Here is a 57,671-nt window from a genome sequence, read left to right on the forward strand (position 1 = left end):
CACGCTGGCCGGGCTGGCCTCAGTGCCGTCCGGCGTTGTGAGCGTGGCGCAGGGGATGGGGATGAACGGCTGGCAGCGGCTGCTGAAGGTTGAATTACCGCTGGCGGCACCGGTGATGATCGCCGGGATCCGTACATCGGCTATTGTGAACATTGGTACGGCGACTATCGCTTCCACCGTGGGTGCCAACACGCTCGGCACGCCGATCATCATCGGCCTGAGCGGATTTAATACGGCGTATGTGATTCAGGGGGCCGTGCTGGTGGCGCTGGCGGCGATTCTGGTCGATCGCGCATTCGAGCGCCTGGCGGGCTTTCTCAGCCGACACCACCGCGGACGATAAAGGAGTAGCCCGCGAGCATCACGCCGCTAATGCCGCCGATGGCCATCAGGACGAAAAGGGTGATCACAGCCAGTTTGGCAGGTTTCATTATGTGCTCCTTGTGTTAATCGGGTGATTATACGGTGAAGCACGCTTGTTAATGAACCCCTAATTTCCCAGATGCAGCACGTTTAGCCCCTGATCGCGCCACTGCCTGAGCTGCTCCTGTTGTCCGACGGTCGAGGTGTCTCCGCACCACACCAGAAGGGTTTGGCCGTCAAACAGCTCAGGACGAAGCTGCTGTAGCGAGTGGGCCAGCACGTCGACGCGCCATCCCTGTTCGCAGGCCACCCAGCCTTCAAGCCACAGCCTCGTGGTATCCGTAATGTTCCAGCCGACAACCAGCGCATCGCGGCCCTGACGCTTTCGCGCCGAAGCCATGCACACGGAAATGTAGTTGATGAGCACGCCGTCGAGAACGCTGAGCAGCGCCTGCAGGGTGGGTTGAGAACTTTGTAAGCGTAAGCGAAGTGGGATAAACAGATGGGTTACCAGCGTTTGAGCAGGATAATCGCGGCCGCGTTCTTTGATCCACAATCGTAATCGGTTCAGGTTGCCGCCCTGGAGAAAATGCAGCAGCGTTTCCTGATGCTCCCGCCAACCGCTTTGCTGTTCGGCAGTGGCCTCACTGAGCAGGGTTTTGACTTTGCTGACCTGAACGCCGGTGTCTATCCAGCGTTTAATTTCGCGGATCCTGTCGATGTCATCGTCATTGAACAGACGGTGTCCGCCGTCGGTGCGCTGGGGCTTTAACAGGTCGTAACGCCGCTGCCAGGCACGCAGCGTTACCGGATTAATATCACACAGCAGAGCCACTTCACCTATTGTGTAAAGCGCCATGTATCACCTCAGCTCGCGCATCCCCATCATAACTGTAGACGCTGTTCGCCGAACCAGGAAAATGTGATCGTTTTTTGTTCAGAAAAGCGGCTGCAGATCGGGAAAAAGTGTGATCGCAGGCAGAGATTTTGCGTTTTGCCCGGGTCGTCAAGGAAACGCCGGGCGGTAACCTGTATGTTACGCGCTGTTATCGGCTATGTGGTCTGCGGTTATGTACGAGTTTAATCTGGTGTTGCTGCTGCTTCAGCAGATGTGCGTGTTTCTGGTTATTGCCTGGTTGATGAGCAAAACGCGTCTCTTCATTCCCTTAATGCAGGTCACAGTCCGTCTGCCGCATAAGCTGCTGTGCTACGTCACCTTCTCCATCTTCTGCATTATGGGAACCTATTTCGGCCTGCATATCGAAGACTCTATCGCCAACACCCGCGCAATTGGCGCGGTGATGGGCGGCCTGCTCGGCGGTCCTGTTGTCGGCGGGCTTGTCGGGCTAACCGGCGGTTTACATCGTTATTCAATGGGCGGCATGACCGCGCTAAGTTGCATGGTGTCAACCATTGTGGAAGGGCTGCTCGGCGGCCTGGTCCACAGTGTATTAATTCGCCGCGGGCGCAGTGACAAAGTCTTCAACCCGTTCACCGCCGGGGCTATCACCTTTGTTGCCGAAATGGTGCAGATGGTCATTATATTGCTGATTGCTCGCCCGTTTAACGACGCGCTGCATCTGGTGCAAAGCATTGCCGCGCCAATGATGGTGACCAACACCGTTGGCGCGGCGCTGTTTATGCGTATCCTCCTCGACAAGCGGGCGATGTTTGAGAAATACACCTCGGCGTTTTCGGCCACGGCGCTGAAGGTCGCGGCCTCAACGGAGGGGATCCTGCGCCAGGGCTTTAACGAAGAAAACAGCATGCGGGTAGCGCAGGTGCTGATTCAGGAGCTGGATATCGGCGCGGTTGCCATCACCGATCGCGACAGGCTGTTGGCCTTCACCGGGATCGGTGACGATCACCATCTCCCCGGCAAGCCAATTTCTTCGCGCTATACGCAAAAAGCCATTGACAGCGGGGAAGTGGTCTACGCCGACGGCAACGAGGTGCCGTATCGTTGTTCTATTCACCCGAATTGCAAACTGGGCTCGACGCTGGTTATTCCTTTACGTGGCGAAAATCAGCGCGTGATTGGCACCATTAAACTCTATGAAGCCAAAAACCGCCTGTTCAGTTCCATTAACCGCACCCTGGGCGAAGGCATCGCTCAGCTGCTGTCGGCGCAAATCCTCGCCGGACAGTATGAACGGCAAAAAGCGCTGCTGACGCAGTCGGAAATCAAGCTGCTGCATGCGCAGGTCAATCCCCATTTCCTGTTTAACGCGCTGAATACGCTGAAAGCCGTGATTCGCCGCGACAGCGAGCAGGCGGGGCAACTGGTGCAGTACCTTTCGACCTTCTTTCGCAAGAACCTGAAGCGGCCTTCAGAAGTCGTGACTCTGGCCGATGAAATTGAGCACGTGAACGCCTATCTGCAAATTGAGAAGGCGCGCTTTCAGGAAAAATTGCAGGTGCATCTCAACGTGCCGTCTGCATTAACCCAGCATCAGCTTCCGGCGTTCACGCTCCAGCCGATTGTTGAAAACGCCATCAAGCATGGTACCTCGCAGCATCTTGGCGTCGGTGTAATAACCCTTCGGGCAAGTCTGAATCAGCGCTGGTTGCAGCTTGAGATTGAAGACAATGCCGGATTGTATCAGCCTGACCCGCAGGCCAGCGGGCTGGGTATGAACCTGGTGGATAAACGGCTGCGGGCGCGCTTTGGCGATGAATGCGGTATGACGATCACCTGCGAGCCGGAGTGCTTTACCCGTATCACTCTGCGATTGCCCATGGAGGAAAAAGCGTGCTGAAAGTGCTGATTGTTGATGATGAGCCGCTGGCGCGGGAAAATTTGCGCATTCTGCTGGAGAAGCAAACGGATATCGACATCGTGGGCGAATGTGACAACGCCGTAGAGGGCATTGGCGCGGTACATCGCCTGCGTCCTGACGTGGTGTTCCTTGATATTCAGATGCCGCGTATCAGCGGCCTTGAGATGGTCGGCATGCTGGATCCGGAACATCGCCCGTGGGTGGTCTTTCTCACGGCCTTTGATGAGTATGCGGTGAAGGCCTTTGAGGAACACGCGTTCGACTATCTACTCAAGCCCATAGAGGAATATCGGCTGGAGAAAACCCTGAGCCGTCTGCGACAGGAGATGCATCGCCAGCAGCAGGATTTATCGGTGTTTGGCGAAAGCCAGCAGGCGCTGAAGTTTATTCCCTGCACCGGGCACAGCCGCATATGGCTGCTGCAGATGGAGGACGTGGCCTTCGTCAGCAGCAGGATGAGCGGGGTGTACGTCACTGATAGTGAAGGTAAAGAAGGCTTCACCGAGCTGACGCTACGCACGCTTGAAAACCGTACGCCGCTGCTGCGTTGCCACCGCCAGCATCTGGTGAATATGTCGCATCTGAAGGAAATTCGTCTGGAAGACAACGGCCAGGCGAAGCTGCTGCTGCGTGCCGGGCAGACCGTGCCGGTGAGTCGTCGCTATCTGAAAAGCCTGAAAGAGGCGTTAGGCCTGTAAAACTGGTACACTTCGCGCTAATCGCATCATCGACAGTTGAAGGCTCTATGGTAAGTAATGATATTCTGCGCAGCCTGCGCTACACACTGAAATGCAATAACAACGACCTGGTACGCATCCTGGCGCTGGCTGATATGGAGTCCACCTCGGCAGGTTTCGACACCTGGATGACCAAAGAGGATGAAGAGGGCTTCGTACGCTGCCCGGATATCATCCTGTCCGGTTTTCTGAACGGTCTAATCTATGACAAGCGCGGCAAAGATGAGTCGGCGCCGGAGCTGGCGCTTGAGCGTCGCGTGAATAACAACACGGTGCTGAAGAAGCTGCGCATCGCGTTTTCCCTGAAGACAGACGACATTCTGGCGATCATGACGGAGCAAAAATTCCGCGTGTCGATGCCGGAAATCACCGCCATGATGCGCGCCCCGGACCATAAAAACTATCGCGAGTGCGGTGACCAGTTCCTGCGTTATTTCCTGCGCGGGCTGACCAGCCGGGTGCACGCGGCGAAGTCCTGATTTTTTGTCGGGTGACGGCTGCGCCTGACCCGACTTACAAAATCCGTAGGCACGCGCAAGCGTAGCGCCGCCGGACATAAGAGCATAAAAAAGCCGGAGATTTCTCCGGCTTTTGCATTTATTTCACCTGCTGACCTGGCTGTGCACCGCTGTCCGGGCTGAGCAGGAAGATATCTTTCCCGCCGGGGCCCGCGGCCATTACCATGCCTTCAGAAACGCCAAAACGCATTTTACGCGGCGCGAGGTTGGCGACCATCACCGTCAGGCGGCCAATCAGCGCCTGCGGGTCTGGATAGGCAGAGCGGATGCCGGAGAAGACGTTACGTTTCTCACCGCCGATATCCAGCGTCAGCTGCAGCAGCTTGTCGGAGCCCTCAACGAACTGCGCATTTTCAATCAGCGCAATACGCATATCGACCTTAGCGAAATCATCGAAGGTGATGGTTTCCTGAATGGGATCATCCGCCAGCGGGCCAGTGACCGGAGCAGTGTTCAGTGCCTTCACTTCTTCCTTAGAGGCTTCCACCAGGGCTTCAACCTGCTTCATGTCGATGCGGTTGTAGAGCGCTTTGAAGGTGTTGACCTTGTGGCCGAGCAGCGGCTGCTGAATGCTATCCCAGCTCAGTTCAGTGTTCAGGAAGGCTTCGGTGCGCTCAGAGAGCGACGGCAGAACTGGCTTCAGGTAGGTCATCAGCACGCGGAACAGGTTGATCCCCATGGAGCAGATGGACTGCAGATCGGCATCACGGCCTTCCTGTTTCGCCACAACCCACGGAGCCTGCTCATCGACATAGCGGTTAGCAAGGTCCGCCAGCGCCATGATTTCACGGATGGCTTTGCCAAATTCGCGGCTTTCCCACGCTTCGCCAATGGTTTGTGCAGCATCGGTGAAGGTTTTGTACAGCGCCGGATCCGCAAGTTCAGCGGCCAGCACGCCGTCAAAGCGCTTGGCGATAAAGCCCGCGTTGCGGGAAGCCAGGTTCACCACTTTGTTGACGATATCGGCGTTAACGCGCTGCACGAAGTCTTCGAGGTTCAAATCGATGTCGTCGATACGAGAAGAGAGCTTCGCGGTGTAGTAGTAACGCAGGCTGTCCGCATCGAAGTGGTTCAGCCAGGTGCTGGCTTTAATGAAGGTGCCGCGGGACTTGGACATCTTCGCGCCGTTCACCGTCACATAACCGTGCACGAACAGGTTGGTTGGCTTACGGAAGTTGCTGCCTTCCAGCATGGCCGGCCAGAACAGGCTGTGGAAGTAGACGATATCTTTACCGATAAAGTGATACAGCTCGGCATCGGAGTCTTTCTTCCAGTATTCGTCGAAGCTGGTGGTGTCGCCGCGCTTATCGCACAGGTTCTTGAAGGAACCCATGTAGCCAATCGGCGCATCCAGCCAGACGTAGAAGTATTTGCCCGGCGCACCCGGGATTTCGAAACCGAAGTAAGGTGCGTCGCGGGAGATATCCCACTGCTGCAGGCCATGTTCGAACCACTCCTGCATTTTATTGGCGACCTGCTCCTGCAATGCACCGCTGCGGGTCCACGCCTGCAGCATTTCGCTGAAGGACGGCAGATCAAAGAAGAAATGCTCGGAATCACGCATGACCGGCGTCGCGCCCGATATCACGGACTTCGGCTCGATAAGCTCCGTTGGGCTGTAGGTTGCGCCGCAGACTTCGCAGTTATCGCCGTACTGATCCGGGGATTTGCATTTCGGGCAGGTGCCTTTCACGAAACGGTCCGGCAGGAACATGCCTTTTTCTGGATCGAACAGCTGAGAGATAGTGCGATTCTTGATAAAACCGTTCTCTTTCAGGCGACCGTAGATAAGCTCGGACAGCTCGCGGTTCTCGTCGCTGTGCGTCGAGTGGTAGTTGTCGTAGCTGATGTCGAAGCCAGCAAAGTCGGTCTGATGTTCCTGACTCATTTCGGCAATCATCTGCTCCGGAGAAATCCCGAGCTGCTGAGCTTTCAGCATGATCGGCGTGCCATGGGCATCGTCGGCGCAGATGAAATTGACCTGGTGGCCGCGCATTCGCTGGTAACGGACCCAGACATCAGCCTGGATATGCTCCAGCATATGACCGAGGTGGATGGAGCCGTTGGCGTACGGCAGTGCGCACGTTACCAGAATTTTTTTCGCGACTTGAGTCATAGTGAACATTACTTCCTGCTTTTAAAAGGGGTATCGATAGTATCAAAACGCCCATTGATACGCTATGTGCGAAGGCTATCCGAAGAATTATTACCGTCCCGCGGCACTCGCAGTTACAATTAGCAGTTCCAGAACAATGAAAAAGGAGTCGGGATGAGTTCGCAATCCCAGGCCAAATCCCCGGAACGTCTGCGCGCGATGGTCGCGGGCACGCTGGCCAATTTTCAGCACCCAACCCTGAAACACAATCTCACCGCCCTGAAAGCGCTGCATCACGTGGCGTGGCTCGATGATACCCTGCACGTTGAAATCCAGATGCCCTTCGTCTGGCACAGCGCATTCGAGGAGCTCAAAGAGCAGTGCAGCGCCGATCTGCTGCGCATTACTGGTGCGAAAGCGATCGACTGGAAGCTGTCGCACGCTATTGCCACCCTGAAGCGGGTGAAAAACCAACCCGGCATTAACGGCGTGAAAAACATCATTGCCGTCAGCTCAGGCAAAGGCGGAGTGGGCAAGTCTTCTACTGCCGTAAACCTGGCGCTGGCACTGGCGGCTGAAGGGGCAAAGGTCGGTATTCTTGATGCGGATATCTACGGTCCTTCGGTACCGATGATGCTCGGCGCAGAAGGGGAACGTCCGACTTCCCCGGATGGCACGCATATGGCGCCGATTGTTAAATTCGGCCTTGCCACCAACTCCATTGGCTATCTGGTGACCGATGATAATGCGATGGTCTGGCGCGGCCCGATGGCCAGCAAAGCGCTGATGCAGATGTTGCAGGAGACGCTGTGGCCGGATCTCGACTATCTGGTGCTGGATATGCCGCCGGGCACTGGCGACATCCAGCTGACGCTGGCGCAGAATATTCCCGTCACCGGCGCGCTGGTGGTGACCACACCGCAAGATATCGCCCTGATTGACGCCAAAAAAGGCATTGTGATGTTCGAGAAGGTCGAAGTGCCTGTTCTCGGCATTGTCGAAAACATGAGCATGCACATTTGCAGTCAGTGCGGCCATCACGAGCCGATTTTCGGTACCGGCGGCGCAGAGCGCCTGGCGCAGCAGTATCACACCCAGCTTCTGGGTCAGATGCCTCTGCACATCAACCTGCGCGAAGACCTGGATCGCGGCACGCCGACCGTGGTGGCGCGTCCGGACAGCGAGTTCACCACGCTCTACCGTCAGCTGGCCGGTCGCGTTGCCGCACAGCTTTACTGGCAGGGTGAAGTCATTCCGGGCGAGATTGCATTTCGCGCCGTGTAATGTGCTCCTGTGCCAATGAAAGCCACCTCGGTGGCTTTTTTTTCGCGCATCAGACCAGGTTTTTCAGCCCCTGCGGGGTGTTAATCCAGCGTGGGGCGAGAATGGTGTCTGACAAAAAGCAGGTCAGCTCATACAGCAGTCCCTGGAGGGTTTCTTCAATGCTGATGCTGAGCGGCTTACCTGACAGCAGCTGGCTCAGCGCCAGGCAGTACTCACACAGTAATTCACTTTCGGTTTCCATGGCCGGGGGATGATCCGGCAAGACGTTCACGGTGAATTCGGCAATGCGATCGTCCGGAATAGGGTCGAGAAGGGTAGGTTGCAGTTGTGCAAGGCAGGCATGCAAGCGCTCGTAGAGCTCATGCTGTGTCTCCAGGTGCTCGGATTCCAGGGCGCTTGCCGCAAGTTCTTCGCACTGGGTTGCTACGTCAACAAAATCGAGATCGAGTTCGGGTTCGGGTTCGGTAAAAAGCAGGGGATGAGTCCAGACAATGGGTGCTTCCATGAGGTGTCTCTCCAGAGTGCACGATAACTGTGTTTATATACAGTGTATTGTAAGCGCTGAAGCGATGCTGACAAGAAGAATTCCCGGAACGAGGATCCCAGAATCGAATGAAAATCATGTATGGACGCGTCGCGCTTTTTCAGGAGGGTCGATAATGCATCAACCAGTAATCACCCTCCGGTGAACTCCCCCGGGCCTCAGTGTGCCAGCCATGCCGTTGATAAAAATGCAGAGCGGATTCATTCTGCACCAGGCATTTCAGCGCCCCGGTGCTGGTAAAGGTGGTATGCACATGGCGCAAGAGCGCGCTGCCAACGCCGTGACCCTGCCATTGAGGAGCGACAAACAGGTTATGCAAAAAGTTATCGATTTCCCAGACGGAGGCAAACCCTGCGCGATGGCCGTCGATGTCTGCGACCCAAATTTGTTCATCCTTCGTAGCGGCATCAAAATCTTCGGGTGCCCACCCGCGTTTATCGGCCCAGGGCCAGCTGGCCGTGCGCGCGTCGAGAAAAAGTCTGCGAAGAAAGGGGAGATCGGAAGGGTGTCCAGGGCGAATCAGCATGTCACGCTCCAGGCAGAATCAGAAGGGACCGTGAGCGTCAGTAACGCTCACAGCATGCCGCGTACTTAGCGGTGATAGAAAATGTCGCCGTCGTAGACTTTGAGAATTTTACCGTCGGCATCGCTAATCAGCACATAGTTGCCGCCCATATACGTCCAGTGGGTGCCCGCATCCGGCGCTGGCAGATTACGCAGATTCCACTTTGTAATGTTGTACTCATCCGTGCGGTACATTTCCGGCACGCTGTCGCCAATCTTGAAATGGGTGAAATCGGCAATGAAGTCGTTCAGCTCATACTGCTGGATCCCTGAGGTCGATACTGCTGTCGGTGCCGCTGAAACTGCACCCGCTGTCGCCAGCAGTGCCGCCAGGAGCATCATTTTTGTTTTACGCATACCTTCTCCACATTCAATACATAACCTGGACTTAAAAATGCCGCCCCGTATCATTCCTGATGGACCCGCCTGCTGGCAAGTCTCTTGCAGGCAAAAAGTGTAAGCAAACCTCGGGGGAGGGCCATCAAAAGGCGCTTTTTGAGACGATTCCGGATTTGGCTTACAATGCAGGAAGTGATAGCCGGGAATAAGAAATGCTCAGACTGGAAGATTTGACTCTGTTTGTTCGCGCTGCGGCGTTGGGCAGTTTTAGTGAGGCTGCTCGCGAAGTCGGCACCCCACCCGCTCAGGTGAGCTCAGCCATTAAGCGGCTGGAAACTCAGCTGAACATCCGGCTTTTTGCACGTTCTACTCGCAGCCTGCGCCTGACGCCTGAGGGAGAAACCTGGCTGCCGTACGCCACGCAGATGCTCGACACGCTTCAGGCAGGAATGCAGCAGTTGCAGGCTTCAGAAGATGAACTCCGCGGAACCTTGCAGATAGCCGTGCCTTCCGATCTCGGGCGTAATTTGCTGCTTTCCGTTTTTCAGGATTTTCGTCAGCGTCATCCGGCGCTACGGCTGCGCATTTTATTCTCCGATCACCTGACCGACGTTTTCAAAGATCCCGTCGACGTGGCGTTTCGCTACGGCAATAATGACGACGCCTCATTTATTTCTTTACCCGTAGCGTCTGAAAACCGCCGCGTGCTGGTGGCATCGCCGGCATGGATTGCACGCCACGGTGAGCCAAAAACGCTCGAAGAGCTCCGTTCACATAACGCACTGACCTACAGCCTGCGCGGCAGGCTATACGATCGCTGGACACTGTTTCGTGAAGGGCACGTGTACGAAGTGCAGATGACCAGCACAATGATGAGCGATGACGCCGAAGTGATTCGCCGTCTGGCGATTGCCGGAGAGGGGATCGCCAATAAATCCTGGCTGGACGTCTGCGATGACATTGCCGTAGGGCGGTTAAAGATTATTCTGCCGCTGTTTCAGGGCGACGCGGTGCCGCTGAATATGATTTGTCCGCATCGGAAACAGGTTTCGGCGGCGGTGCGTTTATTATATGAAGCGGTAAAAGCAAAGTGTGCAACAAAAATAGAACAACTCCCACTGTAGTTTATGGCGAGATTCGGGTATGACTTTTTAATTGCTCTGATTAATTAGAAGGGAGCGCCGGTAATTATCGTTAGCAGAAGGATGGCTGATACTCTCTTAATGTAAAAATTTATTTTAGGATGACTTTCAATTTGTTGTTAAGGGTGTTCTGGCGTACCCTTTTTACGCTAAACCTGTCTACACCGGGCAGATACCCAGAGTAACCTACAGATTCATGCATAAATTAACGATTCATCCTTCAGGTTTATTGAAGGAAGAAAATACGCTATGGAACATTGCCACTCTGATGGTGACAGTGGCGACTCTGCATTTTGCTAGCTCGATTTTATTTCAGGCAAGACATCTCGCACTTTTCTGGCCTACAAATGCGATCGTCGTCGGGATATTTTTACGCTTTCCCTTTTTAAATCGCCCCCATAATTATTGCGCCTGTATGTTGGTGGCATTATTAAGCAGCTTTATTTCTGGTGGTAATAACCCGGCCACGCTCCTGATTTCGCTGTCGAATATAATTTTTGTCATTACGCTGACTAATTTAATTCTGCGTGAGCGTAAAAATACCTGCGAGCCGCTAAAAATCAATGTTCTGCGCCTGTACAGCTATTGCCTGCTGACGGCCGGGCTCTGTTCGCTTTTAGGCAGTTATGGTTTTTGTCTCGTCGAACATCGTGCGTTTACAGAAGTCTATCCGGTCTGGTTCAGCGAACAATTTTCTACCAGCGTCCTGATTCTTCCCTTCCTGCTGACCTGGAAGGGCAGTCTGTTACCTAAGAGGCTGGATTTTTTCCGCATCTTGCCGCTGTTAATGCTGCTGGTATCTATCTTTGGGTCGTCGCACAGCGGTGGAATCGGCAGTCTGGCGATGACGCTGCCAGCGCTTATCTGGTGCGCTATCAGCTATTCACTGCAGGTGACCTGTCTGCTCACGCTGCTCACGGGGATAACCGAAGTTATCATGGTATATACCCACTGGGTCTACCACAGCTTCGAGGGGCATATTGCCCAGATTGTATCGGCTCGGATGGGGATTGCCTCTGTGGCTATCTGCCCGGTGATGGTGGCGGTGAGCGTCAGAGCGATTAACACCCTCGTCACGCAGCTTTCGGCGCGAGCCAATTACGACTATCTGACCCGCGTTCATTCCCGTTTTGGTTTGTATGAAAAGCTGCGGATCCAGGATGAAAAAACGGTTAACACCGCGCTGAATGTTTTGCTGTTGGATATCGACCATTTTAAGAGCATCAACGATACCCATGGTCACGACTGTGGTGACAGCGTGCTGGCGGAATTTGCCCATCGGGTGAAAGAGGTCGTCGGCGAGCATGGGATTGTGGCACGCATGGGCGGGGAAGAATTTGCCGTGGTCATGCCGGATGCCTGCGGTGACAACGGTTACCGCCTGGCCGAAGAGATCCGTGCCGAAATTGAGCAAATGGAAGTGCAGTGGGGCTCAGACACACTTTCGCTCACGGTGAGCATCGGGCTGAGCCACGGCCAGGCGGCACGCCGACAGCTGGTGGACGTCTTCGATAAACTGCTGTCAGAGGCCGATCGCTATCTCTATCAGTCCAAAAAAGCAGGGCGAAATCGCACCTGCGCTGCGCCGTCCGTTATGAATAAATCACTGGTGCCTTCCTCTCTCTGAGGCCAGGTATCCTCTCTTTTTTTTGCCAGAGTCCGCTCAATCCCTGTTTATGGAAAAGTCTTCTCAAAAAGCCTACCCCTTCACTTTGCTGAAAAGTGTCATGCTTATTCTGTTGCTTGCACTGATTGCCATGATCCTGTGCGCCGGGGGACTGCTGCGCTACCAGTTCCGCCTGGCGGGTAATCAGATGAATCAGCAGTTGTTAAATTCGCAAAGTGAGATGGCGCAGCAGCGGCTGGAAGACTTTCTGAACAGCCCACCGCAGCTGAGCCGCATGCTCCAGCAATATTTGCAGGGCGGGCAGCTGCGGGTCAGCGAAGAGACTCTTCGCCCGGAGCTGGTCTTTCTGAGCACCCGGGCGTTTGCCAGGGTGGCGGCAATGTACCGTTTTTCCTGGTCAGATGCCGGGGGTAACCAGCTCTCTGTGATGCGAGACGGCAGCACCGGTCGCATTTACCTCGAACGCACCTGCGAGCAGAACCCGACTCAGCTGATAAGCTACAGTGGCCTCAGCGAGCAGACCAACATTGTGAAATCTGTCGATAACTTTACCGTCAGCCGTCAGCCGTGGTTTATTACCGCTCGCCATCAACGTAACCCCTGGTGGTCGGCGAGTGTGGTGCCGCAAGGGCCACTCGTGACTTACCATCAGCCGGTTTATACCAAAGAGGGGCTGTTTGCTGGCGTGATTTCCAGCAGTCTGCTGACCTCCCGCATGGACGGCTATCTGGCGCAGATTTTGCCTGCGGACGACTACTCAATGGTTATCCTTGATGAACATCATCAGGTGGTGGCCCGTACCGATAACGCCCCTTCCTCAGATATGTTGCCCGCTTCGCTGCTCAAACTTGCAGAGGGCACAGAGCATCAAATTCAGGCATTCAGCGTGGAGGATAAGCGATATCTGGCCACCGCTTTTGCCATCCGCGACAGCGAATATCTTCTCAAATGGCAGGCAATCCTGGTTGCTCCGCGTCATACGGCCATGGCGGCTACCCGCCAACAGCATCTGATGGTGGCGCTGTGCAGCGTACTGGTGCTATTGCTGTCGATGGCGGCGCTGAGTCTGGTGGTCCTGCGCTTCACGGGAGCGCTGAAAGAAACCGTCGAAAAGGTAAAAGCCATCGGCTTTCATCCATGGAATCTCAGCCCGAAGACGCGGCTGTTTCCTGAGCTCTTAACGCTCAATGATGAGCTTTCCCGTGTCTCGGCGCTCACCCCTTCCATCGATTTTCAGCGCACAAGCCTGGAAGAAGATCCAGAGACGGGATTCCTCACCCTGGGGGGCCTGAAGCATACCCCTGCGCTGTATGACAACCGCAACCTGCTGGCGATGATCAAGGTTAGCAATTTCAACTCAGTGAAAAATGCCCTTGGTACAAAGCTTGCGCAGGAATTTATTCAGTCCTTCGCTGAACGCCTGCGCAGCATTCTTCCGGAAGGGGCGCTCTGCTGCCGGGATCGGGAGGATACCTTCATTGTTGCTTTTTCCGGCTTCTACGAAATTAAGGATGTGGCCTGGTATCGCTCAGCGATTTCGTCTGTTTTCCGTGAACAGTCCGCTGAAATTGCCGGGGAGTCTCATATCTATACGGGCCACGTAGGCATGATCATTGAGCCGCTGACGAAAGAGAGCTTCAGTGACTGCTTACGCAACGTGAGCCTTGCGGTGCAGCATGCTCAAAGCCAGCGCAATGGTGCATGTGAACTCTTTACGCCGGAAATGCGCGAGGAGGAAGTCAACAACCTGCGCCTGCATCAGGCACTGCGTGATGATTTACAGTCAGAAGGGTTCCATCTGGTTCTGCAGCCCATCGTCCCGTTCAGTGAACCGGCGAACTGCAACGAAGGGGAATGCCTGATTCGCTGGCAATCTAACGTGCTCGGTTTCGTGCCGCCGGATAAGTTTATCGCCCTGGCCGAACATACCGGGATGATTGTTCCGTTAGGCAAATGGATTATCGACACGGCCTGCCGCGAGCTGGCGACGTTTATCGCCCGCGGCGCTCCGGCGGATTTCAAGCTGCATGTGAATATTTCTGCGCTGCAGCTGCAGCAGCCTGACTTCTCGCGTCATCTGCTGGAGTGCATTCATCGTTACGAGCTCTGTAACAGCAATATCTGTATTGAGATAACCGAAAGCGTGCTGCTGCATGATACCCACCGTATCGTTGAGATTTTGGCTTACCTGCGTCGCCTGGGGATTTCGGTGGCGATTGACGATTTTGGTTCCGGCTATTCAAGTCTTTCCTATCTCAGCTCCCTGCCGTTTGACTGCCTGAAGATTGACCGCGGGTTTGTCAGCAACGTGCTGAAGGACAAGAAGAGCGAAGCGGTGATCGCCTCGGTGCTGATGCTGTCGCGGAGCTTTGAAGTCCCTCTGGTGGCTGAGGGCGTGGAAACGGCAGAAATGGCCGCCAAGCTGCATGAAATGGGATGCGATCTGGCACAGGGATACTATTACTCAAAACCAAAACCGTTTGCTGATTTTGTCGCGATGAACGGTCAGTTTGTTGTGCAGCCGGAATAACGGCTGACACGACGCGAGAGCATTATGCGAATCCTTAAACAACAATTTTCCGTCGAAGCGTACCCCCTGTCGCTGACAAAAACGATCCTCCTGACGCTGCTGGTGACGTTTTGTGTCGTCCTCGTCACTATGTATACCTTTTTGCACTATCAGGGGTATGCGTTTCTCGACACCATCAGCGAGCAGATTCTTAACGCCAAAAAAGAGAACATCGAACGCACGATCAACAACTATATCAGCGTGCCGCAACAGTCGAATGCCATTGTGGTCCATGCCATCAGTAAGGAAGAGAGCAGCACGCTTTCCGTACGTGAACTGACGGGCCTGCTGGTGAACAATATTAACAACGTGTTCTCGGAACGCGATTATCTCGATATGGTGGAGTTTGGTCGCCCGAACGGAGATTTCATCGGCGTTTCTCACGACAGGCTACAGGATCACTACCTGGCATTAAGGGATGCCGGAACGGCAAATAAGCTGACCTTCTACAGTGACTTCAGCCTTGATTCGGCGGTAGATAAAGTGATTCCCGACTACGAACCGCAAAAGCGTGAATGGTACAACGTGGTTAAAGAGGACCGACGTTCACACTGGACGCGGCCGTTCAGGGATTACGACGACGCGCAAACCGCAGGTATCGCCTGGAGCTCACCCGCCTTTGACCGCAATGGCGATTTCGCGGGCGTGGTGGCAAGCGAACTGCACTTTGCCGAGCTGAATAATAATCTCCGGCAATTCAAGCCGTTTCCCGAAAGCATTCTGCTTATCGTGAATGACAAGAACGAGCTGGTGGCGACCTCCCTTCCCGAACTTGCTAAAACGATGTTCAAGGGGGGCAATGATAATCTGAGTTTGCAAACGCTGGAGCAGACGGGCGTGTCGGAAGTTGTGGCGGCAAGCCAGGCGCTTGAACAGCAGAAAGCGCCGGGCATGTTATCCATCAGCGTGAAGGGAAAACCCTATTACGTCGATACCTTTGCCGTTCAGGATCAGGAAGCGAAGCTGCACTGGAAAGGGGTAATTATCAGCCCGACCACGGCAATTACTTCCACTATTCTCGGTTACGGGCAAGCGATGATTCTGGTTCTGTTTGTCGTCTGCGGGCTGGGTGTCCTGACGGTGGGGATCGTGTTGTTACGCGCCACTCGTCCGCTGCAGGAGATTGCCCGCAAGGCTGATGAACTGGTGACACATCGCTGGACGCCGTCCAGGCACAAGCGCCATTTCCCGGAAATTGCGTCTCTGGAAACCACCTTTATGGCGTTATCGCAAAAGCTTGCCGAAAGCTTCGAGCTGCAGCGTAAAAAGCTGGAGGAAGACGATATTACAGGCCTGTGGACTCGCGCTGGCCTGCAGCAGCAGCCTTCACTTTACAAGCGGCGCAATATGGTGGGTTTGATTCAAATCAGCAACATGTACAGCATTGTGAATGCGCTGGGCACCGAGTTTGGCGACGCCTTCATTAGCGAATTTATCGCCCGCCTGCGGGATCTGTTGCCGACGGATACGCTCATCGCCCGTGATACTACCGATAAGCTGTTGGTTATCTTCCCCGGCATGAACCAGCATAAGGATTACCTGCGTTACCGCAGCGCGCTGGCGTCGCTGTTTATGGGCGATACCCATGAGCAGCACATGGCGGAGAAGAAATACGTGTATACCGGCAACGTCGGGATGCTGCTGGAAACGCTGACCGAAGAGAATTTCTCCGATATTCGCCGTGGTGTCGGGATGGCATTGCTCCAGGCTGAAGCGCTGGGTAATGGCGCTGTGATGCTGTTTTCTCAGGAGATGTATGAGCATGAGCTCTACAACATCAAACTGCATGAGCAGCTAAACGATGCCATCTGTAAACATGAGTTCCACCTGGTGCTCCAGCCCATCATCGATCAGGAAAACGAAGCACGCTGCAGTGAGGGCGAGTGCCTGTTGCGCTGGCATTCTGAAACGCTGGGGGATATCTCGCCTGTGCAGTTTATTCCGCTGGCGGAAGAGAGCGGTTTGATTGTGCCGCTTGGAAAATGGGTGATAGAAGAAGCCTGCCGCGAGCTGGCGGCGATGATCGCCCGCGGAGCGCCGCAGGACTTCCTGTTGCATATCAACGTGTCGGCGATTCAACTTCTGCAGCAGGACTTTGCCTGGCACCTGATGGACTCCGTGCGGATGAACGGCCTTGTAAACGGCAATATCTGCATCGAAATCACCGAAAGTGTACTGATGCAGGATATGCAGCGTATCAGTAAAATGCTGGGTTACCTGCGCCGCCACGGTGTCTCTGTCTCGCTGGATGATTTCGGCTCTGGCTTCTCCAGCCTCTCTTACCTGCATGCGCTGCCGTTTGACAGCATCAAAATCGACCGAAATTTTGTTAAGGGCGTGGTAGGCGATGAGAAAGCGCAATCGGTTATTAACTCGCTGATCGTGCTGGCGAGCGGCTTCAACGTACCGCTGATTGCTGAAGGCATTGAGGATGAGGGCATGAAGCTCAAGCTTCGTGAACTCGGCTGCAATAAAGGGCAGGGCTACTATTTCCGCCGTCCGGCAGAGTTCTCCACCTTCCACTGCAAGGACGGAGAGTTCTATTATCAGCCACAGGAAACGACCGAAGAGGCTGATGCCTGATGGAATGACGGAGCGGGGCAATGTGCCCCGTTTATCTTCCGTTTTGTGCGCTTAAGCGCCTCCCGCCGTTACCCACTTTTTCACAACTCTGCTACAAATGAAGGATCTTTGTTTCGGAGCCCTTCCGTATGCCGCAGGACCACCGTAAGCCCGTTTTCAAGGCGATGGACTATATCAGCCAGAATCTGTATCTGAATCCGACGCTGGAGGAGATTGCTCGCGCCGTGGCCGTGTCGAGCTACCACTTTCATCGCATTTTTCGGGCGCAGGTGGGGGAAACCGTCGCGGAATTTACCCGTCGCCTGCGGATGGAAAGGGCGGCCCTGTGGCTCACGCAAACGCCTCAGCGCGATATTACTGACCTGGCCCTGAGCGCCGGGTTTTCCAGTTCACAAAATTTTGCGAAGGCTTTTCGCAACCATTTCTCCGTTTCTCCCGGCGAGTATCGGCGCCTTTACTCGACGCAAAGGAATAGCAAGCCAGGAAACGTTGTCGCCAAAAAAAGCGCCTATTCTCAGACAACAAAACCGGAACCCGCCTGGCGTGAAAACGGATTGCAGCAGGCGTCCGTAGTGAATTTACCCGCCCGACGGGTCGCTTATATGCGTCGGTTTGGCGCATATGGGAAAGAAACCTGCCAGCAGACGCATCAGGATCTGCTGGCATCACTCCCGCAGCGGACACCCACGCAGCCTGCGGGAACGCTTTGTCTTTACTGGGATTCGCCGGAAGTGACTTCGGCATCGCGCTGCCGGACCGATGTTTGCATTGAGATTGGCGACAGGGAAGTGCTCAGCCGCGGTGTTGCCGTACAGACGATTGCTGCCGGACATTATGCCGTTTGCCGCTTTGCTGTCTTTGGCGAGCAGCTGGAGCAAACCTGGGATATCGCCTTTGCCTGGATGCAGGCCAACGGGTTAGTGAAAAGCGATAAGCCATGCTACGAATATTATTATAACGAAACCGATGTTGCCCTCGATTATTACGTATTTGATATTGGTATTGCTTTGAAAAACACACCGCAGGAATAATTTTTAAAAACAATAACGTGTTTATTCGCAACGCAATGGAGTTAAATAATGAAACCCTCAAGGTTATTTTTAGCCTGCGCACTAGTGGGCTGCTCTTTGTCCGTCTTCGCTCAGCAGGATGAGCCTCATACGATTATATATGGCGGGGAGATATATACCGCTGACTCGAATAATCCTCACCCCGAAGCGGTCGGTATCGTCGGCAAAAACATCGTCGCGGTAGGCCGCTATCAGGATGTGTTAAAGCAAGTTGGTGCAGGTGCGCAGCGACAGGATCTTCACGGTAAGTACCTGATGCCAGGCCTTATCGATAGCCACGCCCATGTGGCCTATGCAGGATTTCAGACGGTAACCCTGGCATTCCCTGATGGGCTGAAAAACGCCGGCCAAATTCGTGCATTTTTGGCAGCGAATAAAAATAATCCAAAACGCGACCTCCACGGCATTGAGTTTTACAGCAATCTCTCGCTGGATTACTGGGATCATATCGATCTGCTTGCCAGTGTATTTAATGCCGATGAATATAAAAATACACCAGTGGTATTAGCCGGGTACGATGCTCACACAGGTTGGGCAAATAAGGCGATGCTCAATAAATCCGGATTAACTGATGAAACACTGGACAAACTCGATGCGGGAATTAAAGCCGGAACCGGATTAACGCCGCAGGGCAAAGTAAACGGTTTTGTGGCGGAAGGCGCATGGGATTTTGTTCTTAGCGCCATCCCACCCGTTGATGATGGCAAAATTGCGCAGGGCATTCTCGCCGGCGCGAAGGTGATGAACGGCTTCGGCATCACGGCGTGGATGGACCCCATCAGTAACGTGCGCCCGCTGGCGCCCGTGTTTAACGCAAGTCCAGGTCGCAATGATACCGGCCTGCTTCCGGCTTACACCTCACTCGCGCAGGCCGGTAGGCTGAACGCGCACGTCACGGGTCTGGCACTGGTAAATATTCACGCGAAGCCTGAAGCCATTGACGACGTAGTGGCGCTGCGAAACCAGTTCTCTCAGACACCGGATGTTCGCCTGGGCGGCATCAAAATCTTCCAGGACGGGGTGATTGAATACCCGGCACAAAGCGCAAAGCTCAGTGAAGATTACCTGAACCGGCCCGGCTACAGCGGCGATAACACGCTGGATAAAAAACAGTTTTGCCAGCTTATCGCCAGAGCGGATGCCGAACATCTGATTGCCCATTTCCACGCGATTGGCGACAGGGCGGTGAAGGAGTCGCTGGATGCCATCGCCTGCGCCCGCCAGCAGAACGGCAACAGTGAGACGCTGCACAGCATCACCCATCTTGAGGTGGTCAGCCCGCAGAGCCTGCCGCGTTTTCAGCAGCTGAATGTGGCGGCGGCCATGCAGCTGCTGTGGGCCGGAAAGGATGCCGCCTCTACGACGTTGATTGACGGCAAAGTACCTGCGCCGCTGCTGAAGCACCTGTACCCGGCAGGTGATTTACTGCGCCACGGCGCGCTGATTTCCGGGGCGAGCGACTGGCCGGTCTCCAGCCCGAACCCGCTGCTGGCAATCTACACCGCCGTCACACGCATGGGGGAACTGGGCGAATTACCACCGGAGAGCGAAAAAATCAGCCGCGAAGCGATGCTGAAAGCCTACACCCTGAACGCCGCCAAAGTGATTGGGCGCGATAGAGAGATTGGCTCAATCAGCGTCGGGAAAAGCGCTGACCTGGTTCTGTTTGACCGCAACTTAGAGAAAGTCAGCATCGAAGAGATGCGTGATGCCAAAGTGCTCTGGACGATGTTTGAAGGGACGCGGGTTTATAGCGCACCGTAATGCATTGATAATGGGTACGGGCCGTAAGGCTCGTATCTTTTATTTGAGGCAGTATTTAGCAATGCTTTAATAAGCGCAAAGTTTTGCAGCTAATTATCCCGATAGTGGCGGTGTAAATTAATTGTGCAGCTGGGAAATTAACGAGATAACATGAAACACTATTAAACGTTTATTGCTCTTTAAGGAGGCGACGTATGCTTCTGGCCATCTTGATTTATTCTCAGTGATGGGGCTGCTATATCCGAAATGATTTATCGATGTAGATGTTGTTTTTGTTTTTATTCTTTTAAAATCATCACCTTGAATTATCATCTTTCTCTTCCTTACCCTCTCTTACTCACTTCATTTCTTCTGAAATAGCGCCCTTTGCACCGGGTAATTATATGTGGTGCAATCGTTAATAAATCTGTTTGGATAATGTTCGGCTTCCCCTCGGAAGTTGTCTTTTTTCTGCGTAATAATTATCCTAGACCTCCTTCGAAAATAATTCGTTGCTTTCTTAATGGCTCTGGAAAACCTATTCCAGTCCGGTAATGTTTTGGGACTTTTATAGATTGATGTACAGGCTTTCACTCATGGAGTGGGCTCTGGCATGGATGATATTCCGTGCCTTTCAGGGACGGAAGTCAGCCCGGGTATTTGCCCGGTTTATGGCCTGAATTGTCAGGTCCCGATACTCCTTCATTTTATGAGGAACAGAAATGAAAAAGACGATGTGTGCCGTTCTGGCAGCGCTGAGCGTGGCATTCGTGGCTCCGGCCTTCGCCGCAACTGAAACCGCAGCCGGCTCCGGTCTGGCGACCGCGGGCACGACCGGTGGCGTTGCTGCCGGTGCGGTGGGAACGGCGACGGTAGTTGGCGTGACTGCTGCGGTGGGTCTGGCGACTCTGGCTGTTGTTGCAGCGACTGACAACAGCGACGGCTCCAAAAACACCACCACCACCACAGCAACCCGCTAAGTGCGGGTAACGCGGTTCAACGCCTGACGCTGGACTGCGTTGTGATCCTGCCCGGAGCGCTTGCTCCGGGTATTTTGACTATGACCTTGTCACCCTGATGACAGATACAAAAGGAACTTCGGTGCGCCCACTTTTTTTCCTGCTACTCGGACTGCTGCAGGGATGTACTCCCGCCCAGCAAAGCATGATGGAAACCTTTGATACAGCCCTGAAAGGGGACAAAGACATCACGCTTTCCGATGAGTTCATCCGCACACAGCCGTACGCCTCGATGTATCTGCGCCTTAACCAGGGCCAGCAGATTTTCGTTGTGCTGGGCTTTATAGAGCAGGGGCAAAGTAAATGGCTGACGGCGGACAACGCGATGATCGTCACCCGTCAGGGGCGTTTGCTGAAAACCACGGGTTTGAAAGAGAACCTGCTGGAAGTGAGAAGCCCGGAGCACGATCCGCTGAGCGAACCTTCGCAACTGCAACAGGGGGCAAGCTGGCAGCGTGTGATTCGCTGGCAGGAAGAGGGACGAGAACGATCCTCGGTGCTTTCGTCGCAGTTCTCACCAGGAGAAGAAACCGTGCTGAACCTCGCAGGCGAGAAAATAGTCGTTCGCGAATGGCTGGAAAATGTTCAGTCACAGACCCCTGACCTTCGCTGGCAGAACCGCTTCTGGATAGACGTGAAATCCGGCGTAGTGCGCCGCAGCGAACAGACCTTAGGCGCAGGCTTTTACCCTGTGGACATGACCTTTCTGAAACCCGCCCCATGAAAACGATTAACAAAAGACTGATGATTTGCGTGTTAAGCGCGCTGAGCCTGAAAGCCTGGGGCAGTGGCCTTGTCACCGTCGTCGGTCACCGACCGCAGCATAACGTCGTCGTGGCAAGCGATTTGGCTCAGCTGGTGACCACGCCTTTGCTGATGAATAACACCTGGTGGCCCGGGGCCATTATTGCCACTCCGGCCGCGACGTTAAGTGCTCAGCTTGAGCAACAGCAGGTGCTTGAGCAGCTCACCCGCTGGGAGCAGAAGGCAAATGACCGACAAAGTGCCACCGTTCGCGCAGTCAGAGAACAGCTCCAGAGTATGAAGGTGACTGGCCGCCACTTTGTCAGCCTCGACCCGGATGTGGTGCGCACCAAAGAGGGAGCAAATCCCCGTCTGGAGGGCACCTACACCCTTTACATCGTTCCTCGCGCGCAGACAGTGACCGTGGTCGGTGCAGTCAGTAATGGGGGCGAGCAGCCATGGCGCCCAGGCACGCCGGTCAGTCACTATCTGAAGGGGCTTCATCAGCTGGCTGGCGCTGATAAAAATTACGTGACAATCGTCCATCCTGATGGCGAAAGCGAGATCGCGCCGGTGGCGTACTGGAATGCGCAAGACCGTGAAGTTGAACCCGGCAGCGTTCTCTGGGTCGGTTTTTCTCCGGCGATGCTGCCGGAGGCGTTCGTCCAGCTTAATCAGCAGATCTCGTCGCTGCTGACCAAACGGGTCGCCCAGTGATGAAAAAAACGTATCTGATGAGCTGCCTGGCGCTGGTCTTTCCGGGGGCCGGACAGGCAGAACCCTATGGCGATCCCGTCCGCGCTTCCCAATCTGATTTCGGTGGTACGGGCCTGATGCAGACCCCCAACGCACGTATCGCTCGTGAAGGCGAGTTCAGTGTTAACTACCGCGATAACGATCAGTACCGTTTTTATTCAACGTCCATCGGGCTCTTTCCGTGGCTCGAGGGGACTATCCGTTACACGGATGTCCGCACCCGCAAATACAGTGATAATGAAGCCTTCAGCGGCGATCAGAGCTACAAAGATAAATCGTTCGATTTCAAAATCCGCCTTCTGGAAGAGGATTTCATCGTTCCGCAGGTGGCTTTTGGAAAGCGCGACATTGCCGGAACAGGGCTGTTTGACGGCGAGTATCTGGTTGCCAGCAAATATTTCGGACCGCTGGATGTCAGCTTTGGCATGGCCTGGGGTTACCCCGGCAACAGCGGCAATGTGCGTAACCCACTATGTCAGGTGAGCGATAAATACTGCACCCGTGCCGAGCTTAATGACGCCGGGGATATCAGCTTCAGCGACATGTTCCGTGGCCCGGCGGCGCTGTTCGGCGGGGTGGAGTATCAGACGCCGTGGCAGCCGCTGCGCCTGAAGCTTGAGTATGACGGCAATGACTACCGCGATGACTTCGCAGGGCGACTGCAGCAGTCCAGCCATTTCAATGTGGGTGCCGTCTGGCGGGCCACCGACTGGGCCGAACTGAATCTCAGCTACGAAAGAGGCAACACGCTAATGGCTGGCTTCACGCTGCGCACCAATTTTAACGATTTGCGTCCGGCCCTGCGGGATAAGCCGCCAGCTGAATATGCCCCACAGCCGGAAACAGCCGCTTTGTCTTTCACCAGCGCCGCAAGCCAGCTCACGGCGCTGAAGTACGACGCCGGGTTTGATGCACCGGAGATCGCACAGTACGGTGGCACGCTCTATATGTCGGGGGAACAGTACCGTTACAGGGATTCTCGCGAGGCCGTCGATCGTGCCAACCGAATTCTGGCCAACAATCTGCCAGCAGGCGTGAAAACGTTAAGCGTTACCCAGACCCGTGACCGGATGCCAATGGTTACCACGCAAACGGATGTGGCAGGTTTGCGCCGTCAGCTCGAAGGCTATCCTTTGGGGCAGGAAACGCAACCAGCACAGACGCGAGTCGAACCCGTCGATACCCGCCTGTTTAGCCGCGGATACCGCATCAAACCTGAACGCTTTAGTTATTCGTTTGCACCGACCCTGGCGCAGTCCCTTGGTGGGCCGGAGGACTTTTATCTCTTCCAGGCCGGACTGATGAGCAGCGCCCGTTTCTGGCTGACGGAGCACGCTTTGCTGGATGGTGGCATTTTTACCAACCTCTACAACAACTACGACAAATTTAATTCGTCGCTGCTGCCGTCCGATTCCACCTTGCCGAGGGTGCGTACGCACATTCGTGACTACGTCAGCAACGATGTTTATCTCAATAATCTGCAGGCCAACCTTTTCCAGCCGCTGGGACACGGGTTTTACAGCCAGGTCTACGGGGGCTATCTCGAGACAATGTATGCCGGTGTGGGGGCAGAAGTGCTCTGGCGGCCGCTGGACAGAAGCTGGGCGCTGGGCGCAGACCTGAACTATGTGCGCCAGCGCGACTGGAACAACATGATGCGCTTCGCTGATTACAGTGCGCCAACGGGTTTTGTGACCGCTTACTGGAACCCGCCTGTGGTGAACTCCCTGCTGATGAAGGTCAGCGTCGGGCAGTACCTAGCGAAGGACAAAGGCGTCACGGTTGATGTGGCCAAACGCTTTGACAGCGGCATCACCGTCGGTGTTTGGGCGGCTTTGTCGAACGTATCAAAGGAAGACTACGGCGAAGGGGGCTTCAGCAAAGGTTTCTACGTTTCCATTCCCCTCGATTTGATGACCATCTCACCGAATCGCAATCGCGCAGTGGTCTCCTGGACGCCGCTCACACGCGACGGCGGTCAGATGCTGGGGCGCAAGTATCAACTTTACGGTATCACAGACGATCGGGAACGACCGGTCGGACAATAACTTATTGATTAAATGACGATTTGAACAAATGAAAAAGCGAACTCTGAAATATTCTCTGCTGGCGCTCACGCTGGTTGCACTTAGCGGCTGTACGGTCGTACCCGGGCAGGGATTAAACCTCCGTGGCAAAGATGTCATTGAACAGCCTGACAGCAACTATGACATCAATAAAATGGTGAACATCTACCCAATGACGCCGGGGCTGGTTGATAGCATGCGCCCTCAGCCGGTGACCTCCCGGGCTAACCCTGACCTGGATGCTCATCTGCAAAATTATGAGTACCGCATTGGCGTGGGTGATGTGCTGATGGTCACCGTCTGGGACCACCCTGAACTTACTACGCCCGCAGGGCAATACCGTAGCGCAAGCGATACAGGTAACTGGGTTAACGCAGATGGCGCTATTTTTTACCCCTATATCGGTCGACTCAAAGTGGCAGGCAAAACCCTGACCGAAGTGCGTCAGGCGATCACCGCCAGTCTGGATAAGGTGATTGAAAGCCCGCAGGTGGACGTGAGCATTGCGGCATTTCGCTCGCAGAAAGCCTATGTGACCGGTGAAGTGGCGAAGTCCGGCCAGCAGCCGATCACCAACATTCCCCTGACCATTATGGATGCCATTAACGCCGCCGGCGGCCTGACCGCTGATGCTGACTGGCGCAACGTGGTGCTGACCCACAAAGGCGAGGAGAGTCGTATCTCCCTCTATGCCCTGATGCAGCGCGGCGACCTTACCCAGAATAAGCTGCTCCATCCGGGCGACATCCTGTTCATTCCCCGCAACGATGACCTGAAAGTGTTTGTGATGGGTGAAGTTGGCAAACAGGCCACTCTGAAAATGGACCGTAGCGGAATGACGCTTGCGGAGGCACTGGGCAATGCCGAGGGCCTGAAGCAGGAGATGTCGGACGCTACCGGGGTCTTTGTGATTCGTTCCCTGAAAGGCAAACAGGGCGGCAAAATCGCCAGCATTTATCAGCTTAATGCTCAGGATGCTTCTGCGATGGTACTTGGCACGGAATTCCGTCTTGAGCCTTACGACATTGTGTACGTTACCACCGCGCCGCTGGTGCGCTGGAACCGCGTTATTTCGCAGCTGGTGCCGACCATCAGCGGCGTTCACGATCTGACTGAAACGGCGAGGTTCATCAAAACATGGCCAAATTAACCTTTACGTCGATCCTGGTTGTCTGCACCGGCAATATTTGTCGCTCGCCAACGGGGGAGCGCATGCTGCGGCGAATGCTCCCGGAGCTAAAAGTGGATTCAGCCGGAACCTTCGGCCTGAGCGGGGAACCGGCCGAGAGCACGGCTTTGAAGGTTGCCGCGGCAAAGGGTCTGTCTCTTGAAGGCCATATTGCACGTAAGCTGACGCCCGCTGTGGCGCGGGAATACGATTTGATTCTGGTTATGGAGCCGGAACATATCGCCCAAGTCACCACGATTGCGCCAGAAGCTCGCGGGAAAACCCTGCTGCTGGGCCAGTGGATGGGAGGGAAGGAGATACCGGATCCCTACCGTAAGAACCAGGAAGCGTTTGAACACGTCTATGGCCTGCTGGAGCTGGCCTGTCAGCAATGGGCCGATAAGCTCAGCAAAACCACGGAATGACTACTATGTCGACGAACACCCTTAACTCGCAGAACGCCGCTTCTGCTTCCGGACAGGAAATCGATCTTGTTCGCCTGCTTGGCGAGTTGATTGATAACCGCCTGACTATTATCAGCCTCACTGGCCTGTTTACGGTCGTCGCGCTGATATATGCGCTGTTCGCTGCCCCGATTTATCAGGCGGACGCGCTTATTCAGGTTGAACAGAAGCAGGGTAACTCCCTGTTGAGCAGCCTCAGCTCGATGATCCCGACGGGGTCACCGGAGTCGGCTCCCGAGATGCAACTGCTGCAATCGCGAATGATCCTCAGCAAAACTATTGACGATCTCAGCCTGCGTAATCAGGTACAGCAGAAATATTTCCCGGTATTTGGTCGTGGCTGGGCGCGTCTCAGCGGGCAAACGCCAGGGGCGATCGCAATTTCGTGGATGTCGATACCTTCCTCGCCGGGCCAGGATCGTACGTTAACGCTGACCGTCGGAGAAAAAGGCCACTACCTGCTCGAAGGCGAGGGCTTTAGCGCCGAAGGTAAAACCGGTCAGCTGCTCGATAAAGACGGAGTTTCCTTGAAGGTTGGCGACATTAAGGCTCTGCCGGGAACCCAGTTCCTGCTGCGTCAGCAGACAGAGCTTGAAGCCCTCGATGAACTGCAACAGCGGTTCAGCGTCAACGAGCGCAGCAAAGACAGCGGCATGCTGGGCCTGACGATGATCGGGGAAGATCAGAAGCGTATTGCTTCTATCGTCAACAACATTGCCGATAACTATTTGCAGCAGAATATTGCCCGCCAGGCGGCGCAGGATTCAAAGAGTCTGGCGTTTCTTCAGCAGCAATTGCCGCAGGTGCGTGGCGAACTCGATGAGGCGGAAGACAAGCTCAACGGCTATCGAAAAGAGCGCGATTCCGTGGATCTTAACCTCGAAGCAAAGTCGGTGCTCGAACAGATTGTCAACGCGGATAATCAGCTCAATGAGCTGACCTTCCGTGAAGCTGAAATTTCCCAGCTCTACAAAAAAGATCACCCGACCTACAAGGCGCTGATGGATAAGCGACAGACGCTGGAGCAGGAAAAAGCCCGTTTGAACAAGCGAGTTTCTTCGATGCCTTCCACGCAGCAACAGGTGCTGCGCCTGAGCCGTGACGTGGAGTCCGGACGTGCCGTTTATCTGCAACTGCTGAACCGCCAGCAGGAGCTGAGCATCGCCCAATCGAGCGCGATTGGTAATGTGCGCATTATTGATTCGGCGATGGTGATGCCAAAGCCGATTAAGCCTAAAAAGGCCCTTATTGTGATTATGGGTCTGATGCTGGGACTGTTTGTATCGACCGGACTGGTGTTGGCCCGCTCGCTGCTGCGCCGTGGAATTGAATCGCCGGAGCAGCTGGAAGAGCAGGGAATCAACGTTTATGCCACGGTGCCCATCTCTGAATGGCTGGCGAAGCGCACCCGACTGCGTAGCAAAAATGTCTTTTCAACGACTTTCCGCCACAAGACGAAAAACGTGCCGTTCCTCGCCGTGGATAACCCGATAGATCTCTCCGTCGAGGCCGTGCGGGGCCTGCGCACCAGCCTGCATTTCGCCATGATGGAGTCGAGCAATAATATCCTGATGATCTCCGGGGCGACGCCGGACAGCGGCAAAACCTTCGTCAGCAGCACGCTGGCGGCGATCGTGGCGCAGTCGGAGCAGAAAGTGTTGTTTATCGATGCCGATATGCGTCGCGGCTACGCCCACGATCTGTTTGGCATTGAGAATGCGCAGGGGCTGTCCGATGCCCTGGCGGGCAAAATGGCGGTGGAAAATGTGGTGCAAACCTTCGACAAGGGCGGGTTTGACGTTATCACCCGTGGCCAGGTGCCACCCAACCCGGCCGAGTTGCTGATGCATGAACGCTTTACGCAAATCCTCACCTGGGCAAATGAGCGTTACGACATGGTGATTATCGACACGCCGCCGATCCTGGCCGTGACCGATGCCGCGTTGATTGGCCGCCAGGCTGGCACCAGCTTAGTGGTGGCCCGATTTGGCATGAACAGCGTCAAAGAGATGACGGTCTGTGTTAATCGCCTGGAGCAGGCGGGCGTTAACATCAAAGGCGCAATCCTCAACGGCGTAGTGAAACGGGCCAGTACGGCATACGGCTACGGCTACGATCACTACGGCTACAGCTATGGCGACAAGAACTGATTTTCATCCAGACGGTAACGTGTATTACAGAGAGCAGGAACATGGCATTTTTACTGGTTCTTCTTAGCGCTTTAGCGGGGTTGGCTATTGCAGGAAAAACCGCGCCGGTTATCGGCCTGGTGGACAAACCGAACGCCCGCAAACTGCATCAGGGCCAAATTCCGCTGGTCGGCGGGATTTCGCTCTGGGTGGCGATGAGCGTATTGCAGGTGACAAACCCGGCGTGGTTGCCGCATCAGCCAGTTTTCTGGGTTTGCATCTCTTTACTGCTGCTGGTCGGCGTGCTGGATGATAAGTTTGATCTGCCGGTGCTGCCAAGGGTGATTGTGCAGGCGTCGGCTGCAGGGTTGATGATGAATCAGGGATTGGGATTGTGGACGCTCGGTGAAATTGTGCCGGGCTACACAGTGACGCTGGGCAGCCTCTGCTATCTCTTCACTCTGCTGGCAATCTGGGCCTCTATCAACGCCTTTAACATGGTTGATGGTATCGATGGCCTGTTAGGTGGGCTTTCCTGCGTAACGTTTGGCGCGCTGGGTTATCTGTTTTTCCATCACGGTAATGACGATGTGTGGCAGTGGTGCCTGGCACTGGTGCTGGCGCTGCTTCCCTATCTGGCCGCCAATCTGGGGCTTGTTGGGGGGATAAAACGCAAAGTCTTCATGGGTGATGCGGGCAGCACGGTCATCGGTTTTGCCGCTGTCTGGCTGCTGATCGTTGCGACGCAGTCTGATGAGGCTGTTATCACTCCCGCGACGGCGCTGTGGCTGATCGCAGTGCCGCTGGCAGATATGTGTGCGGTTTCGCTGCGCCGGTTGCGCAGCGGCACCAGTCCGTTCAGGCCCGATCGCGGACACATCCATCACATCGTCATGAAATGCGGCTTCAGCTCGCGCCAGACGCTGGGTATTCTGCTTGTCGTGGCTTCAGGATGTGCGGTGACGGGGATTGTGTTCGACAAAACCGCCGTTCCCGAATGGGTGAGTCTGCTGCTGTTCCTGCTGTGCTTTGCGGCCTGGCTGCGCTTTTCATCGCGCGTGTATCGCCGCTGACTTTGTGAATCAGTATCAGATGTGCTGCGAAAAAAAAGGTGGAAATTATCTCGCGCAGGTCTCAAAGCTATCGTCTACTCTTTCGGCTCAGGCATCTGAACAAGCTTCTCATCGGCATCAACTGCCGTCCGGGATGAAAGGGTGTTTATGAAGCTGGCAGGCATTCAGGCTGGCTAAAAACAGGGAGGATACAATCATGATTGCTACGCCAGAGATTGTCACTGACAGGCTTATCCTTAAGCCGCTGCGCTCAGAAGATGCGCAGCAGATCCAGCGCAAATTTCCTCGCTGGGAGATAGTGCGCTATCTGATCTCAACCGTGCCCTGGCCTTTTCCGGAGGGGGCTGCGCAGCATTACGTTGATAACGTCGCGCTGGCTGCCAGTAAAAAAGGGACCGGCTGGTTTTGGAGCCTTTGCCCCAAAGAAGATGAAAACGAGTTGATTGGCGTCATTTCACTGATGGATACCCCTGACAATAACCGTGGTTTCTGGCTGGTGCCGGAATGGCAGGGGAAGGGGCTGATGGCCGAAGCCTGCGAGGCGGTGAATGCGTTTTGGTTCGAAACGCTGAACAAAGAGGTTCTCAGGGCGCCAAAAGCTGCTGATAATCAACGTTCCAAAAATCTGTCCATGCGAAACGGGATGCGTTTAGTTCGTACCGAAAAGGCGCAGTACGTATCCGGTGAGCTTGATTCAGAACTGTGGGAAATTACGCGCGAGATGTGGCGCGGGCGTCAGGGCCAGGGCTAAGTCGGAGAGACGTGTTTACATCCTCGGCCCGCAGCATTATCCTCCCCATGGTTTAACGTCACGTTAACCACAGAATTTGATTCAAATGACTCGGGGTGCCCTTCTTTGTGAAGGCTGAGAAATACCCGTAATACCTGATCTGGATAATGCCAGCGTAGGGAAGTCAGAACCCTTCGTGGGTATCGCTTCTTCGCCGCCTGGCAGGAGCGAACCATGCCACCTGACCTGCTGAATTCTGCGCTGCTCGCGCATACTTCCCACCTTTTTCGTACCCGTTCGCCGCTCGTTCACTGCATGACTAATGACGTCGTGCAAACCTTTACCGCCAACGTTTTGCTGGCTATTGGTGCCTCTCCGGCGATGGTGATTGATGCCGATGAAGCGCCGCAGTTTGCCGCGCTGGCGGATGCGTTGCTGATAAACGTCGGTACGCTGACGAAAGAACGCGCGTCAGCGATGCGTGTGGCCGTGGAAAGCGCAAACGCCAACAACAAACCCTGGACGCTGGACCCTGTAGCCGTTGGTGCGCTGACGCTGCGCACTGAGTTTTGTCAGCAACTTCTGGCACTTAAACCTGCGGCGATTCGCGGCAACGCTTCCGAAATTATGGCACTGGCAGGGATGAGCCAGGGCGGACGTGGCGTTGATACCACTGATACTGCCGCCGCTGCGCTACCTGCGGCACAAGCGCTGGCGCGGCAAATTTCCACCGTCGTAGTGGTAACGGGCGAGGTGGATTATGTGACTGACGGAAGGCGCACGCTTATGGTGACCGGTGGCTCATCTTTGATGACGCGGGTCGTCGGTACCGGCTGCGCTTTATCTGCGGTAGTGGCGGCAAGCTGTGCGCTGCCGGGCGACCGGCTGGACAACGTCGCAGCGGCCTGTGGAATAATGAAAAAGGCCGGAGGCGCGGCGACGGAAAACAGCGCCGGACCGGGCAGCTTTGTCGCCGCATTTCTTGATGCGCTCTACGCGGAGGGACGCCCATGAAGCGGATTAACGCCTTAACGATTGCCGGGACCGATCCGAGCGGTGGCGCGGGTATTCAGGCCGATCTCAAAACGTTCTCGGCGCTGGGCGCTTACGGCTGTTCAGTCATCACCGCGCTGGTGGCGCAGAATACGCGCGGCGTGCAGTCGGTTTATCGCATCGAGCCTGATTTTGTTGCCGCACAGCTCGATTCGGTGTTCAGCGATGTGCGAATCGACACCACAAAAATCGGCATGCTGGCGGAAACCGACATTGTTGAAGCCGTTGCGGAAAGGCTGGCGCGCTATGAGATTCATAACGTGGTGCTGGACACGGTGATGCTGGCGAAAAGCGGCGATCCGCTGCTCTCTGCATCGGCGGTTGCCACGCTGCGTAAGAGGCTGCTGCCGCAGGTTTCGTTAATCACGCCGAATCTGCCGGAAGCCGCTGCGCTGCTGGACACGCCACACGCTCGAAACGAGCAGGAGATGCTGGAGCAGGGCCGGGCGCTGCGGGCGCTGGGCTGTGAAGCGGTGCTGATGAAGGGCGGGCATCTGGACGATGCGGAAAGTCCCGACTGGCTGTTTACCGCCGAAGGGGAATACCGTTTCACCGCGCCGCGTGTGCCAACAAAGAACACGCATGGCACAGGATGCACTCTTTCAGCGGCGCTGGCCGCGCTTCGTCCGCGTCATTCCGGCTGGCTGGAAACGGTGCCGGAGGCCAAGCGCTGGCTCTCTGCGGCGCTGGCGCAGGCCGACTCGCTGGAAGTGGGGAATGGGATCGGTCCGGTGCATCATTTCCATGCCTGGTGGTAGTATACTGGCTGAAACTGTCTGCAAGGATTATCAGAGATGGAACAAGCGCATACCCGGCTTCTCGCTCAACTGAATGAGCGCATCGCCGCCGCCGACAACATGCCGCTGTACCTGAAATTTGCCGAAACGGTGAAGAATGCGGTGCGCAGCGGCTGGCTGGAGCACGGCAATATTCTGCCCGGCGAGCGCGATCTCAGCCAGCTCACCGGGGTGTCGCGCATTACCGTGCGTAAGGCAATGCAGACTCTGGAAGACGAGGGCGTGGTCACGCGCGCCCGTGGCTACGGCACGCAGATCAATAACATCTTCGAGTATTCCCTGAAAGAAGCGCGCGGTTTTTCTCAGCAGGTTGTGCTGCGAGGGAAAAAACCGGACACGCTGTGGGTCAACAAACGCGTGGTGGAATGCCCGTCGGAAGTGGCAGAGCAGCTGGCGGTTGAGCCAAAAAGTGACGTTTTTTTACTCAAGCGCATTCGCTACGTGGATGAAGAGGCGGTGTCCATTGAGGAGTCGTGGGTGCCGTCGCATCTGATTGCCGACGCCGAAGACATCGGCATTTCACTGTATGACTATTTCCGCAGTCAGCATATTTTCCCGCAGAGAACCCGCTCGCGGGTCAGCGCCCGGATGCCGGACGCCGAGTTTCAGTCGCACATCAAAATGGATGACAAAATCCCGGTGCTGGTGATTAAACAGGTGGCGCTGGACCAGCAGCAGCGGCCGATTGAGTACAGCATCAGCTACTGCCGCAGCGATTTATACGTGTTTGTGTGCGAGGAGTAACTCTTCCGCCGTCGGCGCGCAGTCGCCACCGCGGTGGCTGACCACCCAACTGGCGACCGCGTTACCCAGGGTCACCGCTTCGGCAAGTGAACTGCCAAAGGCCAGCCCTGCCAGCACGCCACCGGCATGGCTGTCTCCCGCGCCAATGGTGTCGACCACCGTTGCCGGGAAGGCCATCGCGTGCCCGCTGGCTTCTTCACTGAAATACCACGCCCCGTCTTTATCCTGACGCACAATCAGCGGCGCATGCCAGCGCTCGAGCCAGGCTTTGCCTAAGGCTTCAGTCTCTGCGGGAAGCTGGTAAACCTCAGCCACAATCTCCGCTTCCTGGCGATTCAGGGTAATAAGCGGCTTGCAGGCCATAATGCGGGCGAAGCGTTCGGGTGAAATATCGGCAATGCGCGGCCCGAAGTCGATAAGCGCCGTGACGCCCGGCGTCGATTCCAGCCAGCCAATCAGCAAATCCGCACAGGCGGCGGTGAGCTGATAGCCTGAGAGATAAACCAGACCGTCGGCGTGCCGCGGCAGGCGGGCCAGCCATTCATCCGTCCAGGCATTTTCCACGCCGGTAAAGGACATAAAGGTGCGTTCGCCATCGGGTTCGACCAGCGCCAGGCACCAGCCGTTGTCGCCTTTGTCGGTTTCAATCACGCTGTTGATGTCCTGCTTTTGCAGGTTGTTGCGCACGATATCGGCCCACACACCCTGGCCCAGCGGCAGCGCGTTGCAGGCCTCAATCCCGAGCCGCTTCAGCGCCACGGCGACGTTCAGCGCGCAGCCGCCGATATTAACGCTTTGCTGCTGGAGTTCGATATCGCAGCCGCGCCAGGGCAGGGCGTAGGCGTCGGCGATGACGTCAATCACCGCCGAGCCAATCACCGTCACCGGACGCTTTTGTTTTCTAAGCGGGCTCAGCATCGTTCCTCCCGCTGTTGACGGAAACGCAGCAGGGCATCGGCGTAGCGGCCAAAGTCGAGCTGGTTCACCTCGTCCAGCTCCTGCTTGAGCGCCGGGTCGATGCCGTTAATGCCGTGCAGCGCGCCGCAGATGGCGGTTGCCATCGCACCGATGGTGTCAGTGTCGCCGCCGAGGTTGGCGCAGAGAATCGCGCAGCGGTTCGGGTCGGTTCCGGCCAGTTCCACCATTGCAATGGCACATGCTACTGATTCGATGGTACTGGTGCCCGCGCCAACCAGCTGGTAGAGCTGCTCGCAGGCGGATTCCACGCCGTTGGCTTCACGCACCGTTTTCAGCGCCAGCTCAATGCGCATCGCAAGCGAGGCATTGAAAGTGGTGACGCGTTTTTCCTGGGCGTGGCGGGCGACGGAGGGCAATGCATCCACAATGTTCTGCCAGCTTTCACCGTCAATCGCGCGAGAAACCGCCCAGCCGACAGCCACGGCTCCGGCGAGGGCAAGGTCAGATTTGTGCGTCGGGCTGGAGGCCAGGGCAACATCATCAATAAAGGCATCCAGATCCGCCGTGGGCAGCACGCAGCCGAGCGGGGAAACACGCATCGCGGCGCCGTTGGTCACGCCGTTGTTTTCAAGCTGGCTCACCGGTTTGCCGTCACGGATAGCATTCAGCGCAATTTTAGACGTTGGGCCGAGCACGTTTTTATTGAAGGCATCGAAGCCTTCGGCCCATTTCAGAATATGGCGGCCAATGATGTCCGGCACGATTTCGCCGTCGCATTCTATCATCGCGTCGGCCAGACACAGCGCCATCGAAGTGTCGTCGGTAAACTCCGCCCGACTGAAATAGCAGGCGGCGTTATTTTCCGCCGGGCCATCGAGAAAACGATCGATCCAGCCGAAGTGCGCCTTCACGCGGGAGCGCGGCCACAGCTCTGACGGCATCCCCATCGCATCGCCTAATGCCTGCCCATAAAGGGCGCCGAGAATTCGTTGGTGTTTCATTTCACTTCCTCATGTGTCATCGCCATGTCGCGCTCGTCGTTATCAACGTGGATGGCGGTAATCTCTCTGTCCGATTCACGGAAGAACAGCATAAACAGCACGGCAATCACCGCGATCATCACCGCGCCGAAGGTCCACATCCCGGCCCAGTTAAAGGTCAGTCCGTTGACGGGCTCTTTGTAGGCGAACATTTTTTCCATCATCACGCCGCCCAGACGGTAGCCGAGCAGGCTGCCGAAGCCCTGGCAGCAGAGCGTAATCAGGCCCTGTGCGGCGTTACGCATCTGTACCGGCGCCTTTTTATCCACGTAGATATAGGCGGTGACGTAGTAAAAATCGTAGCTCACGCCGTGCAGCAGAATGCCGAGGAAAAGCAGGCCGTAGGTGAAGTAATGTTCTGCACCACCGTAGACGAAGAAGCCATAGCGAATCGCTGCGGTAATTAAGCCCAGCAATAATACCTTTTTAATACCAAAACGCTTAGTGAAGAACGGCAGCGCCAGCATGAAGAAGATTTCAGAGAACTGGCCGAGGGTCATCCAGCCGGTGGCGTTGTGCATTCCCACTTCGGTTAAATAGCCGTTGGCGAAGATGTAGTAGAACGCCAGCGGCATTGCGAACAGGAAAGAGCAGAAGAAAAAGACGAGGAAGTTTTTATCGCGCAGCAGAACCAGCGCGTCCAGACCAAGCATCACCTTCAGGCTCAGTTTGCCGGTGCTCTTCGGTGGTGTATCCGGCAGGAACAGGGCGAACACGCCGAGCAGGGCGGAGCTGCCTGCGGTGATCAGCAGCGGGATGCTGGTGGGTGAAATGTCGTTATAGCCCATCATCTGCGGTAAGAAGCCGCACACCAGCCCCGAGCCAATCCAGCCGATGGTGCCCATCACGCGGATGCGCGGGAAGTCGCGCTCGACGTCCGGCACATGGGAAAACGCTATGCTGTTGGTCAGGGCGATGGTCGGCATGTAGGTCAGCGAGTAGCCGAGCAGCAGTGGGAAGAAACCGCTGAAGGTGGTCTGCTGCGCCGCGAAGTACATCAGGATAGCACCGGCAACCATCAGCACTGCCAGCACTTTTTGCGCCGGGAAGAAGCGGTCCGTCAGCGAACCGACGAGGATCGGTGAGAGGATCGCGGCGATGGCGGTACAGGCATAAGACCAGCCAATTTCACCCGCGCTGAAGCCATTTTTACTGAGCCACAGCCACAGTGGCACAAACCATGCGCCCCAGATAAACCACTCCACGAACATCATGAACGACAGCTTTACTGTAGTTTTCATCTTTAAATCCTTCATGACAGGTAAGGTACGCCTGCACACTACCATTGAATAATACCTTTAAGATACCTTTGTGGTGAATCCTTGAGCGACTTAACACTTTTTCACGCCTGAATCGTGCCAGCGGATTGTGCCGAAAAGCGCACGAATCGGCTGGAAAAATCATGGCCAGAGGTCCAGGCTTAGGGTTGCCTTAAATCAGGCTCAGGACATTCATGCTCGTTTTTACGGGCACTTACGGGAGTTATCACATGACTGATATTGCGCAGTTGCTTGGCAAAGACGCCGACAGCCTTTTACAGCATCGTTGTATGACCATTCCGTCCGGGCAGCTTTACCTTCCCGGCCCCGACTATGTCGATCGCGTAATGATCGACAATAACCGTCCCCCTGCTGTGCTGCGTAACATGCAGACGTTGTACAACACCGGGCGTCTGGCAGGCACCGGCTATCTCTCTATTTTACCGGTAGACCAGGGCGTTGAGCACTCTGCGGGCGCATCGTTTGCTGCAAATCCGCTCTATTTCGACCCCAAAAACATCGTTGAACTGGCAATTGAGGCAGGCTGTAACTGTGTGGCCTCCACCTATGGCGTGCTGGCGAGCGTGTCGCGCCGCTATGCGCACCGCATACCTTTCCTTGTGAAGCTCAATCACAACGAAACCCTGAGCTACCCGAACACCTTCGATCAGACCCTGTACGCCAGCGTAGAGCAGGCCTTTAACATGGGTGCCGTGGCCGTTGGGGCAACCATCTATTTCGGTTCTGAAGAGTCACGTCGTCAGATTGAGGAGATTTCAGCCGCCTTTGAACGCGCGCACGAACTGGGCATGGTGACCGTGCTGTGGGCCTATCTGCGAAATTCTGCCTTCAAGAAAGACGGCGTCGACTATCATGTTTCGGCGGATTTGACCGGGCAGGCCAACCACCTGGCGGCGACCATCGGGGCCGACATCGTGAAGCAAAAAATGGCCGAAAATAACGGCGGCTACAAGGCCGTCAACTTCGGTTACACCGATGAACGCGTTTACAGCAAGCTGACCACCGATAACCCTATCGATCTGGTGCGTTACCAGCTGGCTAATTGCTATATGGGTCGTGCCGGGCTAATTAACTCGGGCGGCGCTGCCGGGGATAATGATCAGGCTGATGCGGTGCGCACGGCGGTTATTAATAAACGCGCGGGCGGCATGGGGCTTATTCTTGGCCGTAAAGCGTTTAAAAAATCCATGGCGGAAGGCGTGCAGTTAATTAACTCCGTACAGGATGTTTATCTCGATACCAAAGTGACCATTGCCTGACAAAAAACCTCCCTCATCAGAGGGAGGTTTATCCATTTAGCACATCCTCGCCACATTAAAATGCGATTAATAAGTCGCCGATTCCTGGGGTCATCTCATTTTTCGTATCTTGATCAATTTTAAGAAAAAAATAAACTACGCATATCTTGAGATGCTGTTTCGTTTAAAAACATAGGGATAGGGTTGCTGTTAAGAGGTTTTATCTTATTTAAGATCGCATTTTTGCTCATTTGAGAAAACAAAGGTTTTAATTACCAGGAATATTCTTAAACTAGCAACCATCGTAGGGTTTTTCCTATGGTGCAACCAGACTCATCTGGCTACTTACTTCACGCAAATAACTATTCCGCCTCAGGCGGAGGAATAACTGCGCTGCATTGTCAGGATGCCAGTGTATTTATTGATTAAGGAAGAAAAAATGAAATTCAATACTTCTCACGCCAGCTCTCTTTTTGTTGCCGGCAGTATTGCACTGTTATTTGCGCAGGCTGCAAATGCGGATTCCGCAAATACCATTACTTTCAAAGGTGAAGTGACCGAACAGACCTGTGAAGTCACCGTCAACGGCGTGAATGCCCGTCCGGTGATATTGCTGCCCTCCGTTGCCAAAAGTGAACTGGCGACGGCCTCGTCCTCCGCTGGTCTGACGCCGTTCACCCTGGGTGTTACTGGCTGCACGGTCGATGAGGACGCACTGGATATTAAAACGGTCTTCGTGGCCAGCAACATGACCGAGCGCGGCAACATTGCCAACACCGGTACGGCGCAAAATGTGGAACTGCAACTGACCACCGATAATGCGGGCACCACGCCTGTCGATCTGCGCAACGCGGGTGGCGTAGCGGGCATTACCGTTGCGGCCGGTAGCACCAGCGGCGAACACGACTTTGCGGTGCAGTATTTCAGCCCGAACGGAGGCGCCACTGCAGGGACCGTAATGGGTACCGTTCAGTACGCCGTGTCCTACCTGTAAGTGAGTAAAGCGTGATGAAAGGATTCGTTAAAGTGCTTGCGGGAATGCTGCTGTGCGCCAGCGCGCAGGCGAGCGTTGTGATGACCGGCAGCCGGATCGTTTACCCGGCCGACAGCCGTGAAGTGAGCGTCCAGTTAACCAACCGCGATGATTTTCCGGGCGTGGTGCAGGTGTGGCTGGACGACGGCAATGCGCAGTCTGTTCCGCAAACGGCCAACGCGCCTTTCGTCACCACGCCGCCAGTCTTCCGGCTGGCGGCCCATGCAGGGCAGACCGTCCGCCTGCGCTATGTCGGCAAGCCAGTCGCGCAGGATCGGGAGTCACTATGGTGGTTCAACTTCATTCAGATCCCACCGACGGATAAAGCCACGCAGGCAGACAATCAGCTGCTGGTGCTGGTACGCAGCCGGGTGAAGGTATTCGTGCGCCCGAAAGGGCTGGTGGGGTCGCCGTTAGAAATGGCGGATACCAGCCGCGTCTGGCTGCAGGGCGGAGAACTGTTCCTGCGCAACAACAGCGGTTACTACCTGGCACTCTCCTCACTTGAAGTGAAAGGGGCCGGGAAGAACCAACGCATTCAGAGCGAAACGATAGCGCCCTGGACAACGGTGTCCTGGAAGGCTTCCGTGTCGCAGATTGGCGAAGCGAAAATGCGCTGGATCAACGACCAGGGCGCCACCCTGAACGGGCGTGTGGCGGTAGGGAATCAGGATAATGTCGGCCCGTAATTTTCGCTGGTGGTGGCTGATTCTGCCCAGCGTTGCCCCGGCATCAGCCAGTGAATACACCTTTGATGAGAGCCTGCTGCTTGGCAGCGGGTATGAAAAAGGCCTGGCGCAGTTTAATCAACAGGATGCCGTTGCGCCAGGAACATACAGCGTTGATGTCTGGCTGAACAGGCAGTACGTGGGCCGTGATGACGTGCTGTTTCGACAGAACGATGAGGGCCGCATCGTGCCTTGTCTGCCGGTCAAATTCTGGGATGAGCAGGGCGTGGCATCGGCACAGGAAAGTGAGCCAGAGGCCTGCCTGGCACCGGACGCCCGCATCAGCGGCGGTCAGTGGGATTTCGATCAGGGCCTGCTGCGCCTGAATCTGAGCGTGCCCCAGGCGGCGCTGAAAAGAACGCCGCAGGATTACGTGCCGCCTTCGCAGTGGCAGAGCGGCGAGAGCGTGCTGTTCAGCAACTACAACCTGCACGTGTATCACAATAAAAACGGCGGTCGTCAGAGCGACTACGGCTGGCTCGGGCTGAACAGTGGCTTCAATATCGGCAGCTGGCAGTTCCGCCAGCAGTCCTCTGCCAGCTGGCGGCGCGATGACTATCGCGAAACTCAGCGCTGGGACGCGCTGCAAACCTGGGTTCAGCACCCGATCGCAAAGCTCGAAAGTGTGCTGACGGCAGGCGAAAGCTACACGCCCGGCAGCCTGCTTGGCAGCATGGCGTTTACCGGCATCAAGCTGGAAACGGACCAGCGGATGTGGCCGCAGTCACGGCGGGGTTATGCGCCGGAAGTGCGAGGCACGGCTTCAACGCCGTCGCGTGTGGTGGTCAAACAGAATGGCCGCACCCTGTACGAAACCAGCGTCCCGCAAGGCCCTTTTCTGCTCGACGATTTGCCAAACACCGCGTGGGATGGCGATTTGCAGGTGGAAATCACCGGTGCGGACGGCAAGAAAAGCGGCTACACCGTGCCGTACGCCAGCGTGCCTTTATCGCTGCGTCCGGGCGTCTGGCGCTATGGCCTGGTCGCCGGGAAAACCCGCGATTACAGCGCCGCTGACAGCCTGTTTACGGATTTCACCCTTGAACGAGGGATGACGAATTTACTCACCGCCAATGGCGCGATGCGCGTGGGCGAAGATTATCAGGCGCTGCTGATGGGCGGCGTGCTGGCGACAACGCTTGGCGCTTTTGGTGTCGACGTGACAGGGTCGCGGGCAAAAATTCGCTCGCAAACCCTGAGCGGCTGGCGACTTCAGACCAACTGGAGCAAGACCTTTGCCCCTCTCGGCACCCACGTGGCGCTGGCGGGCTATCGCTATTCGACTGAGGGCTACCGCGACTATGCCGACGTGCTCGGCGAGCGAAGTATGGAAGGGCGTGACGAGCAGTGGCGTTCGGACACTTTGCGCCAGCGTAACCAGTTCACCGCCACCGTCAATCAGACCCTTGGCGGCTACGGCAACCTGTGGCTCTCCGGGTCGATGATGGATTACTACGGCAACCGCGGAAACAGCTCACAGCTGCAGGCCGGGTACAGCACGAGCGTCGGACGCGTCTCTCTGGGTTTCTCCTTCAGCCGTCAGGAAATCTGGATGCGCAGCGGCAGCGGCGCGCAGGGGCAAAAAGAGAATGTGGCGACGCTGACGCTCTCCGTTCCGCTGAGCTTTGGCGATCGGGAACATACGCTGGCGCTATCCGCAAGCCATGCGCAGCAAGCCGGAAGCAACACGCAGGTGGCGCTTTCAGGCGCGCTTGATCAGGATGAGACGCTCAACTATGCGCTTTCCACCGGCTGGCAACAGGGGCAGGAGGGCAACAGCGACGTGACGGACTGGAGCGGCTCGCTGCAAAAAAGTACCTCGTTCGGCACGCTGAACGGCAGCATTTCACAGTCGCAGAGCTACCAGCAGTGGACAGCAGGTGTGCGCGGGGCCGTGGTCGTCCACCGTCATGGCGTTGTGGCTGGCCCGTGGGTGGGTGACACCTTTGCCCTGGTGGAAGCGCCAGGTGCGAAGGGAGCCCGAGTCGGCGGCGGGCAGGGTGCAAGGGTAAACGGCAGCGGCTATGCGCTGGTGCCTTCGCTCACGCCATACCGCTACAACAGCGTGACGCTCGACGGCAGTGAAATGGATAGCCACGCAGAGCTTCAGGAAAGCCAGCGGCGCATCGCGCCAATGGCCGGGGCAGCAGTCAAACTGCGTTTCGCCACGCTGGCGGGATACCCGCTGTTAATCACCGTGCAGAGCGACGCTGCGCTGCCGGTGGGCGCAAACGTGACTGACGATCGCGGGCGTGTGGTTGGCATGGTGGCTCAGGGCAATCAGGTTTATGTCCGCGTGGAAGGCGGGCAGGGCCAGCTGGCACTGGAAGGCAGCGATTGCGTGCTGCCGTGGCGGCTCACCCCGCAACAGCGGACGGAGCCGCTCATTGCATTAACTCAGGCCTGCATGGCGAAGGGAAGTTTATGAAAAAATTACTGATCCTGCTGGCTCTGGGCCCCTCTATGGCACAGGCGGCATGTGAATACATTGTTTATCCGTATAAAAGCGGAAGCAACAGCGCCCAGGGCTCGCACCGCCTGAGCGCGGAGAGTGACGGCATTGCCAATGACTGGCGATCTGGCGGCGGCAACGACGCATGGAACGGCGTGCTGCCAGGTCTGAGTAAATCCATCGACGTGACGAGCAATGTCAGCTTCCAGCCTGCGGGCACGATGCTGACGTCCAGCGGCGGGATCCCATTCACGACGTACGCACACAAGGGCGGCGGGTACGATCCTGAGCAGGTGTTCTTCCGCTGTACGCCGGATACCGCCGGGCAACTCTATGAGGCCTGGTCGATGAACGGCGATGACTACTACGCGGGCTTGTATCAGGTTTCCGATGTGCCGGGCGCTTATGCGACAGTGATAAAAAATGTGGCGCTGCGTCTGACGCACGACGCTTCCGGCAGCGTTTTTACCGACAGCTGGCAGCAGCGCCCGCTGGAGAATCTTGACGTTGATACCAACGGTAACTTCCTGATCAAGGCCAAGAACTTTTCAACCATCAGCGTGGAGCTGATTAAAACCCTGGATATCAGCTATTTCGTCAATCAGGCGCAGTCGGCCACGTTTAACAGCTACGTGAACCCGAACGCTTACGTGGTATTCCGCGGGCCAGGCACCTCATCCTGGAACATCAAAGTGGGCCAGCCGCACCGCGGCGGCAACTGGGCGGGGTGGGCCAACGACTGGCCGTCCGTGATAAGCCTCTACAACAATGGGATCACGGTGAAGCGCGGGGCGATGTGTCAGGTAACGGATTTTACGCCGGTTGTGCATTTACCGCCGATTTCCGTGGCCCAGTTGAAACGTGGCGAGTACTCCTCCGCGCCGTTCCGGATTGGCTTTGCCTGTGAGTCGACGGTGGTTTCGGGCGTAGCAGCCGGGAAAGGTAATGTGGCGATGGGGCTGCTGGCACCCGATAGCAGCATCAACAGTGCCTGGGGCTTTGGTTTGATTGGGCCGAAAACGGTGACATGGCTGCTGGACACGCAATACGGCGCGGTCGGACATGCCAGAGGCGTGGGCGTGCAGGTTTATCGCGGCGGAAGCCTGATAAGCTTTATGGCCGCATCCAACGCCGGAACCGGGACGGACGGCGGCTGGATGCCGGTCACAGGCAGCAGTACGCAGCAAAACGGCAGCCAGAACGGGATTAATTATTACACGGAAGCCTTTGAAGCCCGGCTGGCGAGCTTCGGGGCGGACACCATAACGGCAGGGAGTTACCAGTCGCATGTGCAAGTTTTACTCCGTATTCAGTAGCCTGTGGCTGTTGGCGCTCAGCGCGCAGGCGGCGGTGAACATCAGCACCACGCGGGTGATTTTCAACCATGGAGAATCACAGCGGACGGTGACACTGGTGAACGACGGGAGTTATCCGGTGGTGCTTCAGAGCTGGGTGGACGATGGCGATCCGCTGAAGGGGCCCTCTCAGGCGAGTGCGCCTTTTGTTGTACTGCCCCCGGTACTGAAGATTTTGCCCGGCGAACAGCGTGAGCTGAGGATCATGACCAGCGGCAAGGGGCTGGCAACCGATCGTGAGTCGTTGTACTGGCTGAACGTCTATCAAATCCCGCCAGAGATGAAAGAGGCTCCTGCTGGTGAAAAAATGCGTCTTGCGCTCAGAAATCAGCTGAAAGTCCTATGGCGACCGAAAAACACAGGTGTCTTGACTGAAAAATCCATCAATCTTCTGCGCTTTCGCTATGGTGATGGAGCTATTTATGCCATAAATGATAGTTCATGGAATATAACTCTGGGTGATGTTTCTTTGGGAGAGTATTCCACAAGTGGAATAGTACTTTCACCGCACTCGCAGAGTGTGATTTTGAATTCGGCCCCTCCTGCTGTTCGACAGAATAAGATAAACTTTAGCGTGATTAACGATGAAGGAAATCGTTGGGGTTTTTCGGCTGAAATCAATTAACACTAAAGCGTTAACTTCAGCTAAATTGACAAAAATCCACATTCAGGGATCAAGATGGCAAAAGTCTTTTTGCTCGGGGGCCTCATTGTCTTCTCCCCTGAGCGTAACGTGTTACACGCCAAATCAAATGAGGCAAAGCGCTTATCGCTCAGCAACCCGGCAAGTCGTTGTTTATTGTTATTAATTCAGCGGCAGGGCCAGGTCATTGAGCGGGATTATTTCTTTCAGCACGTCTGGATAAATAATGGCGCGCAGGTCACGAACAATACTTTTTATCAGAATATTTCCTTGCTGCGCCGGGCGTTTAAAGAGTTTGGCCTCAACGAGGAGCTGATCGTCACTGTGCCGAAGGTCGGTATCCGCCTGGAGTCGCAGCTGGAGGTTGTCGAACAGGAAGCTCAGGAAGTGGAAGAATCTCTTCCTGAGCCACCGTCACATCCCGCGACTACGCCGGAAAAACAAATCTTCACCAGGTCATACAGAAGGACGCTTGTCTGGCTGTTGGCGGGTATTGCCTGCTGTTTGCTTGCCTTCGCGCTAACCTGGGAGGCACAGTTTGACACCCGTATGAGTCAGTTTGAGCCACTGGCAGTAAGTAAGGGTTGCCACTGGTACGCCAACCAGGACGTGCTGGATTTTAACCTACATCATCAATTTATTAAGGCCTGGGCCCTTGATTGTAAAAGCTATCCCTGGATCTATCTGACTGTGTATCCCAATTTTCCGCGTATCTCTGCATTGACCTGCCGACAGCAATATAGCCGCTGGCGTGATAATGAGTGTGTCACGCATTATTATTTCCCGGAGCCAAGACATGTGGGCGCGTAATATAAAATGGATTGTGGCGATCGGCATTGCCATCGGGCTGACGATTGCCGTGACAGTTACGGTGCAATACTGGCAGCGCTCACATTTTGACTGCACCGGGGAATTACTGATGGAGTATCCGGATATCCGTGGTGATATTTCCGTACGCTATGTCTTTAACGGCTCCCGTGGGGTGGCTATTTTACGTGGGCAAATTACGGACAATAAGGGAGCAACCCTTGTTGTTAATCAAAATGCCTGGTTTACCTTCACCCGTAAAGCCAATGACTATTTTCTGCTGTCGGATAATGTCGCCTCCAGTGGGGGAGAGACGACCATTGATCCGCTACTGACCAGGACGCTGCCTGACTTTTACCTTAAGCCGAATCTGCCGTTCTATTTCAGTATCATAAGGCTCAACAGCAGCACCTGGCAGTTCTACACCAGCCGTTCACCGTCGGTGTTTTGCCGCCGCTAGCGCAGCAGTGGACAGCCCGGCGGCAGGCGGCAGCGCAAGGCATTGGGCAGAATTTCAATGCGGAATTCACGCCCGGTTTGCGGTTCGCCGTCGAGGTTAAAGGTAATGTCGTGAGGGGCGGAAATTTCAAACCACGAAGACACACCGTCAATCAGGTTTGGACTCTCCTGCGGGCTGGAAAGGGTGCTGAGCAGGGCCGGAAGCAACTCTTCGCCTGTAAAGATGCGCAGATGTAGCAGACCATCGTTGATCAGCGCCTCCGGGCAAAGCTGTTGCCCGCCACCCGCCTGACGCCCGTTGCCAATGCCAATCACCAGCGCATCGCCCTGCCAGTGGAAGCCTTCGCCACGAATTTCACAGCGGTCGGCTTTCAGGGTATCGGGACGCATCAGGCCATGAATCAGATAGGAGACGCCACCCAAGGCTGCCTTAAGCTTCTCCGGCGTTTCGCTGGTAATGCGGGTTCCAAAACCGCCCGTCGCCATATTGATAAAGCAGGTTTTCTCGTTCACCTGAGCGATATCGATAGCGGTATCGTTACCCGCCATCGCGAGCTTCAGCGCTTTATCAAGTTCGTCGGGCACGCCAACGCTTGTGGCAAAATCATTAGCGGTGCCGAGCGGTAAAAGACCGAGTGCCGGAGTGTGCGGATGCTTGCAGTGAATAAGCGCTGTCGCAACTTCATTGATGGTGCCGTCGCCGCCGCCAGCAATAACCGTTGCAACGCCTAACTCACAGGCTTCATCCAGATAGCGCGCTGCATCGCCTTTTTCCCAGGTGACTCGCACGTGGATCTCTACGCCCTGGTCGCGTAACTGGTTAATGGCTTCGCGCAGTTCCGGATTGCCGGCGCTTTTGCCGTTGAGGATCAGCAGGCCTGGTGGGAAGTCGGTCATCTTTTTATCCATCTATTCAACATGATAAAAAGTGTAACCCATGAAACAGGGATGTGCCTGGGGAATAGGCTGAAATGGGTGGGACTGATGACAGAGGAAACCAACGAAATGGCCATGAGGAAGATATCATTCGCGTCGTTGGTTTTTATGCCCCTCACATGGGGGCAAGCCACATCCACATCACCCGGTCTGCCGACTGGCGCATTGTTCCAAAGGTTTTAGCCGTTGAGCCTTTGACTTTAAAAAGCGGCCTCGCCGTGCCTCGGAGTCCTGTCAATAAGTGTGGAAAGCTCACCGGCGGTAACGTTCAGGTCATGACCCCTACACCGTCTGAGCATGCCGCAGCGGTGCTAAATCTCGTTGATGGCGGGTTATCGCATGGGATGACCCCGAAGTCGTGACGGCGCTCAGAGGCGCATTAAAACACTACGTACCGCGACCAAATCGCCAGCAAAGAAGCGGCGAGCCATTAATGCCGCATCAGATAGCGCCATCAGGGCGAATGACGAAAGCCTAACGGGCGCAGATTCCGCGCATCCGCTTCGAGCTGGCGCAGCAGGGTATAACGCTGCAGCGCTGGGAGCTTCAGGCGCTGGCGCGGGGCGCGACCGTCAGTTTTGACGGGCAGCAATTTAATTATTCTATTACGGGTAAACGGAAGATGGTGGAGTGATATTTTGGTGTTTTCTTGGCTATATCAGCGAAGAGTTCGTTTAGTTGGAAATGTAAATTTTAGGATAGGGTTTATTTAAAAAATGGGAGCTAAATGGCCATCATTGCTGGAGGGGTAAGTTCCAGCAATGGGAAGCTGTTATTTAAATTTGATGTTATCAATCATACTGTTTAGGATTGTTGTACTCTCTATTTTGTCATGGTAGTTTTCTTTTATATATTTGTTTATGAAAATTTCACTATTAGAGTACGATTCATATGGTTCGTCGAATAATTCATCATAGTTATTGATTATGCTTCTTGCGGAAGACAGTTCTATAAATAAATTTTCGCTAACCTCTGGGGTTGTATCTTTAACTTTAGGGTGCTCAGGTGGGAGCGGTTTTATATCACCATTGCAAACGTGTTCTGCTATGATGTCACCTCGTTCTAACATGAACTCATTCCCAGCAAACTCTAGAGATTGCCTCACTCCGTCCGATATCAAATAACTGTAAATACATTCCACATGCTCGATTTGCATCCACGGGCCTGTATGCTCCGTTGTTAATGATGAGCATCTTTTATCCGCTGCATTGATTTCAAGAACCCATTCTCCGATATGGTTAATATAATCTTTTTTTTCTAGCTTGGTTATCAATTCGTTTTCTAAGCAATCAGCAGCTTGAAATTTTTTAAGTATATAAAGCTTAACAAAATCAAAGCCATCTAAATAACTAAGCATCATCATCAGGCTTGTGCTTAATTGATGTTGGTGCATGTTTTTGAAGTTGTTATATATATTTGCTTTGGCGGAGTCATCCATTGTTGAGATACATTTAGCAGCGAAGTATTCTTGTATTGATTTATGAATGTACACATAGTTGTCGTAACCATCTTTAACAAGTATATTGGTGCCATCAATTATATCATCGGCAATGCCTTCTGGTGATTTGTCAATTTTCATTGCAGATGCTGATTTTGCAAACAGATCGTTAATTTCAGATCTGGAGAAATCCCCTTTTGAATTCATCAGGGAAAAGAAGCTAAATAATGAAAAACATCTTTCAAGAATTCTGTCTGATAAATTTGATTTTTTTGTTCGAGTAAGATTTTTTATAAGATCGTGTCTGTGTAATAGTGCTGAAAACAAACCATCGTAGTAATCGCTAATAGAGTTTGGATCTTCTCTTAATGCTGTGGATGTAATAATGAAAATATCTAATAATATAGGTGTTCTAATGCTTTGCATTAGGAATGCCTTGGTTATTAATAGCTTTATTATAAAATCATATGCATCCTTGTCTGTTACGGTTTTCCTCAAGATTGAATCAATATCTTTTTTTCTTAGAAAATCCACGTTATAAGTATCAAATCCGGCAGTTCGAGTAATTTCAGTTTCTGGTCGAGTGGTAACTATTATAGGACATCCGTACTTTTCATAGGCGGAATTTATAGTTTCAAGAGCTAAGGTACGTTGGGTGAACGGTATTTCATCAAATCCATCAAAATAAAATGATATTTTCTGGCTGTTGCATAAATATATCACGTCCTCTAAGTCGCATTTTATTCCATTTGCTTGAAGGTGGTTCAATAACAACTCTTCGCATGTTAGATTTTCATAGTCTTTTATTTGTCGAAGACTTATGAAAAAAGGAAGTGTTTCTTGTTCAACTAGCTCTTCAAGAAACAACTTCCTCATTACCGTCGTTTTACCCTGACCCGCGATTCCAATAATGCATATAGGGCTGTGATTCGGTAATCTAGTGCCATCTTTTACTTCAATAGTTGATTTGTAAGCTGAGTGATTTAGTTTTAATGGGTAGTAGACTTCATCGAGATAAACGTTTTTGTCACCATGTGTTAGTGTCCTGAATACGAATACTCGATTGACTGCATTTTTTGTGTATTTGTCTAATATTTTATCATTTTTTAATGCTCGCAATATTTTATTTCCATTGCGCTTTAATGTGCCGGTGCCAGCATCTAGTAACTTTGTTGCGATAATTTTTACGGTGGTGGTAATAAGTGCTTCACTAAGCATGAAATGACCCTTTTTAAAAATAGAATCTATCTAGACACTCTAATGTGGGACTCATGTTTGAATTTGCATTTTTTTGCATGCGCTTCATCATTTTTAACTAACATTCATATGCTATGTATCTCCTGGCTTTGATGTCAAGTTGCAAGTGCATTAAAACCGACCCATAAAGCGGGCAGGCGTGGCGGGGAAAGCATTACGCGCCGGGCGTGGTGCTAATTATTATTTATTGGCGTCTGAGCGCCTCGCTGTGAGGCTGTGGCGTGTGCGGTTGATTCGTTGGGGGTCGTGCGGTGATGTCGACGTGAGGTGCTGCTGAGGAGCTTCTGGTGCGGGGCAGTAAAAAGCCGCCTTTCGGCGGCGTGGGGTGCTAATCGTTTTCAGGATCCAGCGTGTATTTTTCGAAGCGGACAATCTCCTCGCCCGCCCACTCGTTCAGTTCAATGCATCGCGACTGTAAGGGCCGCAGCTCGTTACGCACAAAGACCTTTGCCACTTTCTCAACGTCGCCCACTGAGCCGACATTCTCAGGCTTGCCGCCCATCAGCTGGAACGGAATGCGGTGCGCATCGAGCAGGTCACTGGCGCTGACTTTCTTAATGTTAAAGAAATCATCTTTCGTCGCGACCTCGCTCAGCGGCACGATTTTAATACCGTCTGTTTTTCCGTTCGGCGCGTAGAAAAACAGGTTCATAAAGTTCCTTAGCCCCTTTGAGTCTCGCATCGCCTTAGACCCCTCGTACTGATTCAGGCATGGCTGCGGGTCAATCAGGCCGACATCATGACCACCGACGAGGGGCGCAAGCGTGGCTTTACCTATGAGGCCGATATTAACAACGACGACAGGACGACAGCATTGACCTCAGCCTGATGCTGAGCGAATGTACCCTCGTCAAAGAAGTCGGTACCGAGCAGCATATCGAGCACGCACCCGAGCCACAGCCACCGGAGCCAGTGGCGCGCACGATGCAGCTCTATGTACACAGTGAGCTTGTGAGTGAATGGAATATATGAGTTTAAGCCCTTAGATGACCAGCTGACCGGGTGATGCCGCGCTTGCTCCAGCCGGGCGACGACAGATGGCCGCGGAGGTGGCGAGGACGCGGCGAACGTCACAGCAGCGCCTTATCAAAACGCAGACCGCGCTGGACGGCACTCCGTATGCCGCCTGTAAGCGCCAAAAAGGGCTGGGTAAAACGGGAAATGTTCGCGAAGCTGCGCACTAACCGCTTTATGAAGGCCACCGCCATCATCTAACGGAGAAAATCCAGCGCCACCGAGTGATGCCCCTACGCGTGAAGAAATGAATCCTAATACAGAACCTCCGCCATCAACCCAAGAAATGGCGGATTGAAAATATCAGCGCTCAGGCTACCACCAGGAATAATGCGACAATCGGGCATTAACTAGGGGTGTCCGAGAATGTTCAACGGGCTAGACGAGGCGTAACGGTCAGTCGGTGCAATATGTGGAGCGACCATCATTTTCCGACTGACTGGAGTAAGAGATGGTCGCGGATGTTTTTTGTTAATTTCTAATTTTATTTTTAAACGCATCTTTGTATTTTTTTATTTTGTTATGCTTACATTCTGCTTTTTTGAATTCATAGAAGGTATTGTTTATTTCTCTATACGCTAAGTAGGAGTAGGCAATCAAACATGCCATGAAAAGAAAAAATAACGATGTGAAGATTGTTATTGCAAGGTTGTTGTTGTTTTTTTCAATGGCGAGTGATAACTCTTTTTTTAGATAGGGATCGTCAGTAATTAGATATTTGCATGCGGTTTTAATTATTGAAGAACTCCTTTCGGAAATGATTTTGCAATCTGACCTGTTAAAAGATTTGTTTTTTTTGATGTCTCGGACATAAATCTCTGATATGAACGCACTGCCACTACCATCACTTATTAGTGCAGAGTTATGCCGCAGCTTTGATACATCTTTCGCAATATAACAAGCGCTAAACATACAGTAAGTAAAGATAAACCCCATGAGAAATAACTCAAATTTGCCATGTTTTGTTTTACCTATGATTGGGCAAAAAAGCATCAGCCATACTTTTTGAGGTCTTAATTTATTGCGCGAAATAGCAAGTGCTACAAGTTCAGCGTCCTCAATAGTGCTGACATTGATACCATGATATAGCCTTAGTAGCTGGAGATCTGAAAGCTGAAGATCCATTTCTCTTATTTTTCTATTGTTAAATCCAATTTGTAATGGTTTTGCGATGAGTCTGAATAAAAATCCAATTCCTCCTGACATAATCAATTGAAGAGCAATTAATAACCATAAAATCTTATAAAGATGTTCAATCCCATCACCTAAATAACTAAACATTCATGTTCCTTTTATAATGCATTAACTCTCTGTATGTATGTTGTGTAGCACAAAATAAAACGGCTGTAAATTGCTACGTTTATCTACTGACGGCATCCTTTGCTGCATGAAAACACAACACACTCTTCAGGACATTCTGCCCCTGCTACGAAACATGATCCGCACAGGCGTCATTACCGAAACTGACCTCGATGCAGGGCGCTGTCGCGTGCAGACCGGTGGCATCGTTACCGACTGGCTTCAGTGGCTGACTGCCCGCGCCGGGCGCTCGCGCGCATGGTGGGCTCCCTCCGTTGGGGAGCAGGTGCTCATTATCGCCATTGGCGGTGAGCTCGATACCGCCTTTGTGCTGCCTGCCATTTTCTCTGATGACTACCCGGCTCCTTCGGCGTCTGCCGACGCGTTTCACATCGCCTTTCCTGATGGCGCGGTCATTGAGTACGAGCCTGAAGGTGGGGCGCTGCGCGTTTCCGGTATTACCACCGCAGACGTCACCGCAAAAAAGTCCATCACCGCCACGGGACCGGTCGTACTGATTAAAGCCGACATCCCACAAATCACCATTGAGCGCAGCAGCGGCGACCGGCATCAGTTCGCGATTGCTGACCGTGGCGCGTATACCGGCGTGACGGCGAAATGGCTGCATACCAAAGACCCGAAGCCCGAGAAGCAGGCGCAGAAGGTGAGGCTCAAGCGCAAGCCAAAAGAGAAACACCTCCGTGCGCTCCAGCATCCAAACTCTAAACCCGTTGGCCAGGCGACAAAGGCCAAAAAGCAGAAAGAGCAGGAAGCCCGCGAGGGTGAATATATGGCAGGGGAGGCTGACAACGTTTTCGCCCTGACCACGATTTACGCATCAAAGGCGCAGGCCATTCGTGCGGCTCAGGCGAAGTGGGATAAATTGCAACGTGGCGTCGCTGAGTTTTCAATCAGCCTGGCTACCGGGCGCGAGGATATTTACCCTGAAATGCCGGTGAAGGTGTCAGGCTTTAAGCGCGTCATAGACGAGCAGCCGTGGTTAATCAGTAAGGTGACGCACAGTGTCAATAATAATGGCTTCACGACGGGCGTAGAGCTTGAGGTGAGGCTTTCGGATGTGGAGTATGAAGCGGAAACGGATGAGTGATGAATTAAGTGTATCTATTTGTTTTATATTAGTTTAATGAGTAAAATGCAGACATTGAATCAATAAGGTGAGGTGTCAGAAATGTTCCATTGTCCGTTATGCCATACAGCCGTCCATGCCCGTACAAGTCGCTACTTTACTGACACGACAAAAGAGCGTTACCACCAGTGCACCAATATCAATTGCAGCTGCACGTTCGTCACGACCGAGACGGTCGAGCGCTACATTGTTAAGCCTGGCGAAGTAACACCGGCGCTACCTCACCCGACATCGACAGGGCAGCAGCAAATAGCCTGGATGTGAAAGAAAGACCTCGAAATTGAGAGGTCTTTCTTTTTGTTCTCATATTGTTATGGTGATAATTTGACCTGGAGGAAGTGTCAGCAAAGTGCCGGAAGCTGGCGTTTGAGAGACATCAGGTATAATCTCCTGTACGCAATCATTCATAACTTAGATGGTTTTTAGGTATCAGTTTATATTTAGCCCAACAGAGTTAATAGAGCAGGGGTCAGTTTGGATATGGAGAATTATTGTACGGAAAGGCTGTTTTTCGAACAGACTTACCTGTCGCGATAGGGCGTACTCCCACGCTATAACCCGCTTGGCTGGTATGTCGGAGTAATGAGATAACCTAGATGCGACACTATGAATGCAAAAAATGAAAAGTGATAGCCGATGACGACAAATCAATCAGTTACCTTTCAGAGATGGTTAATTTCTTCTCTAAACGTACATTAATTTCCGTTTCCCAAACTTACCCCAATATGATGACCTGGCAATCGCTCGTGCAAAATAATAATATTTCTAATTCCCAAATAAATTTCGAAAATTATCCGATTCGGTTGCATACCCAGAGCAATCCACTTGCAAAAAACATTGTAACTGTCCGACTCTTATTCCGTCAAAATTTAGAACTTCTCCAGCATCATTGAACTTCAGAATAACACCATCTACGTTTATTTCTCCATCTAATGGGTTGCCCGGTAACCCTTCTTTCACCTGAAGCAACGCTACATTTGGATGATTACTATCAAGCATCATGTTTACCTGAGAACTATATCCGTGCGGAGGATTGGAAGATTTATTTCTATATTGTATGGTATAACATTTTCCTGTGCGAACGTTACCAATATTAATGCCAGGGAGAATCCCTATTGTTGAGCGCGTATTAGAAAACTTAAAATACTTATCAACATAGTACCTCTCAGCTTCCCTGCCATACTTAAATACTACGCTTGCTCTGGGGTATCCCGTATACTCACGCCCATTTATCACACCAGCAAGATAATTAGTCCAAGAAACAGTGCTATCAAATGCAGGACACGCGCTAATGCCAGATGAAGTAGAAGAACATGAGCTCCAATTATACTGGTTGCAACCTGGCGGATAAACCTTCTCAGCATACGATCCAACCGAAAATAAACAACAAAAACTAAGAGCACACAGAGTAATTGTCGAGACACATGATGAAGTTGCCGCCATTGTTATTACCCCCATCTGATGATTTTTTTATGCCCGATGCGCTACTGCCACTTCCTGCCCCGCCAGAATCAACACCAGCATGGTTTCCAGGGAAGTGACTTCCTTCCCCAGCCCTGTTAGCAGGATTATTCAAATCACCTCCTCCACCAGCAGCCCCTGCAACTCCTGGAGGGGGATGAGTCGTATGCTCTTCACCATTAGGAAAATAGACTTTTGTCTCAGCTACAGCTTTTTCTCGTTCTGACTTCATACGTTGTAACTCTCCTTTTGCATAATCTAAGGCTGATGTCTCGCTATTGTTTTTATTCAGCATATCAACTAATGCACCGGGAGTGGTGAAATCAATATAAGTACCGCGTTCTTTCAAATTCAAACCAATTGCATGAGCAATTGTCATTTGCATTCCTACACAATTGTCTTTCCAAAGGGTATACTTAGTCTGATTGCTAATGATATATCTTACCAACGACAGTTGTTTATCTGTAACGTATGCAAAAAAAGTTTTATTTGTTTGCAAGTCATTATAGGTGAACTTCACTTCACCTCTAGATGAATAAATGTCATTAATAACATCCTTATAACCCTTTACATCATCAGGGTAAAACCCTGCTACTCCTGTATAAAGTCTAGTTCCATCAATAGCTTCTATGCCAGTATATATCATTACATGGCCGGTCAATGATGAACCACCTTCAACTAACTTACCAGGATCACGTGATTTTATTTCTATAAATGGTTTTCCACTTTCTCCGTTGTATTTAAGTACACTCATATTAGTTGTGATTGCATCATCGCTAAGAGGGGGGGAGGATGCATGTCCGGAGGAGGGAGATATAATCATTACCATTAGCAAAAGCAGTGTAGTTCTCATGTTTTATCACTTGGATGAGGGTACTATGAGTACATTATAATAGGGATTGTTTTATTCTCCTGATTTTTTACCTTTATTGGCTTGTTCCCAGTTGATTGACACACGGCATTGCTAGCAAGATTCATGGTGACTCAACTACGGACTTCTGCTCTTCGCTCTCAGCAGACGCTCAAATCATGACAAATGTGAGCAGCAAGGCCAATTGATCCATAACATAATGAAAAATAAAAAAGCCCCGCAAATGCTGGGCTTCTCGTAGCGATGTGGTCACTGTGTGGACGTAACCTGAAATAAATCCTTTTATTTCAATATGCTATAGGTAAAAAATAAGCCCGCGTAAGGGAGATTACGCAGGCTAAGGAGGTGGTTCCTGGTACAGCTAGCATTTATGGGTTATGTTTTTCAGCGCCTTGGATAATACCCTCATCAAGCGGAGCGGTATGTGATCAAATTCTAAGAATTTTCCCAGCGCGAAAAAATAACCCTGCTTAATCACTTAGCGTGAGGATTGACGGTGGTTTGTTGACCGACGAAGTTACGCATCAGCAGCGCGTAATCGAGGCCAATCTCCTCCGGCACCGGGATCCATACCGTGTGACCATCGCCTGGCGCGACATCCGTCGGCTGGCCTTTGCTGTTTTCCATGTGTTCCAGCACGAAGTTCACGTTGCCCTGGGGGGTCATTAACTCCAGGCTGTCGCCTTTGAGGAACTTGTTTTTCACCGCTACGGCCGCGAGATTGCCTTTGCGCTCGCCGGTGAAGTCACCGACAAACTGCTGGCGCTCGGAAACGGAATAGCCATGTTCGTAGTTCTGGTAGCTGTCGTGGGTGTGACGACGCAGGAAGCCTTCCGTGTAGCCGCGGTGCGCCAGCCCTTCGAGGGTTTCCAGCAGCGTGGTATCGAACGGTTTACCGGCGGCGGCATCGTCAATGGCCTTGCGGTACACCTGTGCGGTACGGGCGCAGTAGTAGTAGGATTTCGTGCGGCCTTCAATTTTCAGCGAATGCACGCCCATTTGCGTCAGGCGCTCCACGTGCGCGATGGCGCGCAAGTCTTTGGAGTTCATGATGTAGGTGCCGTGTTCGTCTTCGAAGGCGGTCATGTATTCGCCCGGACGTTTGGCTTCTTCAATCATAAAGACGCTGTCGGTCGGCTGGCCTTCGCCAAGCGTTGGCTCAACGTTCTGCACCGGAATCGGCTCATGCTTGTGCACGATGTTGCCGATATCGTCCTCTTTGCCTTCCTGGACGTTATATTCCCAGCGGCAGGCGTTGGTGCAGGTGCCCTGGTTCGGGTCGCGCTTGTTGATGTAGCCGGAAAGCAGGCAGCGGCCGGAGTAGGCCATGCACAGTGCGCCGTGAACGAAAATTTCAATTTCCATGTCCGGCACCTGGGTGCGGATTTCTTCGATTTCTTCCAGCGACAGCTCGCGGGAGAGGATCACGCGGGTCAGGCCCATCTGTTTCCAGAACTTCACCGTTGCCCAGTTGACGGCGTTCGCCTGTACGGAGAGGTGAACATCCATCTGCGGGAAGTGCTCACGCACCAGCATAATCAGGCCCGGATCGGACATAATCAGCGCATCCGGCCCCATTTCCACTACCGGCTGCAGGTCGCGAATAAACGTTTTCAGCTTGGCGTTATGCGGCGCAATGTTTACCACGACGTAGAATTTTTTACCGAGCTCATGGGCTTCGTTAATGCCCTGCTGCAAATTCTCGTGGTTGAATTCGTTATTGCGCACGCGCAGAGAGTAACGCGGCTGGCCCGCGTAAACAGCATCGGCACCATAGGCGAAAGCGTAACGCATATTTTGCAGCGTTCCCGCCGGGGAAAGGAGTTCCGGTTTAAACATGATTTTCTCGTTCTGATGACAGGTCAGACTCGCTCACTGGGTGGAGCGGGCGGGGAGGTTCCCCTACATTAAGGGCGGGAATTGTAGCGCTATGGGGAAGTGGAGTAAACCCTGGTGGTTTTTACCCTCTCCCTAACCCTCTCCCTGGAAGAGAGAGGGAACCGATCGAGCATAAAGTGAGTCGATTTTCACCCTCGCCCCTTTGGGGAGAGAGTCGGGGCGAGAGGAAATTAAGCCAGACGGCAGGAATCCGCCTCCCAGCGATATCCCACGCCGTAAACCGCGCGAATAAACGACTGCTCGGCATCTTGCGCCTCGAGCTTGCGGCGCAGGTTTTTGATGTGGCTGTCGATGGTGCGGTCTGTCACGACACGGTAATCGTCATACAGATGATTGAGCAGCTGTTCACGCGAAAACACTTTGCCCGGCTCCTGGGAGAGCGTTTTCAGCAGGCGAAATTCTGCGGGGGTTAAGTCCAGCAGTTTGTTGCGCCAGGAGGCCTGGAAGCGGCTTTCATCGACAATCAGCGGACTTTCGGCATCCAGTGCCTGAAGATCCCGATGCGGGCGGCAGCGACGCAGAATTGTTTTCACGCGCGCCACCACTTCACGCGGGCTGTAGGGCTTGCAGATGTAATCGTCTGCGCCAATCTCCAGCCCGAGCAGGCGGTCAATCTCTTCGATTTTGGCGGTGACCATGACGATCGGCACTTCCGAGAAGCGGCGGATTTCACGGCACAGCGTCAGACCGTCGGTGCCTGGCAGCATCAAATCGAGCAGGATCAGGTCCGGAGGCGTCTGATGAACATAGCTCAGTACCTTGTCGCCGTGGTTAATCAGCGTCGGCGCGTAGTTGGCGGCCAGCAGGTAATCTATCAACAGCTGACCCAGTTTTGGCTCGTCCTCAACAATCAGGATGCGCGGGGTTTTATCATTAATGGGTAATTCGGTCATACGGCTCCTGGTAAGTCGCGGTCCAGAGGTAAATCTACTTTAATGCTAACCCCGCCAAAAGGCGAATGCAGGGCGCGCAGCTGTCCGCCGTGGGCGGCAACGATGTTTACGCAGATGGCGAGGCCCAGTCCCGATCCGCCGCTGGCGCGGTTACGCGAGCCTTCGGTGCGATAGAAGCGCTCGCAGAGCATTTGCAGCTGTTCATCGGTCACGCCCGGCGCGCTGTCGGCGAAGGTGAGCGTAAGGTTATGACCGGTTTTCTCGGCAGAAATTTGCAGCTGTCCACCGGAGTCGGTGTAACGCAGGCTGTTTTCCAGCAGGTTGTTAAACAGCTGCATCAGCCGGTCCCGGTCGCCAAAGACCATCGCGCGCTCTGGCAGCTTTAGGCTGATATTCAGGCCGCGGCTGGCGAAACGCTCGCGGAACGCACCTGCCGCCATTTCCAGCAGGGAAATAATGTCGAGTGAAGCCTTCTGGTAGGCCAGCGCGCCTTCGTCAGACATGGAAAGCTGATGCAGATCGTCCACCAGTTTGGTCAGTGTGCCCACCTCAGCCTGCAACGATGCAACGGATTCCGGCGTGAATTTCCGCACGCCGTCCTGAATGGCTTCCAGCTCGCCGCGCAGCACCGCCAGCGGGGTGCGCAGCTCATGAGAAATGTCGGCCATAAAGTCACGGCGCATCTGCTGGTTACGCTCGAGCGTGCTCGCCAACTGGTTAAAGTCCTGCGCCAGACGGCCCAACTCATCGGCCCCCGTAGCCGTCACCCGAGTGGAAAAATCCCCGGCGGCAAGTCGGTGAG

At 53.9% G+C, this 57,671-nt stretch carries 51 protein-coding genes, 3 pseudogenes and 1 riboswitch (2 of these 55 only partly in view); of the genes and pseudogenes, 36 read left to right on the plus strand and 18 right to left on the minus strand.

The genetic code is table 11. The features are described 5' to 3' along the window. A protein-coding gene (locus CRO87_RS05190; RefSeq protein ID WP_097161865.1) for an ABC transporter permease crosses the window boundary here: on the plus strand, positions 1–343 show its final stretch. Its footprint begins 395 nt before the window's first position; 343 of the gene's 738 nt are visible here — the last part of the coding sequence; the start codon falls outside the window, past its left edge; its stop codon occupies positions 341–343. On the opposite strand, the gene CRO87_RS05195 is transcribed toward CRO87_RS05190, so the two are convergent. Both CRO87_RS05195 and mlrA read right to left on the minus strand, forming a co-directional pair. Then, a complete protein-coding gene (locus CRO87_RS05195) occupies positions 318–431 on the minus strand; it encodes a protein YohO (RefSeq protein ID WP_097161866.1) in 114 nt (37 codons plus the stop codon). The two genes, CRO87_RS05190 and CRO87_RS05195, sit on opposite strands and share 26 nt — an antisense overlap. A 59-nt stretch (positions 432–490) precedes the next feature. Continuing rightward, positions 491–1,222: an HTH-type transcriptional regulator MlrA gene (gene mlrA / locus CRO87_RS05200; RefSeq protein ID WP_097161867.1), complete on the minus strand. Its 732-nt coding sequence runs from the start codon at positions 1,220–1,222 to the stop codon at positions 491–493. Between the two features lie 211 nt (positions 1,223–1,433). On the opposite strand from mlrA, the gene CRO87_RS05205 reads away from it, so the two are divergent. Genes CRO87_RS05205 through CRO87_RS05215 form a run of 3 tightly spaced genes read left to right on the plus strand, consistent with a single transcriptional unit; the run spans position 1,434 to position 4,359 of the window. Further along, the gene (locus CRO87_RS05205) at positions 1,434–3,122 is read left to right on the plus strand and encodes a sensor histidine kinase (RefSeq protein WP_097161868.1); all 1,689 of its coding nucleotides are present in this window, start codon (positions 1,434–1,436) and stop codon (positions 3,120–3,122) included. Beyond that, complete coding sequence (gene btsR, locus CRO87_RS05210; RefSeq protein WP_097161869.1) at positions 3,116–3,841, plus strand: two-component system response regulator BtsR; 726 nt, start codon at positions 3,116–3,118, stop codon at positions 3,839–3,841. The genes CRO87_RS05205 and btsR overlap by 7 nt, the downstream gene beginning before the upstream one ends. Positions 3,842–3,888: 47 nt before the next feature. Continuing rightward, the gene (locus CRO87_RS05215) at positions 3,889–4,359 is read left to right on the plus strand and encodes a DUF1456 family protein (RefSeq protein ID WP_097161870.1); all 471 of its coding nucleotides are present in this window, start codon (positions 3,889–3,891) and stop codon (positions 4,357–4,359) included. 118 nt (positions 4,360–4,477) lie between these two features. Here the strand turns inward: CRO87_RS05215 and metG are convergent, their stop codons facing one another. After that, positions 4,478–6,514: a methionine--tRNA ligase gene (gene metG / locus CRO87_RS05220; RefSeq protein ID WP_097161982.1), complete on the minus strand. Its 2,037-nt coding sequence runs from the start codon at positions 6,512–6,514 to the stop codon at positions 4,478–4,480. A 153-nt stretch (positions 6,515–6,667) separates the two neighbouring features. Here metG and apbC point away from each other — a divergent pair, with 153 nt between their 5' ends. Continuing rightward, positions 6,668–7,777, plus strand: coding sequence for an iron-sulfur cluster carrier protein ApbC (gene apbC, locus CRO87_RS05225; RefSeq protein ID WP_097161871.1), 1,110 nt, complete (start codon positions 6,668–6,670; stop codon positions 7,775–7,777). Positions 7,778–7,826: 49 nt separating this feature from the next. On the opposite strand, the gene CRO87_RS22475 is transcribed toward apbC, so the two are convergent. The 3 genes from CRO87_RS22475 to CRO87_RS05245 form a co-directional block, all read right to left on the minus strand. Continuing rightward, positions 7,827–8,282 carry a hypothetical protein gene (locus CRO87_RS22475; protein WP_141398667.1) on the minus strand — a complete coding sequence of 152 codons (456 nt, stop codon included), beginning with the start codon at positions 8,280–8,282 and terminating at the stop codon, positions 7,827–7,829. A gap of 139 nt (positions 8,283–8,421) precedes the next feature. Further along, positions 8,422–8,847 carry a GNAT family N-acetyltransferase gene (locus CRO87_RS05240; protein ID WP_097161874.1) on the minus strand — a complete coding sequence of 142 codons (426 nt, stop codon included), beginning with the start codon at positions 8,845–8,847 and terminating at the stop codon, positions 8,422–8,424. Positions 8,848–8,912: 65 nt separating this feature from the next. After that, positions 8,913–9,242, minus strand: a complete 330-nt coding sequence (locus tag CRO87_RS05245) for an RcnB family protein (RefSeq protein WP_097161875.1) — start codon at positions 9,240–9,242, stop codon at positions 8,913–8,915. Between the two features lie 194 nt (positions 9,243–9,436). On the opposite strand from CRO87_RS05245, the gene CRO87_RS05250 reads away from it, so the two are divergent. The 18 genes from CRO87_RS05250 to CRO87_RS05335 all read left to right on the plus strand — a co-directional run bounded on the left by CRO87_RS05250 (position 9,437) and on the right by CRO87_RS05335 (position 32,701). Further along, entirely contained in the window at positions 9,437–10,348 is a 912-nt protein-coding gene (locus CRO87_RS05250; RefSeq protein ID WP_097161876.1) for a LysR family transcriptional regulator, read from the plus strand. A 433-nt stretch (positions 10,349–10,781) separates the two neighbouring features. Then, positions 10,782–11,993: a GGDEF domain-containing protein gene (locus CRO87_RS05255; RefSeq protein WP_176504259.1), complete on the plus strand. Its 1,212-nt coding sequence runs from the start codon at positions 10,782–10,784 to the stop codon at positions 11,991–11,993. Positions 11,994–12,093: 100 nt separating this feature from the next. Then, on the plus strand, positions 12,094–14,523 hold the full coding sequence (locus tag CRO87_RS05260) for a GGDEF domain-containing protein (protein WP_255252483.1): 2,430 nt from the start codon (positions 12,094–12,096) through the stop codon (positions 14,521–14,523). Positions 14,524–14,547: 24 nt separating this feature from the next. After that, positions 14,548–17,145, plus strand: coding sequence for an EAL domain-containing protein (locus CRO87_RS05265; RefSeq protein WP_097161879.1), 2,598 nt, complete (start codon positions 14,548–14,550; stop codon positions 17,143–17,145). Positions 17,146–17,273: 128 nt separating this feature from the next. Then, on the plus strand, positions 17,274–18,176 hold the full coding sequence (locus CRO87_RS05270; RefSeq protein WP_097161880.1) for a GyrI-like domain-containing protein: 903 nt from the start codon (positions 17,274–17,276) through the stop codon (positions 18,174–18,176). A 48-nt stretch (positions 18,177–18,224) separates the two neighbouring features. Continuing rightward, positions 18,225–19,979, plus strand: a complete 1,755-nt coding sequence (locus CRO87_RS05275; RefSeq protein ID WP_097161881.1) for an amidohydrolase — start codon at positions 18,225–18,227, stop codon at positions 19,977–19,979. A 701-nt stretch (positions 19,980–20,680) separates the two neighbouring features. Next, positions 20,681–20,938 carry a hypothetical protein gene (locus tag CRO87_RS05280; protein ID WP_097161882.1) on the plus strand — a complete coding sequence of 86 codons (258 nt, stop codon included), beginning with the start codon at positions 20,681–20,683 and terminating at the stop codon, positions 20,936–20,938. 121 nt (positions 20,939–21,059) lie between these two features. Next, positions 21,060–21,701: a YjbF family lipoprotein gene (locus CRO87_RS05285; RefSeq protein WP_141398668.1), complete on the plus strand. Its 642-nt coding sequence runs from the start codon at positions 21,060–21,062 to the stop codon at positions 21,699–21,701. Then, positions 21,698–22,438, plus strand: coding sequence for a capsule biosynthesis GfcC D2 domain-containing protein (locus CRO87_RS05290; RefSeq protein WP_255252484.1), 741 nt, complete (start codon positions 21,698–21,700; stop codon positions 22,436–22,438). Before CRO87_RS05285 ends, CRO87_RS05290 begins: the two co-directional genes overlap by 4 nt. Further along, positions 22,435–24,525 carry a YjbH domain-containing protein gene (locus CRO87_RS05295; RefSeq protein WP_097161884.1) on the plus strand — a complete coding sequence of 697 codons (2,091 nt, stop codon included), beginning with the start codon at positions 22,435–22,437 and terminating at the stop codon, positions 24,523–24,525. Before CRO87_RS05290 ends, CRO87_RS05295 begins: the two co-directional genes overlap by 4 nt. Positions 24,526–24,553: 28 nt before the next feature. Then, entirely contained in the window at positions 24,554–25,693 is a 1,140-nt protein-coding gene (locus CRO87_RS05300; RefSeq protein WP_097161885.1) for a polysaccharide export protein, read from the plus strand. Next, complete coding sequence (locus CRO87_RS05305; RefSeq protein WP_097161886.1) at positions 25,681–26,136, plus strand: protein tyrosine phosphatase; 456 nt, start codon at positions 25,681–25,683, stop codon at positions 26,134–26,136. Before CRO87_RS05300 ends, CRO87_RS05305 begins: the two co-directional genes overlap by 13 nt. A 5-nt stretch (positions 26,137–26,141) precedes the next feature. Beyond that, complete coding sequence (etk, locus tag CRO87_RS05310; protein ID WP_097161887.1) at positions 26,142–28,325, plus strand: tyrosine-protein kinase; 2,184 nt, start codon at positions 26,142–26,144, stop codon at positions 28,323–28,325. A gap of 41 nt (positions 28,326–28,366) precedes the next feature. Next, complete coding sequence (wecA, locus tag CRO87_RS05315; RefSeq protein ID WP_097161888.1) at positions 28,367–29,377, plus strand: UDP-N-acetylglucosamine--undecaprenyl-phosphate N-acetylglucosaminephosphotransferase; 1,011 nt, start codon at positions 28,367–28,369, stop codon at positions 29,375–29,377. Between the two features lie 196 nt (positions 29,378–29,573). After that, positions 29,574–30,128: a GNAT family N-acetyltransferase gene (locus CRO87_RS05320; protein ID WP_097161889.1), complete on the plus strand. Its 555-nt coding sequence runs from the start codon at positions 29,574–29,576 to the stop codon at positions 30,126–30,128. A gap of 81 nt (positions 30,129–30,209) precedes the next feature. After that, positions 30,210–30,306: riboswitch (TPP riboswitch) on the plus strand. A gap of 35 nt (positions 30,307–30,341) precedes the next feature. Next, positions 30,342–31,121 (plus strand): hydroxyethylthiazole kinase, encoded by a 780-nt coding sequence (thiM, locus tag CRO87_RS05325; protein WP_097161890.1) that lies wholly within the window; start codon positions 30,342–30,344, stop codon positions 31,119–31,121. Continuing rightward, a complete protein-coding gene (thiD, locus tag CRO87_RS05330) occupies positions 31,118–31,918 on the plus strand; it encodes a bifunctional hydroxymethylpyrimidine kinase/phosphomethylpyrimidine kinase (protein WP_097161891.1) in 801 nt (266 codons plus the stop codon). The genes thiM and thiD overlap by 4 nt, the downstream gene beginning before the upstream one ends. A 36-nt stretch (positions 31,919–31,954) precedes the next feature. Further along, positions 31,955–32,701 (plus strand): GntR family transcriptional regulator, encoded by a 747-nt coding sequence (locus CRO87_RS05335; RefSeq protein ID WP_097161892.1) that lies wholly within the window; start codon positions 31,955–31,957, stop codon positions 32,699–32,701. Here CRO87_RS05335 and CRO87_RS05340 read toward each other — a convergent pair. The 3 genes from CRO87_RS05340 to CRO87_RS05350 are packed head-to-tail and all read right to left on the minus strand — an operon-like array spanning position 32,675 to position 35,945. Next, on the minus strand, positions 32,675–33,619 hold the full coding sequence (locus CRO87_RS05340) for a PfkB family carbohydrate kinase (RefSeq protein ID WP_097161893.1): 945 nt from the start codon (positions 33,617–33,619) through the stop codon (positions 32,675–32,677). The two genes, CRO87_RS05335 and CRO87_RS05340, sit on opposite strands and share 27 nt — an antisense overlap. Then, entirely contained in the window at positions 33,613–34,620 is a 1,008-nt protein-coding gene (locus CRO87_RS05345; protein WP_097161894.1) for an ADP-ribosylglycohydrolase family protein, read from the minus strand. Before CRO87_RS05345 ends, CRO87_RS05340 begins: the two co-directional genes overlap by 7 nt. After that, entirely contained in the window at positions 34,617–35,945 is a 1,329-nt protein-coding gene (locus CRO87_RS05350) for a nucleoside permease (protein WP_097161895.1), read from the minus strand. Before CRO87_RS05350 ends, CRO87_RS05345 begins: the two co-directional genes overlap by 4 nt. Before the next feature lie 203 nt (positions 35,946–36,148). Here CRO87_RS05350 and fbaB point away from each other — a divergent pair, with 203 nt between their 5' ends. The 8 genes from fbaB (at position 36,149) to CRO87_RS05390 (ending at position 44,655) form a co-directional block, all read left to right on the plus strand. Further along, entirely contained in the window at positions 36,149–37,198 is a 1,050-nt protein-coding gene (gene fbaB / locus CRO87_RS05355) for a class I fructose-bisphosphate aldolase (RefSeq protein ID WP_097161984.1), read from the plus strand. Positions 37,199–37,616: 418 nt separating this feature from the next. After that, on the plus strand, positions 37,617–38,171 hold the full coding sequence (locus tag CRO87_RS05360) for a fimbrial protein (protein ID WP_097161896.1): 555 nt from the start codon (positions 37,617–37,619) through the stop codon (positions 38,169–38,171). A gap of 14 nt (positions 38,172–38,185) precedes the next feature. Further along, positions 38,186–38,899 carry a molecular chaperone gene (locus tag CRO87_RS05365; protein WP_255252485.1) on the plus strand — a complete coding sequence of 238 codons (714 nt, stop codon included), beginning with the start codon at positions 38,186–38,188 and terminating at the stop codon, positions 38,897–38,899. Next, a complete protein-coding gene (locus CRO87_RS05370) occupies positions 38,886–41,366 on the plus strand; it encodes a fimbria/pilus outer membrane usher protein (RefSeq protein ID WP_097161898.1) in 2,481 nt (826 codons plus the stop codon). Before CRO87_RS05365 ends, CRO87_RS05370 begins: the two co-directional genes overlap by 14 nt. Further along, a complete protein-coding gene (locus CRO87_RS05375) occupies positions 41,363–42,706 on the plus strand; it encodes a fimbrial protein (RefSeq protein WP_097161899.1) in 1,344 nt (447 codons plus the stop codon). The genes CRO87_RS05370 and CRO87_RS05375 overlap by 4 nt, the downstream gene beginning before the upstream one ends. Next, on the plus strand, positions 42,678–43,370 hold the full coding sequence (locus CRO87_RS05380; RefSeq protein WP_255252486.1) for a molecular chaperone: 693 nt from the start codon (positions 42,678–42,680) through the stop codon (positions 43,368–43,370). The genes CRO87_RS05375 and CRO87_RS05380 overlap by 29 nt, the downstream gene beginning before the upstream one ends. Positions 43,371–43,424: 54 nt before the next feature. Then, positions 43,425–44,198 (plus strand): transcriptional regulator, encoded by a 774-nt coding sequence (locus CRO87_RS05385; protein WP_097161900.1) that lies wholly within the window; start codon positions 43,425–43,427, stop codon positions 44,196–44,198. Beyond that, entirely contained in the window at positions 44,185–44,655 is a 471-nt protein-coding gene (locus CRO87_RS05390) for a hypothetical protein (protein ID WP_255252487.1), read from the plus strand. Before CRO87_RS05385 ends, CRO87_RS05390 begins: the two co-directional genes overlap by 14 nt. Here CRO87_RS05390 and yegS read toward each other — a convergent pair. Continuing rightward, positions 44,652–45,551 carry a lipid kinase YegS gene (gene yegS, locus CRO87_RS05395; RefSeq protein ID WP_097161901.1) on the minus strand — a complete coding sequence of 300 codons (900 nt, stop codon included), beginning with the start codon at positions 45,549–45,551 and terminating at the stop codon, positions 44,652–44,654. The genes CRO87_RS05390 and yegS overlap by 4 nt on opposite strands. A gap of 98 nt (positions 45,552–45,649) precedes the next feature. Here yegS and CRO87_RS22860 point away from each other — a divergent pair. Beyond that, a pseudogene (locus CRO87_RS22860) lies at positions 45,650–46,224 on the plus strand (replication endonuclease); the annotation flags it as partial. A 138-nt stretch (positions 46,225–46,362) separates the two neighbouring features. On the opposite strand, the gene CRO87_RS05405 reads toward CRO87_RS22860, so the two are convergent. Both CRO87_RS05405 and CRO87_RS05410 read right to left on the minus strand, forming a co-directional pair. Then, positions 46,363–48,246: an NACHT domain-containing NTPase gene (locus tag CRO87_RS05405; RefSeq protein WP_097161902.1), complete on the minus strand. Its 1,884-nt coding sequence runs from the start codon at positions 48,244–48,246 to the stop codon at positions 46,363–46,365. Positions 48,247–48,613: 367 nt separating this feature from the next. Then, a pseudogene (locus tag CRO87_RS05410) lies at positions 48,614–48,970 on the minus strand (Presumed portal vertex protein); the annotation flags it as partial. A 54-nt stretch (positions 48,971–49,024) separates the two neighbouring features. Between CRO87_RS05410 and CRO87_RS22865 the strand changes: the two are divergent. Then, positions 49,025–49,114 (plus strand): hypothetical protein, encoded by a 90-nt coding sequence (locus CRO87_RS22865; protein WP_255252488.1) that lies wholly within the window; start codon positions 49,025–49,027, stop codon positions 49,112–49,114. Positions 49,115–49,249: 135 nt separating this feature from the next. Next, positions 49,250–49,488: pseudogene (locus CRO87_RS05415) on the plus strand (phage virion morphogenesis protein); the annotation flags it as partial. A gap of 282 nt (positions 49,489–49,770) precedes the next feature. Here CRO87_RS05415 and CRO87_RS05420 read toward each other — a convergent pair. Further along, entirely contained in the window at positions 49,771–50,580 is an 810-nt protein-coding gene (locus tag CRO87_RS05420) for a hypothetical protein (RefSeq protein WP_097161903.1), read from the minus strand. Positions 50,581–50,686: 106 nt separating this feature from the next. Here CRO87_RS05420 and CRO87_RS05425 point away from each other — a divergent pair, with 106 nt between their 5' ends. Next, the gene (locus CRO87_RS05425) at positions 50,687–51,706 is read left to right on the plus strand and encodes a phage baseplate assembly protein V (protein WP_097161904.1); all 1,020 of its coding nucleotides are present in this window, start codon (positions 50,687–50,689) and stop codon (positions 51,704–51,706) included. Positions 51,707–51,787: 81 nt separating this feature from the next. Continuing rightward, the gene (locus CRO87_RS05430) at positions 51,788–52,009 is read left to right on the plus strand and encodes a DNA-binding transcriptional regulator (RefSeq protein ID WP_097161905.1); all 222 of its coding nucleotides are present in this window, start codon (positions 51,788–51,790) and stop codon (positions 52,007–52,009) included. Between the two features lie 501 nt (positions 52,010–52,510). Here CRO87_RS05430 and CRO87_RS22485 read toward each other — a convergent pair. The 5 genes from CRO87_RS22485 to baeS all read right to left on the minus strand — a co-directional run. Then, a complete protein-coding gene (locus tag CRO87_RS22485; RefSeq protein ID WP_141398669.1) occupies positions 52,511–52,747 on the minus strand; it encodes a hypothetical protein in 237 nt (78 codons plus the stop codon). A 391-nt stretch (positions 52,748–53,138) separates the two neighbouring features. Further along, entirely contained in the window at positions 53,139–54,059 is a 921-nt protein-coding gene (locus CRO87_RS22490; RefSeq protein ID WP_141398670.1) for a hypothetical protein, read from the minus strand. A 492-nt stretch (positions 54,060–54,551) separates the two neighbouring features. After that, the gene (yegQ, locus tag CRO87_RS05435; protein WP_097161906.1) at positions 54,552–55,916 is read right to left on the minus strand and encodes a tRNA 5-hydroxyuridine modification protein YegQ; all 1,365 of its coding nucleotides are present in this window, start codon (positions 55,914–55,916) and stop codon (positions 54,552–54,554) included. Positions 55,917–56,146: 230 nt separating this feature from the next. After that, positions 56,147–56,869, minus strand: a complete 723-nt coding sequence (baeR, locus tag CRO87_RS05440; protein WP_097161907.1) for a two-component system response regulator BaeR — start codon at positions 56,867–56,869, stop codon at positions 56,147–56,149. After that, positions 56,866–57,671, minus strand: partial view of a two-component system sensor histidine kinase BaeS gene (gene baeS, locus CRO87_RS05445; RefSeq protein ID WP_097161908.1) — the 3' portion only. It continues 634 nt past the right edge of the window; 806 of the gene's 1,440 nt are visible here — the last part of the coding sequence; the start codon falls outside the window, past its right edge — the gene reads right to left on this strand; the stop codon is at positions 56,866–56,868. Before baeS ends, baeR begins: the two co-directional genes overlap by 4 nt.

This window comes from Enterobacter sp. CC120223-11 (assembly GCF_900215375.1).
Lineage (GTDB): Bacteria > Pseudomonadota > Gammaproteobacteria > Enterobacterales > Enterobacteriaceae > Scandinavium.

Coding starts and splice junctions, on each gene's coding strand:
- CRO87_RS05195 (WP_097161866.1), bottom strand. CDS start 431: ATGAAACCTGCCAAACTGGCTGTGATCACCCTTTTCGTCCTGATGGCC.
- mlrA (WP_097161867.1), bottom strand. CDS start 1,222: ATGGCGCTTTACACAATAGGTGAAGTGGCTCTGCTGTGTGATATTAAT.
- CRO87_RS05205 (WP_097161868.1), top strand. CDS start 1,434: ATGTACGAGTTTAATCTGGTGTTGCTGCTGCTTCAGCAGATGTGCGTG.
- CRO87_RS05215 (WP_097161870.1), top strand. CDS start 3,889: ATGGTAAGTAATGATATTCTGCGCAGCCTGCGCTACACACTGAAATGC.
- metG (WP_097161982.1), bottom strand. CDS start 6,514: ATGACTCAAGTCGCGAAAAAAATTCTGGTAACGTGCGCACTGCCGTAC.
- apbC (WP_097161871.1), top strand. CDS start 6,668: ATGAGTTCGCAATCCCAGGCCAAATCCCCGGAACGTCTGCGCGCGATG.
- CRO87_RS22475 (WP_141398667.1), bottom strand. CDS start 8,282: ATGGAAGCACCCATTGTCTGGACTCATCCCCTGCTTTTTACCGAACCC.
- CRO87_RS05240 (WP_097161874.1), bottom strand. CDS start 8,847: ATGCTGATTCGCCCTGGACACCCTTCCGATCTCCCCTTTCTTCGCAGA.
- CRO87_RS05245 (WP_097161875.1), bottom strand. CDS start 9,242: ATGCGTAAAACAAAAATGATGCTCCTGGCGGCACTGCTGGCGACAGCG.
- CRO87_RS05250 (WP_097161876.1), top strand. CDS start 9,437: ATGCTCAGACTGGAAGATTTGACTCTGTTTGTTCGCGCTGCGGCGTTG.
- CRO87_RS05255 (WP_176504259.1), top strand. CDS start 10,782: ATGTTGGTGGCATTATTAAGCAGCTTTATTTCTGGTGGTAATAACCCG.
- CRO87_RS05260 (WP_255252483.1), top strand. CDS start 12,094: ATGCTTATTCTGTTGCTTGCACTGATTGCCATGATCCTGTGCGCCGGG.
- CRO87_RS05265 (WP_097161879.1), top strand. CDS start 14,548: ATGCGAATCCTTAAACAACAATTTTCCGTCGAAGCGTACCCCCTGTCG.
- CRO87_RS05270 (WP_097161880.1), top strand. CDS start 17,274: ATGCCGCAGGACCACCGTAAGCCCGTTTTCAAGGCGATGGACTATATC.
- CRO87_RS05275 (WP_097161881.1), top strand. CDS start 18,225: ATGAAACCCTCAAGGTTATTTTTAGCCTGCGCACTAGTGGGCTGCTCT.
- CRO87_RS05280 (WP_097161882.1), top strand. CDS start 20,681: ATGAAAAAGACGATGTGTGCCGTTCTGGCAGCGCTGAGCGTGGCATTC.
- CRO87_RS05290 (WP_255252484.1), top strand. CDS start 21,698: ATGAAAACGATTAACAAAAGACTGATGATTTGCGTGTTAAGCGCGCTG.
- CRO87_RS05300 (WP_097161885.1), top strand. CDS start 24,554: ATGAAAAAGCGAACTCTGAAATATTCTCTGCTGGCGCTCACGCTGGTT.
- CRO87_RS05305 (WP_097161886.1), top strand. CDS start 25,681: ATGGCCAAATTAACCTTTACGTCGATCCTGGTTGTCTGCACCGGCAAT.
- etk (WP_097161887.1), top strand. CDS start 26,142: ATGTCGACGAACACCCTTAACTCGCAGAACGCCGCTTCTGCTTCCGGA.
- wecA (WP_097161888.1), top strand. CDS start 28,367: ATGGCATTTTTACTGGTTCTTCTTAGCGCTTTAGCGGGGTTGGCTATT.
- CRO87_RS05320 (WP_097161889.1), top strand. CDS start 29,574: ATGATTGCTACGCCAGAGATTGTCACTGACAGGCTTATCCTTAAGCCG.
- thiM (WP_097161890.1), top strand. CDS start 30,342: ATGCCACCTGACCTGCTGAATTCTGCGCTGCTCGCGCATACTTCCCAC.
- thiD (WP_097161891.1), top strand. CDS start 31,118: ATGAAGCGGATTAACGCCTTAACGATTGCCGGGACCGATCCGAGCGGT.
- CRO87_RS05335 (WP_097161892.1), top strand. CDS start 31,955: ATGGAACAAGCGCATACCCGGCTTCTCGCTCAACTGAATGAGCGCATC.
- CRO87_RS05340 (WP_097161893.1), bottom strand. CDS start 33,619: ATGCTGAGCCCGCTTAGAAAACAAAAGCGTCCGGTGACGGTGATTGGC.
- CRO87_RS05345 (WP_097161894.1), bottom strand. CDS start 34,620: ATGAAACACCAACGAATTCTCGGCGCCCTTTATGGGCAGGCATTAGGC.
- CRO87_RS05350 (WP_097161895.1), bottom strand. CDS start 35,945: ATGGTAGTGTGCAGGCGTACCTTACCTGTCATGAAGGATTTAAAGATG.
- fbaB (WP_097161984.1), top strand. CDS start 36,149: ATGACTGATATTGCGCAGTTGCTTGGCAAAGACGCCGACAGCCTTTTA.
- CRO87_RS05360 (WP_097161896.1), top strand. CDS start 37,617: ATGAAATTCAATACTTCTCACGCCAGCTCTCTTTTTGTTGCCGGCAGT.
- CRO87_RS05365 (WP_255252485.1), top strand. CDS start 38,186: ATGAAAGGATTCGTTAAAGTGCTTGCGGGAATGCTGCTGTGCGCCAGC.
- CRO87_RS05370 (WP_097161898.1), top strand. CDS start 38,886: ATGTCGGCCCGTAATTTTCGCTGGTGGTGGCTGATTCTGCCCAGCGTT.
- CRO87_RS05375 (WP_097161899.1), top strand. CDS start 41,363: ATGAAAAAATTACTGATCCTGCTGGCTCTGGGCCCCTCTATGGCACAG.
- CRO87_RS05380 (WP_255252486.1), top strand. CDS start 42,678: ATGTGCAAGTTTTACTCCGTATTCAGTAGCCTGTGGCTGTTGGCGCTC.
- CRO87_RS05385 (WP_097161900.1), top strand. CDS start 43,425: ATGGCAAAAGTCTTTTTGCTCGGGGGCCTCATTGTCTTCTCCCCTGAG.
- CRO87_RS05390 (WP_255252487.1), top strand. CDS start 44,185: ATGTGGGCGCGTAATATAAAATGGATTGTGGCGATCGGCATTGCCATC.
- yegS (WP_097161901.1), bottom strand. CDS start 45,551: ATGACCGACTTCCCACCAGGCCTGCTGATCCTCAACGGCAAAAGCGCC.
- CRO87_RS05405 (WP_097161902.1), bottom strand. CDS start 48,246: ATGCTTAGTGAAGCACTTATTACCACCACCGTAAAAATTATCGCAACA.
- CRO87_RS22865 (WP_255252488.1), top strand. CDS start 49,025: ATGACCACCGACGAGGGGCGCAAGCGTGGCTTTACCTATGAGGCCGAT.
- CRO87_RS05420 (WP_097161903.1), bottom strand. CDS start 50,580: ATGTTTAGTTATTTAGGTGATGGGATTGAACATCTTTATAAGATTTTA.
- CRO87_RS05425 (WP_097161904.1), top strand. CDS start 50,687: ATGAAAACACAACACACTCTTCAGGACATTCTGCCCCTGCTACGAAAC.
- CRO87_RS05430 (WP_097161905.1), top strand. CDS start 51,788: ATGTTCCATTGTCCGTTATGCCATACAGCCGTCCATGCCCGTACAAGT.
- CRO87_RS22485 (WP_141398669.1), bottom strand. CDS start 52,747: ATGATGCTTGATAGTAATCATCCAAATGTAGCGTTGCTTCAGGTGAAA.
- CRO87_RS22490 (WP_141398670.1), bottom strand. CDS start 54,059: ATGAGAACTACACTGCTTTTGCTAATGGTAATGATTATATCTCCCTCC.
- yegQ (WP_097161906.1), bottom strand. CDS start 55,916: ATGTTTAAACCGGAACTCCTTTCCCCGGCGGGAACGCTGCAAAATATG.
- baeR (WP_097161907.1), bottom strand. CDS start 56,869: ATGACCGAATTACCCATTAATGATAAAACCCCGCGCATCCTGATTGTT.